Origin of the sequence: Pontibacter oryzae (assembly GCF_003576375.1) — a bacterium.
In the GTDB taxonomy this organism is placed as follows: Bacteria; Bacteroidota; Bacteroidia; order Cytophagales; family Hymenobacteraceae; genus Pontibacter; species Pontibacter oryzae.
Map to the genome: position 1 here is coordinate 115,344 of NZ_QWGE01000001.1, position 57,671 is coordinate 173,014.

The 57,671-nt window shown below is 49.8% G+C and carries 47 protein-coding genes (2 of these 47 cut by a window edge); 28 read left to right on the forward strand and 19 right to left on the reverse strand.

Annotation, left to right across the window (positions count from 1 at the left end):
* Positions 1 to 529, forward strand: the end of a protein-coding gene (locus D1627_RS00455; protein ID WP_233555456.1) for an FAD-binding oxidoreductase. Its footprint begins 884 nt before the window's first position; 529 of the gene's 1,413 nt are visible here — the last part of the coding sequence; the start codon falls outside the window, past its left edge; the stop codon is at positions 527 to 529.
* A 31-nt stretch (positions 530 to 560) separates the two neighbouring features.
* A complete protein-coding gene (locus D1627_RS00460) occupies positions 561 to 830 on the forward strand; it encodes a cyclase (protein ID WP_119430264.1) in 270 nt (89 codons plus the stop codon).
* 67 nt (positions 831 to 897) lie between these two features.
* Here D1627_RS00460 and D1627_RS00465 read toward each other — a convergent pair whose 3' ends face one another.
* Both D1627_RS00465 and D1627_RS00470 read right to left on the reverse strand, forming a co-directional pair.
* Positions 898 to 2,193, reverse strand: coding sequence for a PQQ-dependent sugar dehydrogenase (locus D1627_RS00465; RefSeq protein WP_119431049.1), 1,296 nt, complete (start codon positions 2,191 to 2,193; stop codon positions 898 to 900).
* An 84-nt stretch (positions 2,194 to 2,277) separates the two neighbouring features.
* Positions 2,278 to 3,114: an oxidoreductase gene (locus D1627_RS00470; protein WP_119430265.1), complete on the reverse strand. Its 837-nt coding sequence runs from the start codon at positions 3,112 to 3,114 to the stop codon at positions 2,278 to 2,280.
* A 125-nt stretch (positions 3,115 to 3,239) separates the two neighbouring features.
* Between D1627_RS00470 and dinB the strand changes: the two genes are divergently transcribed.
* Entirely contained in the window at positions 3,240 to 4,322 is a 1,083-nt protein-coding gene (gene dinB, locus D1627_RS00475) for a DNA polymerase IV (RefSeq protein ID WP_262697011.1), read from the forward strand.
* Between the two features lie 35 nt (positions 4,323 to 4,357).
* On the opposite strand, the gene D1627_RS00480 is transcribed toward dinB, so the two are convergent.
* From D1627_RS00480 to D1627_RS00495, 4 genes are all read right to left on the reverse strand, one after another.
* Positions 4,358 to 5,173, reverse strand: coding sequence for an SDR family NAD(P)-dependent oxidoreductase (locus D1627_RS00480; RefSeq protein ID WP_119430266.1), 816 nt, complete (start codon positions 5,171 to 5,173; stop codon positions 4,358 to 4,360).
* A 45-nt stretch (positions 5,174 to 5,218) separates the two neighbouring features.
* Positions 5,219 to 5,677 (reverse strand): cupin domain-containing protein, encoded by a 459-nt coding sequence (locus tag D1627_RS00485; RefSeq protein WP_119430267.1) that lies wholly within the window; start codon positions 5,675 to 5,677, stop codon positions 5,219 to 5,221.
* 3 nt (positions 5,678 to 5,680) lie between these two features.
* A complete protein-coding gene (locus D1627_RS00490; RefSeq protein WP_119430268.1) occupies positions 5,681 to 7,408 on the reverse strand; it encodes a glycoside hydrolase family 15 protein in 1,728 nt (575 codons plus the stop codon).
* Positions 7,409 to 7,526: 118 nt separating this feature from the next.
* Positions 7,527 to 8,036, reverse strand: a complete 510-nt coding sequence (locus D1627_RS00495; RefSeq protein WP_119430269.1) for a peroxiredoxin-like family protein — start codon at positions 8,034 to 8,036, stop codon at positions 7,527 to 7,529.
* A gap of 182 nt (positions 8,037 to 8,218) precedes the next feature.
* Between D1627_RS00495 and D1627_RS00500 the strand changes: the two genes are divergently transcribed.
* Positions 8,219 to 8,899 carry a Crp/Fnr family transcriptional regulator gene (locus tag D1627_RS00500; protein WP_119430270.1) on the forward strand — a complete coding sequence of 227 codons (681 nt, stop codon included), beginning with the start codon at positions 8,219 to 8,221 and terminating at the stop codon, positions 8,897 to 8,899.
* On the opposite strand, the gene D1627_RS00505 is transcribed toward D1627_RS00500, so the two are convergent.
* The 6 genes from D1627_RS00505 to D1627_RS00530 form a co-directional block, all read right to left on the reverse strand.
* Positions 8,900 to 9,829: a hypothetical protein gene (locus D1627_RS00505; protein WP_119430271.1), complete on the reverse strand. Its 930-nt coding sequence runs from the start codon at positions 9,827 to 9,829 to the stop codon at positions 8,900 to 8,902. It lies immediately after the preceding gene.
* 40 nt (positions 9,830 to 9,869) lie between these two features.
* The gene (locus tag D1627_RS00510) at positions 9,870 to 10,238 is read right to left on the reverse strand and encodes a GTPase (RefSeq protein WP_119430272.1); all 369 of its coding nucleotides are present in this window, start codon (positions 10,236 to 10,238) and stop codon (positions 9,870 to 9,872) included.
* A gap of 4 nt (positions 10,239 to 10,242) precedes the next feature.
* A complete protein-coding gene (locus D1627_RS00515) occupies positions 10,243 to 11,712 on the reverse strand; it encodes a cellulose synthase family protein (protein WP_119430273.1) in 1,470 nt (489 codons plus the stop codon).
* 44 nt (positions 11,713 to 11,756) lie between these two features.
* Positions 11,757 to 13,301, reverse strand: a complete 1,545-nt coding sequence (locus D1627_RS00520) for a 4Fe-4S binding protein (RefSeq protein ID WP_119431051.1) — start codon at positions 13,299 to 13,301, stop codon at positions 11,757 to 11,759.
* Between the two features lie 9 nt (positions 13,302 to 13,310).
* Positions 13,311 to 14,699 carry an NAD(P)/FAD-dependent oxidoreductase gene (locus D1627_RS00525; RefSeq protein ID WP_119430274.1) on the reverse strand — a complete coding sequence of 463 codons (1,389 nt, stop codon included), beginning with the start codon at positions 14,697 to 14,699 and terminating at the stop codon, positions 13,311 to 13,313.
* 111 nt (positions 14,700 to 14,810) lie between these two features.
* Entirely contained in the window at positions 14,811 to 15,569 is a 759-nt protein-coding gene (locus D1627_RS00530; RefSeq protein WP_119430275.1) for a DUF547 domain-containing protein, read from the reverse strand.
* A gap of 328 nt (positions 15,570 to 15,897) precedes the next feature.
* Here D1627_RS00530 and D1627_RS00535 point away from each other — a divergent pair, with 328 nt between their 5' ends.
* The 11 genes from D1627_RS00535 to D1627_RS00585 all read left to right on the forward strand — a co-directional run bounded on the left by D1627_RS00535 (position 15,898) and on the right by D1627_RS00585 (position 29,081).
* A complete protein-coding gene (locus D1627_RS00535; protein ID WP_119430276.1) occupies positions 15,898 to 16,716 on the forward strand; it encodes a DUF6503 family protein in 819 nt (272 codons plus the stop codon).
* Between the two features lie 164 nt (positions 16,717 to 16,880).
* Positions 16,881 to 17,567, forward strand: coding sequence for a TIGR04282 family arsenosugar biosynthesis glycosyltransferase (locus D1627_RS00540; protein WP_119430277.1), 687 nt, complete (start codon positions 16,881 to 16,883; stop codon positions 17,565 to 17,567).
* A gap of 48 nt (positions 17,568 to 17,615) precedes the next feature.
* A complete protein-coding gene (locus D1627_RS00545; RefSeq protein WP_119430278.1) occupies positions 17,616 to 20,672 on the forward strand; it encodes a TonB-dependent receptor in 3,057 nt (1,018 codons plus the stop codon).
* Positions 20,673 to 20,908: 236 nt separating this feature from the next.
* Complete coding sequence (locus D1627_RS00550; protein WP_119430279.1) at positions 20,909 to 22,129, forward strand: ABC transporter substrate-binding protein; 1,221 nt, start codon at positions 20,909 to 20,911, stop codon at positions 22,127 to 22,129.
* Positions 22,092 to 22,970, forward strand: coding sequence for an ABC transporter permease subunit (locus D1627_RS00555; protein WP_119430280.1), 879 nt, complete (start codon positions 22,092 to 22,094; stop codon positions 22,968 to 22,970). The genes D1627_RS00550 and D1627_RS00555 overlap by 38 nt, the downstream gene beginning before the upstream one ends.
* The gene (locus D1627_RS00560) at positions 22,963 to 23,724 is read left to right on the forward strand and encodes an ABC transporter permease (protein ID WP_119430281.1); all 762 of its coding nucleotides are present in this window, start codon (positions 22,963 to 22,965) and stop codon (positions 23,722 to 23,724) included. The genes D1627_RS00555 and D1627_RS00560 overlap by 8 nt, the downstream gene beginning before the upstream one ends.
* Complete coding sequence (locus tag D1627_RS00565) at positions 23,724 to 24,464, forward strand: ABC transporter ATP-binding protein (protein WP_119430282.1); 741 nt, start codon at positions 23,724 to 23,726, stop codon at positions 24,462 to 24,464. The genes D1627_RS00560 and D1627_RS00565 overlap by 1 nt, the downstream gene beginning before the upstream one ends.
* A complete protein-coding gene (locus D1627_RS00570; RefSeq protein ID WP_119430283.1) occupies positions 24,454 to 25,422 on the forward strand; it encodes a radical SAM protein in 969 nt (322 codons plus the stop codon). The genes D1627_RS00565 and D1627_RS00570 overlap by 11 nt, the downstream gene beginning before the upstream one ends.
* A 158-nt stretch (positions 25,423 to 25,580) precedes the next feature.
* Positions 25,581 to 26,090 (forward strand): hypothetical protein, encoded by a 510-nt coding sequence (locus D1627_RS00575; RefSeq protein ID WP_119430284.1) that lies wholly within the window; start codon positions 25,581 to 25,583, stop codon positions 26,088 to 26,090.
* A gap of 348 nt (positions 26,091 to 26,438) precedes the next feature.
* Positions 26,439 to 27,329 carry an alpha/beta hydrolase gene (locus tag D1627_RS00580; RefSeq protein WP_233555457.1) on the forward strand — a complete coding sequence of 297 codons (891 nt, stop codon included), beginning with the start codon at positions 26,439 to 26,441 and terminating at the stop codon, positions 27,327 to 27,329.
* A gap of 96 nt (positions 27,330 to 27,425) precedes the next feature.
* On the forward strand, positions 27,426 to 29,081 hold the full coding sequence (locus tag D1627_RS00585; protein WP_119430286.1) for a M28 family peptidase: 1,656 nt from the start codon (positions 27,426 to 27,428) through the stop codon (positions 29,079 to 29,081).
* 106 nt (positions 29,082 to 29,187) lie between these two features.
* Here the strand turns inward: D1627_RS00585 and D1627_RS00590 are convergent, their stop codons facing one another.
* From D1627_RS00590 to D1627_RS00615, 6 genes are all read right to left on the reverse strand, one after another.
* Positions 29,188 to 31,656, reverse strand: coding sequence for a glycoside hydrolase family 31 protein (locus D1627_RS00590; RefSeq protein ID WP_119431052.1), 2,469 nt, complete (start codon positions 31,654 to 31,656; stop codon positions 29,188 to 29,190).
* 142 nt (positions 31,657 to 31,798) lie between these two features.
* Complete coding sequence (locus D1627_RS00595; RefSeq protein WP_158607122.1) at positions 31,799 to 32,860, reverse strand: SusE domain-containing protein; 1,062 nt, start codon at positions 32,858 to 32,860, stop codon at positions 31,799 to 31,801.
* Positions 32,861 to 32,929: 69 nt separating this feature from the next.
* Positions 32,930 to 34,531, reverse strand: a complete 1,602-nt coding sequence (locus D1627_RS00600; protein ID WP_119430288.1) for a RagB/SusD family nutrient uptake outer membrane protein — start codon at positions 34,529 to 34,531, stop codon at positions 32,930 to 32,932.
* Positions 34,532 to 34,543: 12 nt separating this feature from the next.
* On the reverse strand, positions 34,544 to 37,849 hold the full coding sequence (locus D1627_RS00605; RefSeq protein ID WP_233555458.1) for a SusC/RagA family TonB-linked outer membrane protein: 3,306 nt from the start codon (positions 37,847 to 37,849) through the stop codon (positions 34,544 to 34,546).
* 18 nt (positions 37,850 to 37,867) lie between these two features.
* On the reverse strand, positions 37,868 to 38,905 hold the full coding sequence (locus tag D1627_RS00610) for a FecR family protein (RefSeq protein WP_119430289.1): 1,038 nt from the start codon (positions 38,903 to 38,905) through the stop codon (positions 37,868 to 37,870).
* Positions 38,906 to 39,136: 231 nt separating this feature from the next.
* Positions 39,137 to 41,953: a DUF4961 domain-containing protein gene (locus D1627_RS00615; protein ID WP_119430290.1), complete on the reverse strand. Its 2,817-nt coding sequence runs from the start codon at positions 41,951 to 41,953 to the stop codon at positions 39,137 to 39,139.
* Positions 41,954 to 42,498: 545 nt separating this feature from the next.
* On the opposite strand from D1627_RS00615, the gene D1627_RS00620 reads away from it, so the two are divergent.
* The 9 genes from D1627_RS00620 to D1627_RS00660 all read left to right on the forward strand — a co-directional run bounded on the left by D1627_RS00620 (position 42,499) and on the right by D1627_RS00660 (position 53,223).
* On the forward strand, positions 42,499 to 44,688 hold the full coding sequence (locus tag D1627_RS00620; protein ID WP_119430291.1) for a PAS domain S-box protein: 2,190 nt from the start codon (positions 42,499 to 42,501) through the stop codon (positions 44,686 to 44,688).
* Complete coding sequence (locus D1627_RS00625) at positions 44,678 to 45,091, forward strand: response regulator (protein WP_119430292.1); 414 nt, start codon at positions 44,678 to 44,680, stop codon at positions 45,089 to 45,091. Before D1627_RS00620 ends, D1627_RS00625 begins: the two co-directional genes overlap by 11 nt.
* An 84-nt stretch (positions 45,092 to 45,175) precedes the next feature.
* Complete coding sequence (locus D1627_RS00630) at positions 45,176 to 46,243, forward strand: sensor histidine kinase (protein ID WP_158607124.1); 1,068 nt, start codon at positions 45,176 to 45,178, stop codon at positions 46,241 to 46,243.
* A gap of 378 nt (positions 46,244 to 46,621) precedes the next feature.
* Positions 46,622 to 47,032, forward strand: coding sequence for a response regulator (locus D1627_RS00635; protein ID WP_119430294.1), 411 nt, complete (start codon positions 46,622 to 46,624; stop codon positions 47,030 to 47,032).
* A gap of 113 nt (positions 47,033 to 47,145) precedes the next feature.
* Positions 47,146 to 48,198 carry an FUSC family protein gene (locus tag D1627_RS00640; RefSeq protein WP_119430295.1) on the forward strand — a complete coding sequence of 351 codons (1,053 nt, stop codon included), beginning with the start codon at positions 47,146 to 47,148 and terminating at the stop codon, positions 48,196 to 48,198.
* A 447-nt stretch (positions 48,199 to 48,645) separates the two neighbouring features.
* A complete protein-coding gene (locus D1627_RS00645) occupies positions 48,646 to 49,719 on the forward strand; it encodes an NADH:flavin oxidoreductase/NADH oxidase (RefSeq protein ID WP_119430296.1) in 1,074 nt (357 codons plus the stop codon).
* 52 nt (positions 49,720 to 49,771) lie between these two features.
* Positions 49,772 to 50,056 carry a GNAT family N-acetyltransferase gene (locus tag D1627_RS00650; protein ID WP_119430297.1) on the forward strand — a complete coding sequence of 95 codons (285 nt, stop codon included), beginning with the start codon at positions 49,772 to 49,774 and terminating at the stop codon, positions 50,054 to 50,056.
* A 140-nt stretch (positions 50,057 to 50,196) separates the two neighbouring features.
* On the forward strand, positions 50,197 to 51,846 hold the full coding sequence (locus tag D1627_RS00655) for a M1 family metallopeptidase (protein ID WP_119430298.1): 1,650 nt from the start codon (positions 50,197 to 50,199) through the stop codon (positions 51,844 to 51,846).
* Between the two features lie 117 nt (positions 51,847 to 51,963).
* A complete protein-coding gene (locus D1627_RS00660; RefSeq protein WP_119430299.1) occupies positions 51,964 to 53,223 on the forward strand; it encodes a metal-dependent hydrolase family protein in 1,260 nt (419 codons plus the stop codon).
* On the opposite strand, the gene D1627_RS00665 is transcribed toward D1627_RS00660, so the two are convergent.
* Positions 53,220 to 54,137, reverse strand: a complete 918-nt coding sequence (locus D1627_RS00665; protein ID WP_119430300.1) for a mechanosensitive ion channel family protein — start codon at positions 54,135 to 54,137, stop codon at positions 53,220 to 53,222. The two genes, D1627_RS00660 and D1627_RS00665, sit on opposite strands and share 4 nt — an antisense overlap.
* 535 nt (positions 54,138 to 54,672) lie before the next feature.
* Here D1627_RS00665 and D1627_RS00670 point away from each other — a divergent pair.
* From D1627_RS00670 to D1627_RS00685, 4 genes are all read left to right on the forward strand, one after another.
* Entirely contained in the window at positions 54,673 to 55,359 is a 687-nt protein-coding gene (locus tag D1627_RS00670) for an RNA polymerase sigma factor (protein WP_119430301.1), read from the forward strand.
* 105 nt (positions 55,360 to 55,464) lie between these two features.
* Entirely contained in the window at positions 55,465 to 56,646 is a 1,182-nt protein-coding gene (locus D1627_RS00675; RefSeq protein ID WP_199688348.1) for an aldose epimerase family protein, read from the forward strand.
* Between the two features lie 117 nt (positions 56,647 to 56,763).
* Positions 56,764 to 57,153 (forward strand): SMU1112c/YaeR family gloxylase I-like metalloprotein, encoded by a 390-nt coding sequence (gloA2, locus tag D1627_RS00680; RefSeq protein ID WP_119430302.1) that lies wholly within the window; start codon positions 56,764 to 56,766, stop codon positions 57,151 to 57,153.
* A 64-nt stretch (positions 57,154 to 57,217) separates the two neighbouring features.
* Positions 57,218 to 57,671: the beginning of a sugar MFS transporter gene (locus D1627_RS00685; RefSeq protein ID WP_119430303.1), read on the forward strand. 965 nt of this gene lie beyond the right edge of the window; only the first 454 of its 1,419 coding nucleotides appear in the window; it begins with the start codon at positions 57,218 to 57,220; its stop codon lies off the right edge, out of view.

The following is a 57,671-nucleotide window of genomic DNA, read 5'->3' on the forward strand; positions in this document are numbered from 1 at the left end:
CATCAGAAAACTCAGCCCTGCTCCAGCTATAGATCTGGTTGGCCCAATTCCGCACCCAGCCTTGCAAAGTATGTTCGACCCGCTGTACCCGCCAGGGCACCAGTGGTACTGGCGTGCTGATTTTGTAACAGAGATTCCGGAAGAGGCTATGGACCTGCACCTGGAGTTTGCCAGAAGGTTACCCAGCCCGCTGTCTACCATGCACCTTTACCCTACCAACGGCGCTGCCCACGAGGTTAATAAGGCCGCTACCGCCTGGAGCTACCGCGAGGCGAACTGGGCGCAGGTTATTGTTGGCGTAGACCCCGACCCTCGAAACAAGGATAAAATCACAACCTGGACCAAGGACTACTTTGATGCCCTGCACCCTTATTCTGCGGGTGGTGCCTATGTTAATTTCATGATGGAAGAAGGCGCAGACAGAATCAAGGCCACTTATCGCGGCAACTATGACCGCCTCGTTAAGATCAAGCAAAAGTATGACCCTGAGAACCTGTTCCGGGTAAACCAGAACATTAGGCCCAATTAAATAGAGTAGCTACAATATAAAGCCCCGAAAAATGAAATACATTCTGATTATACACGAAGTTGAAGATTATGGCAAATGGAAACCTGCATATGACGCACATAAGACTAAACGGGAGCAGGCATCACTAAAAGAGCTCTACATATGGCGCAACCAAGATAAGCCAAACGAAATCAGCGTCCTTTTTGAAGCCGCAGATCTAGATAAAGCTAATCAGTTTCGCCAATCTGATGAGTTGAAGCAAGCAATGAAAGCAGCCGGCGTACAGGGCACTCCAAAAATAAAATTACTGGATAAGCTATAGCCTATGAAAGATAGAGTACTGTTGGCATTTCACCAGCAGCACTCTCTCTTTATAGGTTGCTATTACTTTACTTAGCTGCAACACGCCAGATGGTGTTGCCTTCATCGTCGGCTACTAGCAGCGAGCCGTCCGGTAACTCAGCAATGCCCACTGGCCGGCCGTATACTTCGTTTTTGCTGGCATCAGCTATAAAACCAGTCAGAAAATCCTCATACTTGCCGTTTGGCCTGCCATCCTGAAAAGGTACGAATACCACTTTATATCCAGCAAACTCAGTGCGGTTCCAGGAGCCGTGCTGACCAATAAATACTCCGTTTCTATACTTTGCCGGGAATTTGCTGCCATTGTAAAACTCCAGCCCCAAAGATGCGGTGTGCGCACCCAGCGGCACTTCGGGCATGATGGCTTTCTGTACCAAATCTGGTCTTTCGCCTTTACGACGCGGGTCTATGTTCTGGCCAAAATATGAGTACGGCCAGCCGTAGAAAGCACCTTCTTTTACGCTTGTCAGATAGTCGGGCACCAGTTCATCGCCTATTTCATCGCGCTCGTTCACGGCTGTCCATAGTGTGTTGCTGCCTGGGTACCAGTCCATGCCTACAGGGTTGCGCAAGCCGCTCGCATATACTTTTTCTCCGGTCCCGTCAGGGTTTACCTGCAAGATGTTGGCGCGGCGCTCCTCTTCTTTCATGCCGTACTCCCCCACATTACTGGCCGACCCCACAGAGATGTATATTTTGGAGCCATCGGGGCTGGCAATGAGGTTGCGCGTCCAGTGGTGGTTGTAGCCGCCGGCGGGCAGGTCAAGCAGTTTCTCGCCCGAAGCTGTTAGCTTCGTTTGCCCTGCTTTGTAAGGGTAGCGCATCAAGCCGTCGGTGTTGGCCACGTAGAAATACCCATTTAAAACCAGCATGCCGTAGGGTTGTTTCAGGCCTGTCATGAATACCTCGCGCATCTCGGGTTGGCCATCGTTGTTCGTATCCCGAAAAAGCGTAATCTGGTTAGCGCTCTTTTGCTCATCATCCGACTCCACCACAAAAATATCTTTGTTTGGGGCTATATAAATGCGGCGCGGATGCTTTAAATCAGCAGCGAACTTGGTTACCGTGAAACCTACCGGAGCAACCGGGGTTTTACCTTGTGGCCAGCCAATAGTTTTGCTTCTTTTTTGGGCCCTGTGCGTGGTGTCTGGTGCCGGAAGTACGAGGTTTGGCTCTGTAACTGTGGCTACCGTATCGGCATCGGAGTTATAGTTTACAGCCATGCTGTCGTTGGTAGTATCCTCTGTGGTACGCGAGGATTCGGCACAACCGAGAAAGGCTAGAAAAGCCAGCATACAGGTGGGTTTAAGTATGTGTTTCATAGTTTTCAGTGTTTTAGTATTCATTGTTTATAAATGTCGCCAGCGCCGGTTTATGTTTTGGCTAACGCTGGCAGCGTCTTCGGTTTAGTCATCAAAAGATGTTTTGGTGGCAATGCTTTCCCAAGCATCCAAATCCTGCGCTACCTGGTTTAGCTTGTTTCTAACGGCATCGTAGGCAGTCTGGCCCAGCGGCAGGCGAAGCGGAGGCGAATCACTGTCCGCTAACTGCAGCACCACTTGCGCGGCTTTTTCCGGGTTGCCTTCCTGCGTGCCCGCATAGCCCAGAATCCTGTCTTTAAAGACATGCGCGGTGCCTTCGTACTCAGGCATTACGTTCTGCGTACTTTTTATACTTGAGCCCGCAAAGTTGGTACGAAACGGGCCGGGCTCAATAATACTAACTTTGATACCCAGTGGCGCTACTTCCTGCGCCAGCGCCTCGCTCATACCTTCCAGCGCAAACTTGCTGGCATTGTATACGCCAAAGCCTTGCGTGCTCCGGAAACCCGCCACCGACGACATCTGGATGATATGCCCGCCGCCCTGCTGGCGCATGAACGGCAGCACGGCTTGCGTAACCTGCAAGGCCCCGAAAAAGTTAGTCTCCATCACTTCCTTAAATTCCTGCACCTTAGCTTCCTCTACTGCGCCCAGAAAGCCAAAACCCGCATTGTTTACCAGCACATCTATCCGGCCCATGTGCCTCACGGCGGCTGCCACGGTTTCCTTCACGCCATCGGGGTTTATCACGTCCAGCAGATAGGCAAAGGTGTTGCCGGGAGCAATGGCATTAAACTCTTCCAGTTGCCTTTGCTGCCTTACCGTGCCGATCACTTTGTCGCCGCGTTTGGCTGCTGCTTCGGCCAGGGTGCGCCCAAAACCGCTTGAAACGCCGGTTATAAACCATATTTTTTCTGCCATTTTGTTTCGTTTTTTTATCAGCTTGTCTATACGATTCTATCTATGGTAAGTATAACCGGCCCAGGCGCATCTGGTTATACTTCCTGCAGCAGAATTAGTATCTTTGTAACCTATAGCCTACACCCTTGGACCACCCCATCCGCAAAATCATCCACATCGACATGGACGCCTTTTTTGCCTCCGTGGAGCAGCGCGACAACCCCGAGCTGCGCGGAAAACCTGTGGCTGTGGGTGGTTCCAAAGCCCGTGGTGTAGTAGCAGCAGCCAGTTATGAGGCGCGCAAGTATGGCGTGCATTCGGCACTGGCCTCTAAGATTGCTGCCCAGCGCTGCCCGCACCTAATTTTTGTGAAGTCCCGGTTTGATGTCTATAGTGCCGTGTCGCGGCAAATCCGGGAAATCTTCCACTCCTACACTGATCTGGTAGAGCCCTTGTCGCTGGATGAGGCCTACCTGGATGTAACCGAGAACAAAATTGGGATGCCTTCGGCCAGCATCATCGCGCGTGAGATAAAACAGCGCATTCTGGAGGAAACCAGGCTCACGGCTTCGGCGGGCGTGTCGTATAACAAGTTTTTGGCAAAGATCGCCTCCGACATGAACAAACCGGACGGTTTTACACTGATTACCCCCGACATGGCCGAGGACCTGGTTGCCGGCCTAGAGATCGAGAAGTTTCATGGGATAGGCAAGGTTACCGCCGCTAAAATGCGGAGCATGGGCATCCTGACGGGTGGTGATATGAAACGCTTCAGTGAGCAGGAACTGGTGCGCCATTTCGGGAAGGTTGGCCGCTACTACTACCGCATTGCTCGTGCACAGGACGAGCGGCAGGTGCAGCCGCACCGCATCCGGAAATCCATCGGCTCGGAGCGCACCTTTGATGCGGACCTGACCGAGGAGCCCGACATGCTGGAGCGCCTGCAGTATCTTTCCGAGGAAGTGGCCCAGGACATGGCCCGCCTGCAGGCATCCGCCAAAACCGTTACGCTCAAAATAAAGTATTTTGATTTTACCCTAAATACCCGCAGCAAAACATACCTAAGCGAGTTTAACTCGGCCAGCGCCATTTATACCATAGCCCGTGAGTTGCTACACACGCCCAACCTCCCGGCATACCCAGTGCGGCTGCTTGGCATTTCCGTTTCGAGCCTTACCTATCAGCACGACAAATTGCAGGAAGGGTATCAGCTGACGCTGGAGCTTTGACAAATCATGTTGGTTGCCTGAGAGTAAGTTTATACTTACCCAAAAGCCGTTTCCACGGAACCCCCATCCACGCGATAATTGCTACCGTTTACAAAACTGGCCATCTCAGAACACAGGAAAGTTACTACCGCGGCTACTTCCTCGGCACGGCCACGGCGCTTCACTTTAATGTGCGGGCGCTTGTTATCCAGGAACCATGCTACGGTCTCCTCCACCGACTCGCCTCGTTCTTTAGCCTGTTGCTCCATCATTTCGTCTGTCATCGGTGTTATTACATATGCCGGTGATACACAGTTTATCAACAAGCCATCTTTAGAGTATGCCCGTGACAGGCACTTAGATAGGTTTACTACTGCAGCCTTGGCAGCATTGTATGGGCTTTCTTCCTCATAAGGTTGTAAGGCATTTTCTGAAGAAATGAGTACAACACGCCCCCAACCTAAGTCCTGCATCTGCGGAATAAAAGCCCGGCACACACGCACAGCAGCCATCAGGTCGGTATCCAAGGTTTCCAGCCAACCTTTGTCGGTTATTTCCAGAAAGTCTCCGGCAGCGCCACGCTCACCAGCAAAATGCGCCAGAATATGCGCCCCGCCAAAGGTCTCTCTCACTTTTTGAGCTAAGGCAAGTACTTCATCGTTTTTAGTAAGATCGGCTGTAAACGCTAACACTTCAGTATCATTGCCAGCATGCTGGCGCACTTCTTCTGACGCTTGTTTCAGCTCTTTGGAAGTTTTATCAACAAGTATGATTTTTACGCCCTCAGCGGCCATCATTTTAGCGGTGGCCAGGCCCATGCCGGAGTCGCCGCCCGTTATAACGGCCACACGGCCATTCATCTTTAAATCCATGATACAGTGGAGTTTATATTTCTAGTGAGGTTCATAAAGTATAATTCAGGAAAAAGCCCCGGGTTGTGCAGCTGTCCACTTATCATCAGTTAACTGAAGCAGCATTAGCAACGCAGGCTCGTTACCAACTGTGCCCGAAAGGTGCCCTTTCTTGCCGTCTTTGGCAGGTTTGGTGTGCTGATCTGCTCCGAAGGAGATGTCGCCGGGGCCCATTTCCACACAGTGCCCATCCATGGTTTCTACAAACCAGCGGCCCCTTAGCGGGATGATCCATTGTGGCTTTGGGTTCTCGTGCCACTCTCCAACCCAGCCCACCGGCAACTCTGCAAACAAAATGTTGGCTGGCTCGCCTTTCAGTAAGTGCTTGTTCCATTGTGGTGCGGCTCCTTCACTTATACTTTCATGCCTGAACCCGGCAATGGAACATTGGCGCTGGTGGCTGATGCCTTCCTCGTCCGTCCAGACGTGCCAGTACAGCAAATCGTGTGGTTGCTCTTTATCCATACTTTAGTTGCTTTCTTGTTCCATTGCGGCCTTGTAATCAATCACAGCCCCAATTAGAGAGGCATGCACAAAGGTCTGGGGGATATTGCCTAAATACTCTCCGGTTTCTGGGTCACCTTCTTCCGGCATCAGGCCCACATCATTCATGAAAGCGAGCGCAGCCTCCATTACCTCTTTAAATTTTTGCCAGTCGCGGCGCATTACCCAGTATTGCGCCACCCAGAACGTGCCGGCCAGAAAAGCACCTTCCTGTTTGGCATCAAAATCCACCAGGTGCCTTCGGAACAGGTGGTTCTGGCAATGATCGCGCTCCAGCACTTCAACTGTTTTAAGGACTTGAGGTGCATCAGCATCCACATAGGCCCAGATCGGGAAAAGTATGGCGCTCACGTCCACCGCTTCGGAACCTGCGTAGGCAGCGTAAGCCCCTTCAGAGGTCAGGCAGTTTTCATCCACGAAAGCGCGTATATCGGCGGCGGCACTTTTCCAGCGCTGCCGCTGCTCCTCTTCCTGGCTATGCTCTGAGATGTACTCCAGGCTAACGGCTGCCACTACTTTACTGGAAGTATAATGTTGCAGCTGGGTTTCCTCCCACAGGCCATGGTCTTTTTCGTGCCAGTGCTCAGTGAGGTAATCCGCAAGCCAGGCCACCAACTCCCAATGCTCGCGTGTATCGAAGCGGTTGTAGATAAGCTTGGCGGCAAGCAGCACATTACTGATGGCGTCAAGTTGCAGTTGGTCGTTGGCATCATTGCCCACACGAATGGGCAGGCTTTGGGCATACCCTTTCAGGTGATGCAGCAGCAGCTCGCCAGGCGCGGGCTTTTTATCAAGCGTGAAAAACGGCACCACTGGCTCTTCCACATGGTGCATGGCATCACAGATAAAGCTCAGAAAACGGCGCTCTTCCTCCCCATCGGAGCCGGCGCGCGTCAGGGCGCTGCCAATCATGGCGGCATCGCGCAGCCAGACATAGCGGTAATCGTAATTCCGGAAACCTCCTTTTACTTCCGGCAACGAGGTAGTGCCCGCCGCAATAATCCCCCCGTTTTCCTCGAAGGTCATCAGCCTGAGCACTCGCAGCGAGTTACGCACCTGCTGCTCGTAGGGGCCGTAATAGGTGATGTGGCTCGTTACTTCCTGCCAGCTTTCTTGGGTTACCTTATGTGCTTGTTTGATTTTTTCAGACGTAATGCCCGCTGCCTGCTCACACAGTACAAACCAGGAAGCCTGGCCAGCAGGAACATTGCAAAGTATTTGATCATCCTGAACCTGAAGCGGATGCGAGGCATACAAAAACATGCTGCCGTTTATACTTACAGCCCCGTCGGGCTCGGGTTTGAGAAGTGGCGCCTGGCGAGCGTAATCCGGCTTTGCGGAAAGCACTACTTTTAGCTGGTTCGGTGCCTCAGAAAGCATGCGGCAGATCCCGTTAAAACTGGCACCGATAGGCATAAAATCCTCAACTTTTAATTCGCCGGATGCAGTAGCCAGGTGCGTGCAAAGTATGCTGCTGTCGCTGTGGTAATAGCGGGTGCTTGCCCGAAGGTTTTCCGCTTGTATTTGCCATAATCCGCCCTTCTCCTCATCCAGTAGGCCAGCCAGCAGCGCAGGCGCATCGAAGCGGCCCGGGCAGTACCACACCACCGTGCCATCCTTAGAAATATAGGCACAGGTGCGCCGGTCCCCAATCAGGGCCAGATCTTCTATCCGTGTTTTGCTTCTTTCCATGTAGTTGTAAAGTATATGCCTAGGTACGGCTACGAGCATCTTTGCGCTACAAGAAAAAGCAGAAACAAAAAAGCCCGCTTACGGTTAAGCGGGCTTTCATATCTAAGTTTGAGTTAGCTTATGCTTCACCGCGAGCAGGGTAGTTTTTGGCTTTGACAAATTTAAGGGCGCCAAGCAGCTCATCAAAATTCGGCCTTGTAAACGGCATGGTCTGGATGGCGGCAGCGTACAAACTTCCGTCTGCCTTTACCAAATATAAACCCGGCTCGCTGAATATTTCAGGCTCGTTCTCGTTGATACCTTCAGACACATACAGCCCTAGTTCACGCGCTTTTTCAATAGATAGGTTATAGCCTAAAGGCAGCCTTTCCAATGCCCACTCCTGCTTTGTTTTCTCAGCAATCTCTTGATTGTTACTGGATATGGCAATGGTCTTCACACCCAGCGCCTCAAACTTATCGAGGTTGCTCTCCAGGTTTTGCAGGTATGTTTTGCAGATTGGGCAATGATAGCCTCTGTAAAAAACCACCATGGTCATAAATTCGGCATCAGAACCGGAAAGGCTCCAGGCATCGCCGTTTACTACTTCTACTGTTATCTCGGGTACTTCTGTTCTTGGTTTAAGCATTATCTTTTGAATTTTTAAAGTCTTTATTTGTAGATACAAATGTACGACTCACGTTTACATGGGTTTGTCGGTGAGCCGACAATTTATCAGTTTGGTAGATAACCAGACTTGCTACCAGATGTTTGCATTTCTGCGTATCAAATAGAGAAAAGCCGTAGCTTTGCAAAAAATCAGCACCTATCATGGCCGAAACCAAACTCTGGTACCTGGAAAATTTCAGCATGCTAAAGATCCTCTCTAAAAAGGAAATTGAGGAAATAGACAGGATGGCCATTATGCGCAGCATGCCGCGCAATAAAGTAATTTACTTTCCGGAGGATAGCTCGAACACCGTGTTTCTGCTGAAGAAAGGTCGCGTTAAAATATCGCGCATATCGGAGTCGGGGAAAGAAATTATACTTGCCATACTTGGGCCGGGCGAGGTTTTTGGAGAATTATCGATAACCGGACAGGCCACACGCGAAGAAATTGCCGAAGCCACCGAAGATGCGGTGATCTGCTCGGTAAGCCTTGAGAACTTTCAGCGCATGATGGAAATCAGCCCGAAGTTTAACCTGCAGGTTACAAAGCTGATTGGCTTCCGGTTGAAAAAAGTGCAGAGCCGCCTGGAAGGGTTGATTTTTAAAACGGCGGAGCAGCGTGTACGGGCGTTTATTAAAGAGCTGGCGGAGGAGCATGGCCGTGAAATTGCGCAGAACCCCGAAGAACGCGTCGTAAAATTGCAGCTCACCCACGACGAGATCGCCAAACTATCGGCTACCAGCCGGCAAACCGTAACATCGGTGCTAAACGAGTTAGAACGGCAGGAAATTTTGACTTATGACCGCAGCCGCATTTACATTAAAAAGTATAGCCAGCTTTAATCAGTCTAGCTTCAGGTTCTGGCGTAGCGGCTCGTCGGTTGTGCTGTTTTTTCTCCAGTAATCGGTTATCAGTTTTGCTTTGCGGGTGGCACGACTTGTCTCCTTTTCTCCGTTTCGGTTTGTTCTGATTTCCTCCCAACCGGCAATCTCATACGGGAAAGCAGAAGTATAAAAAATGCGCAGCACGCGTGGGTAGTCTTTATACTTTACCTCCAGTACGTTTAAATCCTGGGCAGCAAAGCCGCCCATACTATCTGCAGCTGCTACAATTTGAATGATAGCGTCTTCCTCCTCCAGTTTTTCGTGCGTCATCCGTTGGTCTAGCAACGCCGGAATGAGTTTGATATCACCGGTCGCAATTTGCTTTGGGTCGAGGCGCAGCAGCGTCCAGAGGTTATCTTCGGGCATGGCATCCAGGGTAAGTTGCTGGTCGCTTTCCTTTTCGAAGTATGAACGCAGCTGCGCATTATACTTGCCGCCCTGCCGGTTCAACTGCGTAAACGTATGGCCACACCACTCCTGCGAGCTAGCCGTTACTTTTACCGCAGGCACCGCATCATACACGGGCGTGAATACCGACAGCATCATTGAATACGGGTAAATGCCTGTCACGAACTTCTTTGTCAGGTTGAGTTTGAGCACCTTTTGCGCATCCTGCTCGTTGGCCTGCGGGTTGTCCAGTTTCACCTGCTTCTCGCGCGAGAAATCCTCTGTCACAAAAATCAACACGGCCTCCCCTTCTCGTTTCTCGCCGTAGCGGTACTGCTCCAGCGTATAGCTGTTCAGTTCGGCTTTGCCCTGATACCAGTATTCTCCAAAAGCATCAAAATCGAGTTGCCGCGAGGCCATACTTTCAGTGTTGCTTTTGCTGGCTCCGGAGCAGCCTAGGAGCAGAAGTATGAGCGGGAGAAATTTCAGGTTTCGTAGCATGGCTTTTGGATTTGATTGAGTAACGAGGACTTTAAGCTTTTTAGCCGACAAAGGCATTTTGCAACACTTCGTCAAGTTTGGTCCTTAGCTGTTTGAGGGATTTAAGCTCATTTAGCTCAGAAGCTTCCAGCAGCACTTCTACGCGGTCGGTGCCGGTTTGCAGCGCTACCAGTGGGTACTCCTGCCGCACGGGCGCAAACTTCCACTCATTTTTATAGATAAACTCTACCTCCATGGGCAGGCTCTTAATGTACTCGGCCCACTCTTCTTTCATGGTAAATTTGCCATAGGTTAGCGCGCACAGGCTGCAGGCATAGGTTTTAGGCGAAATTATTTTATGTGCGAAATCGGTTAGCTTGTTAAAGAAACCTGTTTCAGCATTGTATATGAATTGCAGTTTTTGAGCCATCGGTCTATACTTTACGGTACGATTGAAAAGAGTGGTAAAACACCAGCAGGTAGCCAACGGCCAGCATGCTATGGAAAATCAAAAGGCCATATTCTTGCTGCGCCACGCTCCAGGCGGCTACACCTAGAAACAGCAAACCTAGCAAGCCTTCGGCCCAGGTAGTATAGGGCATCCTGAAATTCAGGTAAAAATTGTCCTGCCACTTGTTGTCGCGTGCTTCCAGGTTAAACTTGGGTGTACGGATAAAGGGTGATTTCCGGCCGCTCCAACCTTCCCAAACAGCTACGGCATTATGCAGCGCCAACCCCATCGACACGGAAAGAAACAACGGAAAGTAAAGTATAAAGCTGCCCAAGCGGCGGAAAAGCGAACCTTGCTCCTGCGTGTTTGCCTGAAAGTAAACTAAGCTGATCACCAAAAAACTAAACAAGGTAATCGCCGCTACTTCAAAAATCACCTCCGGCAGAAGGCCGTGAACCTTCGCCCAAAGCAGTGGTATACTTGCCAGCGAGGCCAGTAGCACAGCCACAAAAACAGAGCTATTTAGCAGGTGAGCCAACGCATGATACTTTACGTGCAGCGGAGCGCTGGAGCGCAACACGTTGCCCAAATGCTTTACCGCCGACTCGGCCCCACCTTTGGTCCACCGGAATTGCTGTGATTTTAGCGCGCTCATCACGGGCGGCAACTCCGCCGGCGACTCCACTTCGGGCAGGTATACAAAGCGCCAGCCTTTCATCTGAGCGCGGTAGCTCAGGTCCAAATCCTCAGTCAGGGTATCGTCTTGCCAGTTGCCGGCATCCAATATGGTTTGCTTGCGCCAGACACCCGCCGTGCCGTTGAAATTGATGTAAGCGCTTAGGCTGTTGCGGCCTACCTGCTCAATGTAAAAATGCGCGTCCAGGGCAAAGGCTTGCAGCCTGGTAAGCAGCGAGTAGGTTTTGTTGAGGTGTGTCCAGCGGGTTTGCACCATGCCGGTTTTGGCATCGGAGAAGTATGGAACTGTGCGCTTGAGAAAGTATGACTTAGGTATAAAATCAGCATCAAAAATAGCAATGTACGCTCCTTTGGCTATTTCTAAGCCATACTTTAGCGCACCCGCTTTGTAGCCGCTGCGGTCGGGGCGTTGTATGTGCTGAAACTGCAGGTGCGGGTACTGCTGGATTTTCTGCTGCACCAGGGCTGAAGTTTCATCGTCGCTATCATCCAGGATCTGTATTTCGAGTTTGTCGGCAGGATAATCGAGAGTGGCCACGGCATCAAGCAATCGCTCGACCACATACTTCTCGTTGTAGAGCGGCAGCTGCACGGTAACCATTGGCCATACCTTGGGCGCAGCGGGTGCTGCAACTGAGCCGCGTTTAAGGTAGCGCCTGAACCTGTATAGCAAGTGAGCCTGGGCTACGCTGTAAAAAAGTATGAACAGCATGGCGGCGGCGTAAATCAATACAAAAACTAAAAGTAAAGCGGTCATTCAGGTTAAACGTATAATCAAAACAGGGCTAGGCTTCGGGTGTCTTAGCTCAGTACCTTCACCGACTCGTTGCCGGTAAGTATGGGAATATCAACAATGCGCTGTTGCTCCGGCCCGTTCTCCAGTTTCAGTACACCACGTGGGCAAACCGAGGCGCACACGCCGCAACCAACACAAGAGGCGCGCACAATATTTTGCCCGCGTTGCGCATACCAGCGCACATCAATCCCCATTTCGCAATAGGTAGAGCAATTGCCGCAGGAAATGCACTGGCCGCCGTTGGTGGTAATCCGGAACCTGGACTTAAAGCGCTGCACCAAACCCAAGTAAGCCGCCAGCGGACAGCCAAAACGGCACCACACGCGGTTGCCCATCAGCGGGTAAAAACCTACGCCTACCACACCGGCAAAGGCAGCCCCAATCAGGAAGCCGTACCACTCGTGCAGCGTGTTCGTCCATTGGCCCAGCAGCTCGAAGCCGGAAAAGTAATTAACTATCGTCAGCAGTGTCATCACGACGGCAAAAACCAGCACACCGTGCACCATCCAACGCTCCACTTGCCAGGCATTCAATGATTTATCGGAAAGATGACGGTACGGGTCTCCGGCGGTTTCGGCCAGGCCGCCGCAACCGCAAACCCAACTGCAGTACCAGCGTTTGCCGTAAAAGTACGTCATTAAAGGCACACCTAAAATGATCAGCAAAATTCCCCAGACAAACATGAGCATACCAATGCTTCCGCTGTTTAAAAAGCCGTCCACACGGTAATCATAAAAGAACGTATAATCCAGTGGCCAGATGTTCTTGAAGTCGTGCCAGGGCTTATTGAGCAGCACCAGAATCTCAGGAATAAGAAAGGCGAAACTCAGCTGGAAAAACATGACGGACGAGGTGCGCAGTGTTTGGTACTTGTTGCCCCGGTACTTCCGAAACATGCGTACGCCCATCACCAAAATGGCCAATGTATAAATAGTGCCATACAGGAACCACTGGCTGGCCGGCCCGCCCGAAAGCAGTTGGCTCAGCGGATCCACGAGCAGCGTCCAGTTCACGATAAACTCTGGAAACCAGTACAGCAGCACGTAGATGCCGATGAGGTAAGCGCCAAGTATGATGCCGATCACGCCCCGCGATTTGTTGGACGAGAACATGACACTGTTATGCTTGATGCCGGCAGGCTCATCGCGGTACTTGGGCAGGATGTTTAGGAGTGCGCCCGCCGTGCCCAAGGCAACGGTCAGCAACAGGAGCAGAAGCTTGTTATTGGCCACAAAACCTTCGCTGGCGGCTTTGGTGGCGGCAAACGTATAATCGTCCCAGATCACGCGGTCCCATTGCTCGTTTTCCTGCTGGCGCGTGTTGTAGGCTCCAAAGTATTTCTTAAAATCCTGCGAAAAAGCGAAACTGGTGCTATAGGTTTTGCCTAGGATAGGCTCCAGTTCCGGGCGCAGTATCTCGTAGTTTTCGGGGCTGGTAACCTGTTGCAACTTCTGCTCGGTCAGCCTGAAATTGCCCATAAAAAGCAACAGGTTAAAGAGTAGCAGCGCTGCCAGAAATATACCGAGTCCGAGTTTTTGTAGCATTTTCATGTGCATGTGTTATAAGCCGAAGATGGAAAGGATGCCTTTCTTCTCTTTCTTTTTTCGTGGCTGCAGGCTAGTACCAAACTGCTGGTTAAAAGCCTGAAGTATACTTGGGTAAAGTTTGTCGTAAAATTCCGGGTCGAAGTTGGCGGTGGGCAGCTGCTCCAGCACTTGCTCCACTGTTGTTCCGTTGCGCAGAGCTTCATCAAAAAACTCGTGCCGCAGCCGCATGCCAAATGCGTTTATACCCAACAACGTGCGTTTTTCTTCATCAAACAAAGCTCTGAAACATTTGCGCCCGTCGGGGTGCTCCCAGTAAAAGCTGCCCGTAGGTTTCTCCCAGGTGCTGGGTACCTGCCCGTAAGTTTGGTACTCGATGTCGAGGAATTTAGCGGAGTTGAACCACGGACCGGGCTTGTAGGGCACTGGCTGGTGCGCCAGGTTATGCGCCAGCGTTTCGCCGTGCATGCGGCCGGTATACCATACTTGCTCCACGGGTCGGCGCTGCGGCGGCGGCGTGCGGTACTCCACACAATCGCCGATCGCAAATACGTCGGGAATGTTCGTCGCGAAGTGCTCATCCACCAGAATGCCCTTGTTAACTTCCAGAGCCGTGTTACGCAGCAGGTCGATGTTTGGGCTCACGCCTACGGCTAAACCAACAAACTGACACGGAATCTCCTCCCCGTCCTTTGTAACTATCGCTTTTACCTTGCCTGTTCCGTCATCCAGAATCTTATCCAGTTCCGCGCCTAATCTTAAGTCGATGTGGTGCTCGCGGATGTGGCGGCCTACCAGTTTGGCCTCTTCCTGTGGCAGTACATTATCCCAGAACTCCTGCTCCCGCACCAGAAAAGTAACCGGGATATTTCGACTGCGCAGCATCTCTGCCATCTCAATCCCGATCAGTCCGCCGCCCACTACCACGGCGCGCGCGCAGCTTTGCGTGTTGGCTTCCATACTTTCCAGATCCTGGTAACTGTACAAACCCTGCACGCCTTTCAGCTCCTGCCCCGGCCAGCCAAACTTGTTAGATTTAGAGCCGAGCGCTAAGATCAGAATATCATACGCAATCGGCTCCTGCTGCTGTAGCTGTAATTGCTTTTGCTCAAAATCTATATGTGTTACCCAGTCGTGCACCAGGTTCAGGCGGTTTTTCTCCCAGAACCAGTCTTCGTAAGGTTTAATGTGCGCATACTTCATGTGGCCCATGTAAATGTACATAAGCGCAGTGCGGGAGAAGAAATGCTCTGTTTCGCCGGAGATGATGGTGATTTGCGCGGCGCTGTCGCGTTTGCGCAACTGCCGCGCGCAGGTAACGCCCGCAATGCCGTTGCCAATGATCACGATGCGGCGACCACGGGAATTGATGCAAAAATCGCCGATGGGTTTGGCTTCTATCATGCGTCGGTGTAAAGGCTTTTGTGTTAAAATCCGGTCCAAGTTAGCGTAAATACGCGGTCAAATATAGTTTCCCGACAGACGGGGCACCTGCCACGGCAGATCGCAGGCCTTTTACTCGTTCAGGCTCCAGTCGTAATCCTTATAAGTAATGGCTGCATCAGCTTTAAGCTGTGCAGTGCTGTACTTGTTCAGGTACTCCTGAAGGCTGCCCTGCCTGGTAAAATCGCCGCTAAACCAACTGAATATTTGAGACACTTCCGCCCGGTTTGTCTTTATCTGGTTATACTTCGGGTTGTTGATAAAACTCCTGGCCTGCTCTTGCAACTGCTCTTCCAGCTTGCCGGCCTCATACGCCTCAGGCCTTAAAGGCGGACAGGATTTAGAGGCGCAGTTGATGGCAAAATGGATGCGCGGCTCATCAAATTGCTTCCGCAGAATCTGATGCTCAATCTCGTCTAAGCTCGATTTCTGGTTTCCGATCCTGAAAAACTTCTTGTGCCATACCGTGTTCACTCCTGGCACGTGCAGGGTTGGGTGCAGCTCGGTTATACTTTCCAGCGGGTAATTGTCCACGATCAACTTCACGGTAAAGGCATTGTAGGCATTTATCCAGTAGGTCAATTGCTCGGCTTCGCTCCAGGCAGTTGTGTCGGGCGGGTTTTGGCTAAGTGTATCGAGGTAGCGTTGCAATTTGGCTTTATCCTGCACAAAGCCTTGGTAATTCACGTTGCCATCATCGCGTACGTGCATTTTCAGCAGCTGCGTCCAGAGTTGGTGCGAGGGCGGTGAGGTGCCAACCGCCCCAATCGGCACGCTGCCGCTACAGCTCAGCAGCAGTATAGCAAGTATACATATCAACATCAAGCGCATGGTTCTGGTTTAGGGGTTTCGTAAAATTACGTTGTCAGGTTAGATTTTTGACTTTGAGAAACTATGCTGCTAACGTGTGTTTCTGGAAAAGTGCCACAACACTCTTTCATATACGTGCAAGTTTGGCTTTGGCCACCCTTGTATTTCGACCAATAACATCATTACTAAGTCAAATCACCTTTCCTGAAGGCATTATTCCGCATACTTTTGCAAAGATAAATGTAATGCTAAGTGCATGCAGGAAATGTCGCATTCCCGACAAAACTTAAATTTAGCTCTTGTTAGCTTTGCCATCGTATCTTAAGGAGAATAAACCAATCCATCAACCATGAAACTGATTTCTAACACTTTTATACTTGCTGCCCTCGCGTTAGCATCCTGCCAACCATCTGAAGATAAAACAACGGAAACGACTGAGGAAACTACAGAAATTAACGCTGCTGCTACCTTCCCGGCATACTTTGAGCAAGTGCTGCAGGCACACGGCGGCCTTGAAAAATGGCAACAGTTTGGCGGCATGCAATACGAGCTGCAAACCGATTTAGGCGGCAACCCAGCTACCGAAACGCACATTATCGATCTGAAAACACGCAAAGATCTGGTAAAGGGCGGCGACTATACTATTGGTTTTGATGGCCAACAGGTATGGGTGAGCCCAAACCGCGCCGCTTATCCGGGTAAGTCTGCCAGATTTTATCATAACCTGTTTTTCTACTTTTATACCATCCCTTTTGTGCTGGCTGACCCTGGTGTAAACTATGAGCAGCTGGATGATCTGGAATTGGAGGGCAAAACGTACCGCGTCATTAGCACGAGCTTTGGCGAAGGCATCGGCGACACGCCGGAGGACCAGTACCGCATGCTCATTAACCCGGAAACAAACCAGATGGAGTGGCTGCTATACACGGTTACTTATTTCGGCAGCGAGAACGTGCAGTTCAACGCCCTGAAGTATGAGGATTACCAAGAGCAGCAGGGACTTTTGTTGCCAGGCAAGTTAACGGGCTACAAGTATGAAAACGGCCAAATTGGCGATGTGCGCTACAAGGTGTCGTTTGAGAACGTGCAACTGATGCAGGAGCAGCCGGCTGCCGAGCAGTTTGCCATGCCAGCCAATGCCGAGGTTGATTCGCTGGGAAACAAGTAGCAAGTAAATATCTTTATAATCTAAGAAAAGGTGCCAAGCTGCACCTTTTCTTTTGGCCAACAACCACAAACACCCGCTGCACTAACTGGAAAATATCATCCAATTGTCTGCCTGCCGACACTATTCTTTAAACATTTCAGCGATATTCGTGTAAAGAAAAGAACTTGACGCCCGCACCGCCACATATCGCCGTTTTGCTTTTTACCCGCAGCTCCGCACAGGAGGCGCAGGCAAAGCACTTCTGCCATGGCCATGCCCGCCGAAAAGCGATTGCGGCGCAGCTTATCAGCCACACCAAAAAAATTGTGCAGCAATCGGGTTTGCCACTGTTTATAGTTGATTCCGCCAGCCAGCGGGGCCATACTTTTGGGGAGCGGTTAGAGCATGCATTTGCACAAGCGTTTGCCGCCGGTTACGAGCAGGTTATCTGCCTCGGCAACGACACGCCCGGCCTTACGCCTGCCCTGCTCCGAAGCGCCGCCAGCCAATTACAGCAAAAGGACTTTGTGTTTGGGCGAGCCACTGACGGTGGCGTATACTTGATGGGCCTGAGCCGCCAAAATATGGCACAGCTCGACTTCCGGCAGATTTCCTGGAACACCAGCCACGTTTTTGCCCAGCTTTGCGTGCAAACCGCACCAGCTAAAGTGAGCATACTTGCTCCCATACTTTCCGATGCCGACGACCGAGCCGGGATTTTATGCATCAGCAGATACTCAAACTTAGGTAAGCTGAAACAGGTGCTTCAGTCGCTGCTGCAAGTTGTTTCTTCAAAACTAAGCTATACATTCTCCCCCATACCAATAGCCGCAGTAGCTTCTGAATCGCTGCGCGCGCCGCCTGTTCTGTAAGTAATCTCCCGTTTCATTTCTTGATTTTACTTACAGAATTTATACTTGATGAGAAGACTTTTCCTCATACTCGGGTATGTTATACCCATGGCCGCGGCATTGGCACAAGGCGACATCGAAGTAACCGTACTTAACCCCAAACTGGAGCCGCTGCAGGGCGTGCAACTGACAGCGCACAACGATGCTATCGGGTTTGAAACGAGCAAAACAACTAACAGCAAGGGCATTGCTACTTTTTCCGGACTTAACACCGCCGGGAGTTATACTATCCTTTCCGCTGAAACTGAAACGTATACGTTCACGGCATCCGAGCCTGTTATTTTACGCTCAAACTTTAAACGCACGGTTACGCTGGTACTGCCTTATAAGCGCGAAGTGGATTTGCAGGGAGTAACCGTGTACGCGCCCAGCACCACACGCATCAACATGCACAATGCCGAGGTGTCATCGGAAATGCGGATCTCGGAGATCAGAAGCCTGCCTGTGGAGGGACGCGATGTGTCCCGGATGCTGTACCGCCTGCCCAACGTAACGCAGGCAACCGGCTTTTTCCCGGAAGCGCCGAACGTAAGTATAAACGGGGCTAATTCGCTATTTAACAACTACCTCATCGACGGGCTGGATAACAACGAGCAGTTCCTGGGCGGCTCGCGCTTTAACTTACCGATCGGTTTTGTGCAGAACGTATCGGTGCTGACGAATAATTACTCGGCGGAGTTCGGGAACACGGGTAACGGCATTATCAACATCACTACCAAATCGGGGAGCAACGAACTGCAGGGCGAGGCTTTTTTCCTGACGCGCCCCGGTTTCCTGGATGCTTCCTCGCCCTACGCACAGCGCGATTTATCCGGCAACCAGGTGAAGGACGGTTTCCAGCGCTACCAGGCAGGTTTTGGCGTGGGCGGCCCGATCATCAAAGGGCAAACGTTTTACTACCTGAACTACGAACACACCACCGACCTGAAGGATAATTTGCTGCGAAGCCCGGCTTTGGGCGTGAACGAAACGGTGCGCGGCAAGAACTACTTCAACTACCTATCGGGCAAGCTCGACCACTACTGGAGCGACCGCTTCCACTCGGCCATTCGGGCCAATATGGGTGTGGTGGGCATTGGACGGCAGGCCGGCGGCTTGTCGGGCGGGTTAAATTTTCCGTCGGCAGCCAACGACCAGGTGCGCAACTCGCTTAACCTGGCCAGCACCAACGTGTACACCTCCGGCAACCTGACATTAGAGACAAACCTACAGTACGCCCGCTTCCGCTGGGATTACGCATCCCCCGAAAATCCCAATAGCCCTGATGTAACTGTAACCGGCCCCACCGGCGAAACAGTGGCAGTTTTAGGCCACCCCGGCTATGCCTTCGAAAGTATACAGCACACCCTGCAGGCACAGCAAAAAGCCACTTGGAGCAAGGGCATCCATACCGTAAAAGCCGGAGCCGAGATCCTGAGCACCGACCACGAGCTGTTTGGCGGCGGCAACCCAAACGGCAGTTACCGCGTGCAGCTCACGCAGGAGCAGCTGGATGCCCTGCGCGCGCAAAACCTTGGCTCAGGCTTAAGTATAAATAATATTCCGGCAGATGCGCTGGTTACAAATTACAGCGTGGAGTTGCGCCCAACCTCGTTCGGCAAACGGCAGAACATTTATACGCTGTACTTGGAGGACCAGCTACAGGCCACAGAGCGCCTGAACCTGAACCTCGGCCTGCGCTACGATTACGACAACCTATCCAAAGGCGGCAGCAACAAAGGCGATTGGAACAACCTGGCTCCGCGCCTGAGTTTCAATTATCAGCTTATGCCAAACAGCACCCTGCGCGGTGGTTTCGGTTTGTTTTATGATAAGGTGCTCTACGCCATTTACAGCGATGCCCTGCAGCAAAACAACAACTCCGAGGACTTCAAAAAGCAGATCGCATACTTTGTGCAGCAAGGCATACTACCCGCTGATACTGACCCGGACCGTGTAACCTTTAACGGCAACCTAACCGTGGGCCAGAGCAACAACTCCGGTCTGCCTTACGCTTACTTGCAGGGGCCGCCAGCCGAAAGCTTTGCCGAGCAGCGCAACCTCTTCAGCAACGAACGCCGCATCCTCAACCCCAACGGCTACGAGAACCCTTACACCCAACAGTTCTCGCTGGGCTACCAACTGCAAATGGCTACAAACAGGCTTTTTTATGTGGATGTGGTGTACAACCGCGCGCGCAACCAGTTCCGCACTGTAAACCTCAACGCCCCGGCCGCATGGGACTATAACCGTAGCCAGCAGGAAGGCGTGGCCCGCAGCAGCGCCTGGGCTGATGAAACGCGTCCGCTACCCATTTATGGCAATTATGCCATCATAGACGGAGAGCGTGTGGATGGCGTAGCGCGCAGCCTGGTGATGACGGAATCTGAAGGAGAAAGCAATTACTATGCGGCCAGCTTTAACCTGCAGAAAGACAAAGCAGAGGATAAGTTCTCGTACCGCCTGATCTATACATTGTCGTACCTCGAAAACAACACGGAGGACATTAACTTCAGGGCGATGGATGCCAATGATTTTGAGGCCGAGTGGGGACCGAGCATCAACGACCGCCGCCACGTGATCAACGCCATTTACAACTACTACCCAATCCAAAACCTGACGCTAACGGTAGCGGCGCTGCTGCAAAGCGGCCAACCGATCAACCGCATTCCGGATGCCTCGCAGTATATGGTCATTAACCGCGACGGCAGCCCGGTGCTGAATGCCGGCGGCAACCCCCTCTTCACAAACGACCTCAACGGCGACGGCTCCGCTTTCGGGGATGCCTACGTGGGCAACTCCGACCGCCAACCCGGCGAGTCACGCAACTCCGACCGCCTGCCCTGGTCCAACACCTTCGATGCAAGTGTGCAGTATTTTATACCTTTCGGGTCTGATAGAAAAAACGGCCTGGAAATTCGTGCCGATGCCTTCAACCTATTAAATGCAGAAAACTTGAGCGGCTACAGTAACAACGCCACCCAAAGCAACCAGATACAGATGGGCCCGGCCAGCAGCGGCGTACTCGTGCGCCGCAATGCCGCCCCGCCCAGGCAGTTTCAGTTTGGGGTGAGGTATGTTTTTTAGTTAGAGAGGTTGGGAGGTAGAGAGTTTTGGAGGTTAGTTGATGATTATGTATGGTGCAAGTCTTTAGACTTGTATCCTAAAATGATGTGAAGTCTGTGACTTCACTGAAGCCGGAGGCTTCAAATGCAATTAACTCTGAAGCAGTATAGAAGTTGCTTCATTTGAGTGTAAATATACGCAAGCTGAAAGCCAGCCTCATGCAGTACAAGCTGAAAGCTTGCGGAGAATAAAAATTTATGAAACATTTATACATACTTATTTTAGGCTTGCTGCTCCTGTGCAGTGCCTGCGGAAACAATCTGGAACAAGAGGCGCAGCTAAACGTGCAGCAAGCAGATTGGCAAAGTATAGAGCAGGCTGCCAAAAGTACTACGGTGCAGATGATGATGTGGCAGGGCGACCCGCTCATCAACCAATACATGCAAACCTATGTGCAACCGCAGCTGAAGGAGCAGTATGGCATCACGCTGGAAATCTCCTCTGGCCAGGGAAAGGATATTGTGGGCTTGGCATTGGGTGAGAAAGAAACCGGCAAAAAAACCAGTGAGATAGACGTGATCTGGATTAACGGCGAGACCTTTTATCAGCTGCGCCAACTCGATGCACTCTACGGCCCCTTTACCGAGCTGCTGCCCAACAACAAGTATGTGAATTGGCAAAACCCGTTCATCGCCCGTGATTTTCAGCAGCCGGTGGAGGGTATGGAAGCGCCCTGGGGCAATGTGCAGCTGGCTTTTATCTATAATGCTGATAAAGTACAAAGTCCGCCTGCCTCGTTTGACGAGCTGGAAAAGTACGTAAAAGCCAACCCCGGCACCTTTACTATCCCTAATGAGTTCACAGGTATGACGTTGTTAAAATCCTGGCTGATTGCCCTGGCCGGGAAGGATGAACTGGCCGGCGATTTTGATGAGGCAAAGTATAACAAGTCTAGCAAACAACTGTGGCAGAAGATTAATGCGCTAAAGCCATACTTCTGGAAACAGGGCCAGACCTTCCCGGAAACGCTTGCGCAGCTGCACCAGCTTTACGCCAACGGCGAGGTGCATTTCACCTTCAGCAACAACGATAGCGAGGTAGATAACAAGATACTTCAGGGCGTTTTCCCGGAGAGTTCGCGGGCTTACGTGCCAAAGCCGGGTACCATCCAAAATTCGCACTACCTGGGCATTATGAAGCAGTCCGGGAACATAGCGGGGGCGCTGGTAGTGATCAACTTCCTGCAGTCGCCGGAGGCACAGTACCGCAAAGCCAGCCCCGAGGTATGGGGCGACGGCAGCGTGCTGGCCACCGAAAAACTGCCCGCCGAATGGCAGCAGAAGTTCCAGAACATCCCGGCACGCAGGCACGCACCAGACCGCAACAGCATCCAGGGCAGAGCCTTTGAGGAGTTGGCACCCGAGTACATGATCAGACTTTATGACGATTTTAGAACACAGGTTATCAACCAGAACTAAGCACGGCAGCGGCGTGTATTTGCGGCTGCTTTTCCTGCTGCTGGCGGCAGCGCCCGTGGCCGGTGGTTTGCTCTACGGTCTGGCTTATAGTTTCGGGCTGACGGGCGCGCTGAGCTCCGGTTTTACCCTTCAGCATTGGCAGCAGGTGCTGGCATCAGGCGTGTTACTGCAGTCGCTGGCCTATAGCCTGTACATTGCGTTTGCAGCAATAACATTGGCTACCGCTTCTTCCCTTTTCCTGAGTTTATACTTTCAAAAAAGCCTGCGCACCGGCTTGCTCAGTTACCTCTTATACTTGCCGCTCACCATTCCGGCGGTGGTTATGGGTTTCCTGGTTTTTCAGCTGTTCACTAAATCCGGTTTGGTATCGCGGATGTCGTATGGTTTAAGTTGGATCTCGGAACTGCAGCAGTTTCCGGACCTGGTGCATGATAGCATTGGCTTCGGTATTATACTGGCGCACACGCTTATGGCCGTACCCTTCCTGACGCTGCTCTTCCATGCCATTTACCGCGAGCAAAACCTGGGGCAGCTGCAGCAGGTGTCCGAGAATTTAGGCGCTGGCAAAGTATACTTTGTGCGCCACATTGCCGTACCTATGCTGCTCAAAACCGCTGCGCCAAACCTGCTACTATACTTCATTTTTATACTTGGCGCCTACGAGGTGCCGCTGCTCATTGGCAGTCAGCAACACCCCATGGTGTCGGTGCTGGCGGTGCAGAAGTTCCAGCGCTTCAACCTGCTCGATATCCCGCAGGGCTATGCCATCAGCGTGGCCTTTACCTTGTTTGTACTGCTGCTGCTTACTATCAGCTTTAAAAAATTGCAGCGCCATGCTTAGGAAATCACTCACCGCTATACTTGCCTCGGCTATACTTTTGCCTTTCCTGTTCTTCGCGGTGCTGTCGGTGGGGCAGGCGTGGTTTTACCCGAGCGTGATGCCGCAGCGCTTTACGCTGGCTAACTGGCAGCAGCTGTGGTCGGGGCAGAGCGAGTTGCAGTTTGGCTTGGTGCGGTCACTTATACTTGGCCTGGGCGTGGCTATACTTTCAACGTTGCTCGGCTTCATCATCAGCAAGGAAATTGCGCTGGCAAAGTATAAAAACCGTTGGCTGCTGCTCGCTTACTGGCCCTTTGTGCTGTCTCCGGTGGTGCTGGCCATACTGGTGCAGCGTTTTTTCCTGCTGACGGGCATGAGCGGCGAACTTATCGGGGTATTACTCGGGCAGCTTATACTTGCGTTTCCGTTTACGGTAATCTTTTTCCAGAGTTTTTGGAGCCCTGAGGTGCTGCAACTCGGGCAGCAGTCGCAAACATTGGGCGCTTCGGCTGTTTATACCTTGCGGTACGTGCTGTTGCCGCTCGCCAAACCGCTGCTGCTCATCTGCTTCTTCCAGACCTTTCTGATCTCCTGGTTTGAGTACGGTTTAACGCAGTTTATCGGACTGGGCAAGGTAAAAACACTGACTATTCTGGTGTTTAAATATGTGAACGAGGCTAATATTTTCCATGCGGCTCTGGCTTCGCTGCTGATCATGCTGCCCCCTGCCCTGCTGCTTTGGGCCAATAAAAAGTTTGTTTTTAGAGGAATCTGATGCTCACGATACAACATATAAACAAAGCTTTTCAATCGCACACAGTGCTCGATCGTGTGTCGGTGGAGCTACCGGAGGGGCAGGTACTGGCAGTGCTCGGGCGCTCGGGATGCGGCAAAACCACACTGCTTAAAACAATTGCCGGCCTCTTGGCCCCAGATGCCGGAAGTATAAAGTGGGCTGGAGAAAGTATAAATGAAGTGCCGCCGCGCGAGCGGGAAATGGTCTACCTGTTTCAGGAGCCTTTGCTGTTCCCGCACCTCAGTGTTTTCGAAAATATTGCTTATGGACTGCACGTGCGCAAAACCCCAGAAGCAGAGGTGCAAAACAAGGTGCAAAGCATGCTGCGCGAGCTGGAACTGCAGGAGCATGCGCAGAAAAAGCCAGGTCAGCTTTCGGGAGGGCAGCGGCAGCGGGTAGCCTTTGGGCGTGCCATTATCTTTTTGCCGCGCGTGCTGCTGCTTGATGAGCCTTTCGCCAGCCTCGATGCACAGACCCGCTCCGCTATGCAAAAGCTGTTTCTGCGCCTGGCCCGTAAGTATGGCATCACCGCCCTGTTTGTGACGCACGATGTAAAGGAGGCGCTGCTCATCGGTGACTGCTTTGCCTACATGGCTGCCGGCCAACTCACGCTCTATCGTTCCAAAGCGGCTTTTATGGATGACCCTGCCACGGGTGTGCAGGAAGAGCTCGCCTTCTGGAACAATATTGAACATAATATACCAACCAATGACAAGTAAAGATTACAACCATATCGAATCGGTGTACTGGGTATTTACCCAACTCTGCAACGACGAGTGCGACCACTGCTACAACAGCTCCGGCCCTCGCGGCGAACGCATTCCCGAGGAGGACTGTATGGCCATTATCGACAACCTGCCCGACAGCATGGACCGCCTCATACTTTCGGGGGGCGAGCCGCTGGCCGATAAAAAGCTGCTTTACAAAATACTGGACCGCCTGCAGGAGCGCTACCAGGGTCGCGTACAAATTATGCTGCAAACCAACGGCGACCTGCTCAACGAGAAAATCCTGGACACGCTGCTGCAGAAAGGCGTTACCCGTTTCGATATTGCCAGCATAGACCGCTACCACAAGTATGCCGGCGCCCGCCTGATGGAGCTTGCCGACCTGTTTGCCAGCCGCGGCGTGAACGGCGAGGACAAGGACCCGCTCGTGGAAAAAGACACTTACCTTACCAAGCATAAAGCCAGCTGGGGCTATTGGGGCGCAACCATTGATATGTGGCTAGGCGGCAATTGGGCACGGGGCCGTGCCTTCGAGAAAGGTCTTTGGAAAGAGGACCCGGACCATAACTTCTGCGCCATACTTTCGGGGGGCAAGGGCTTTCTGACTGGGTCAGAAGACATCCCGCAGGAAATATCCATACAGCTCTGGAAGATAAACCCCTGCTGCCCCGGCACCAAAATTCCGCTAGGCGATGCCCGCACCGAGAAAGTGGCCGACGTGCTGCAACGCGTCTCCAAATCCGAAATCTGGCAGAAGATAAACGAGGGCAACCCGCTGGCCTTGGGCGAAAGTATGGGTATACCGGAGGATTTTGCAAAAGAGCGTACGGCGCAGCTTAAAAATATTTGCCTGTGGTGTGATGAGTTTTTTGAGAAGCACTATCAGGGTGAGGCGTTGGAGCGTAACTGCGGCGGCTGCGCTCAGAAAAACACTGGTTCAACAGTATAAGTATAAACCTAATGCCGCAATACCGGAAGGTGTAGCATGATTTAAACATGCCAACTTTACCCATACCCACTTATTGCACCATCGTTTGGTAAAAATTACATGCCTAAGTATAACCAACTGGCTAGCAGCAAGTATAGGAAGTAACAAAGTAAAGTAAGATGCAAGACGAAAGACAAACTGCAGTAGAAGCCGCCTCCGTTGCGACTCGCATAGCTGGTGCCATAGGCAAGGGGTTGGTAGCCGGCTTAATCGGTACAGCCGCCATGACCATTGCGCAGATGATTGAAATGCAAATGACAGACCGTGAGTCCAGCAACACACCGTACAAAGCTGCAAAAAAAGTGTTTGGAGTAAAGGCTAAGGATGATGAATCTAAAAAGAAGATCTCGAACATTATGCACTTAGTTTACGGTGCTTCCTGGGGCGTGCCACGCGCGTTAATGGCTGAGTTTGGAATCAACGGCGCTTCTGGCACCCTGGCACACTTCGGGGCGGTGTGGGGTACTGAGCTAACGCTGCTACCTGCATTACATGTCATGAAACCAGTTACAGAATGGAAACCTGAAGCCATAAGTGAAGATGTGATGTTCCACAGTATCTATGCTATCTCCACGGGCTTGGCCGCTGACGCCTTAGTCCGCTGGTCTGGAGACGAAGAAGATGCCTAATCTCAAGGCATTCACCCCAAACTTGTGTGACTTACAGCAAACCCTCGGTTCCAAATTCTTCACAAGAAGGTTGGCATTGTCTGTTCTAGATTGAAGCATAGAAATTCTGGCTGAAACAACTATAGCCTCTATATTCACTGGACCTACTATACAAAAGCCCGGCTCTAGATGCCGCGCATACTTTTGAAAATTGCACTAGCAACGAAGCCTGCTAGTACCCACCCGCTGTGTGCACTTTTTTAGCCATACATCGAATTTTAAAATAAGTATACTTCCATCAATTTTCACGAACTTACGTTTTTTAGCCTTACCTGCTAGAGCCAGCTTATACTTCTGAATCAGTAAACCATGCGATCTATCTACGCACTCTTATTTCTGTTGACCATGTTTCACGTTTCATCTGCACAAAATCAGACTTACCAACCTTTAACCTGGCAAGACATAGCAGCTTTGCCAATTCCTACTCCGGATCATACTATAAAGTATGGCACAGACTCTTTGCAGTTTGGAGAGCTTCGGTTGCCTAAACAAGGAAAAGGTCCTTTTCCGGTTGTAGTGGTTGTGCATGGAGGCTGCTGGTTATCGGCGTATAACCTAAACTATATGAGCCACGTCAGTGCGGCCCTAACCGAAGCAGGATATGCTACCTGGAACATTGAGTTTAGGCGCGTAGGAGATACTGGTGGCGGATGGCCGGGTACTTTCCAGGATGTAGCCCTGGCCACAGATTTTGTGCGCGAGTTAGCTAAAAAACATCCTGTTGATGCCAAGAATGTAGCCGTAATCGGGCACTCAGCCGGCGGCCATCTGGCACTCTGGCTGGCTAACCGGGAGCACATATCTGCCTCCAGCCCGCTTTACACCAAAAAACCGCTTAAGCTGAAAGGTGCCATCGCGTTAGCCGGCATTCCGGATCTGGCCACCTATGGTACGCAGCAAGGCAGTTGCAACGAGGCCGTGCCACAACTGATGGGTGGCACAGCTGCAGAATATCCTGAAAGGTATGCCCAGGTATCGCCGCATCAGATGCGCCTCGGTGCAGTGCCAAGCCGCTTGGTGCAAGGCGCTAAAGACCCTATTGTGCCGGTTAGCCAAGCCGAAAACTTCGCAAAAAAAGCTACCGCTGCCAGCGCCGATAGTGATGTGATACTATTGCCTGAAGCCGGCCATTTTGATCTTGTAGCACCTCAAGCACCGTTTTGGCCGCAGATACTACAGACGGTTACATCTGTATTCTAATTGATAGAAGTCGTTATTTTTTGGCCTTGCGTTTAGGATAGTCTGGTTTTCTTTGCGGTTTATACTTTTATTTACGGCTTCATAAACCACTACCCTATGCGTTTTAAAAGTATAACTGCCGCCCTATGCCTGGGGCTGGCCATACCAGCCACAACCTTCGCCCAATCGGTGCAGGTACCTAAACCTGTAGCCAAGGCATTGGATAAGGTGAAGCCAAACGATGTTAGTGCCCACATTGCTTACCTAGCTGATGATAAGCTACTCGGTCGCAAGCCCGGTACACCAGGCTACCAAATGGCCGTGGATTATGTTACCGGGCAATTCCAGAAGATGAAAGTGGCACCTGCCGGTGAGAATGGTACATACCTCCAAACGGTGCGTATCCGAACAGCCACTACAAACCCTGATGCCGCATTAACGCTTACATCAAACAAGGATGGCAAGGCACAGCAGCTTCAAAACGGACAGGACTTTATCCTCTACCCTAACCCTGGAAAGCCACAGGTTGAATTCAGTGCTTCTGAGTTAGTATTTGCCGGTTACGGCATCAGCGCCCCTGACCTGAAATATGATGACTACGCTAATATCGATGCAAAAGGGAAAGTAGTGGTTGTATTGCGTGGGGTTCCGGAAGGGTTTCCATCCACAGTGGCATCTTATAGTATGGACATGCAAACCATCCTGAACACGGCAGCCGAGCATGGTGCTACAGGTGTGTTGGTGGCATCAACAAACCCAAAGGGAAAGCTTCCAGATTTTTCAAGGGGAATGAGCAGCGTAATGGGAGCTGATGGCGGGGTAGCAGCATCGCGTAGCTATCATAATAACATTAACCTACTGGGTATGCTGCCTTATGCCATGCTGCAGCAAATGCTAACGGCTGTGGGCCAGGATGCACAGCAGCTGGCCAGCACCATCCATAGCGGAAAACCAGCATCAACCCCACTCCCATTTAGCATCAGCGGTACGTATGGCAGCTCATACAATGATATCGAAAGCTACAATGTGGTTGGTAAAATTGAGGGCTCAGACCCGGTGCTGAAAAATGAGTACGTTGTGCACAGCGCCCACCTCGATCACATTGGCGTTGGCAAACCCATCGACGGCGACTCGATATACAACGGTGCCCACGATAACGCCTCTGGTGTGGCCAGCCTCTTAGAGATTGCCAATGTTTACACCAGAATCAAGGCCAAACCGAAGCGCTCCATACTTATAGTTATGGTAACTGCCGAAGAACTAGGCTTGCTTGGATCTGCTTATTTTGCCAAATACCCTACCGTGCCAGCCAACCAGATCGTGGCCGATGTAAACACCGATATGCCTACGTTAATTGCGCCGCTTTTGGCTGTCGTGCCATTGGGTGCTGCACACTCTTCGCTGGAAAAGGAGGTTAACGCCGCAAGCAGCTACCTGAAACTTGATGTAGAAGCCGATCCTGAGCCAGAGCAAAACCGCTTTGTGCGCAGCGACCAGTACAGTTTTGTAACGCAGGGTGTGCCGGCACTGCACATTAAGTATGGCAACAAAACCGCTGATGGCAAGAACAACCTGGACGAGCAGGTGAAAGTATGGCGCGAGAAGTACTACCACAAGCCGCAGGATAATTTTGAAGGTGGCGTGTTTGATTTTGAGGCCGCAAAAAAATATGTACAGCTCAACTTTCTGATCGGTTATTTAGTGGCCCAGGACGCTGACCGCCCTAGCTGGAAAGAAGGCGACTTCTTTGGCTCCCGTTTCGGTAGAAACTAATAAACAAACTACCTCAACTTCTCTTTTAATAGCATCCGCAAGTATAAAAAAAGCGCCCCTGCACAAGATTTGTGCAGGGGCGCTTTTAGTGTAAATCATACTTAGCTTAATAGCTCAGCGTGATCTTGTCTTTATCATTTTTGATGACGAAGCTCTGAACCTCGTAGCCAATTTTCGGGTTGGAAGTACCTTGTGGGTCAAAGCGGGAGATTGGATCAATGAAAGAAGCGAAATCCTGCTGCAGATCCTGCTTCTTGCCATTGGTTTTTACCTTGGCCTTATCGAAACCGTGCAGCATTACCTTGATGTTCTTGAAGTTTGAGCTGTAATTGCCTTCCACTTTATCGAACGTGATGGTTTTGCGGCGCGCATCGTAAGAGATGGTGCGCTTGTAGTAATCGCCTTTCTGGTAATCGTAGCTGGCGCCATCGTCCTCGTAGTATACAAACGAGTTATTTACATCACCTTTATAAATGTGCACGGTCAGCGTATCGGTTGGCTTCTCGGAGGTATGCTGCACCAACGACTGCATCGGGATGATGCTGCTTTCCTTCACGTAAATCGGCAGCTTGCTATACTCTATCGGTATGATCTTCTCGTTAGCGCCCTGCTCTACCTGGCCTGTATACAGGTTGTACCACTTGCCTTGCGGGAAGTATACTTTGCCATAGTTTTTGCCACTCTCAAACGGCATGATCAGGAACGATTTTCCGAACTGATACTGCGTATCAAACTCGCCGTTGTATACTTTCGGGTCGTGGGTATAATCAATTGCCAGTGTGCGCATCAGCGGCTGACCTGTTTGCGAGGCCAGGTAAAAGTTAGAGTAGATGTACGGCATCAGTTTGTAGCGCAGGCTAATGAAGTTACGCGCAATCTCGGTTACTTCTTCGCCATAGGCCCAAGGCTCCGACGATTTGGAGTTTACACCCGTGTGGTTACGGAAGTATGGCGTAAAGGCTCCCAACTGAATCCAGCGGGCATACAAACCGATAGACGGGTTGCCGGTAAAGCCACCAATATCCATCGCCGAGAAAGCAACACCGCTAACACCCATACTATTCAGCAAGCGAATGCCTAGCATCATATGGCTGTCTTCGGAGCGGTTATCACCAGTCCAGATGGCGGTGTAGCGCTGCGAACCCGAAAAACCGGCTCTTGAAAGCAGGAACGGGCGCTGGTTTGGCTGGTGCTGGCGTGCACCTTCGTAGCTGGCGCGGGCCATCTGCATGCCGTACACGTTGCGGCCTTCTTTGTGCGTTGTCAGGTGGCCATCATAATCAAACAGGATGTTGTTCGGCATTTTCTGCCCCCAGGTAGCTATCTCGTTCATATCGTTCCAGAAACCGTCTACGCCGGTTTCCGCAAAGAACTTGATCTCTTTTTTCCACCATTCACGGCCATCGTTGCTTGTATAATCAGGGAAGTGCGTCCAACCTGGCCATACTTGCCCAGTGTAGTTCTCGCCATCGATATACTTCAGGAAGATGTCGTCTTTTTTACCGCGCTCATAAGCACCGTAACCTTCCTCAACCTTAATGCCCGGGTCTACGATTACCGTAGTTTTAAAGCCCATCTCCTCCAGCTTCTTGTTCATCTCGGCTGGGTTGGCAAAACGACTTTTATCCCAGGTAAAGAGCTTGTAGGCATCCATGTAATGGATATCCAGGGTAATGCCGTCTGCCGGAATTTTCTTCTCTCTCAAGGTTTGGGCAATGCGGTATACTTCGGTATCCGGGTAGTATGAGTAGCGGTTTTGCTGATAACCTAGGCTCCAAAGCGGCGGCAGGTCCATGCGGCCGGTAAGGTCTGTGTAAGAGGTAATGATATCAGCTAGTTTTGTGTGGTAGATGAAGTAGTAATCCATCTCGCCGCCCTGCGCCCCGAAAGACGAGAAACGGTCGTTGCTGGCCCCAAAGTTAAAATCGCTTTGGTAACTGTTATCGAAGAATATACCGTAGTTCAGGCCGTGGTGTATACCCACGTAAAACGGAATGGTAGTATAAAGCGGGTCCTGGCCGGTGCCGTAGCCATAGGCATCGGTGTTCCAGTTGGTATAGCCGCTGCCACGGCGGTCCAGGCCGCCGGTTTTCTCACCGAGACCGATAAAACGCTCGCCTTCCTGCATTTCCTTGTAGGTGGTTACCTCCTCGCCTATCCAGGAAGTGGTCAGCCCCTGCTCATCGCGGTTAATTACCTTGCCATCTTTGGTATAAAAAGCTACGGCAAACGGGTTCTTGCTGATGCGCGTTACAAGTGAGTCGGTGGTGATGGTTACCTCCTCGTTGCTCTGCTTGATATCAGCCTTTGCTTGCTTTGGTTTGCCCACCACGGCGTAAGAGAAATCTTCGGCCAGCGGCTGTTTGTCCATGCGCACGTGTACCACGGTCGGGCTGTACACGCTTACCTGTATGTGGTTATTGTTATCAGTGGTCAGGTTTACTGTCTGCCCGCTAATGTTCACGTCGCTTACCTTACCTACCTGGCGGATCGGTCCGTTGCCCTGCCCAACTGCGGCAAAGCTTAGCACCGTGCATGCCATGAGCGCAGCAATAGGTCTAAAAGTGATTTTCATTTTAATGTATATAGTTTGTGTAGCAAAAAGCTTAAAAAAATAACCCGGCATACGTATACCGCCGGGTTATTTGGGGTGTGGTTGCAAATTTGTAAAACAATATGCTAGCAGACTACTTTCTGAAGAGTCTTTTGCAAATTGGCTATTTCTTATTCAATGTATAGCTGTAGTAACCAGGTAGACGCAGGTCCAAAATAATTTCATAGGTACCACTTTCAGCGACTTTGATGTTGTCATTGCTTGATTTATCTAAGAAGCCATCCGCAGGTTTGTTGTCACCATAGTTCAGATCCCAGCCATCATTGGCTCTAAACTTTATTTCGCCTTCGCTTAGAGAAAGCGTAATAGTCCAAACACCTCTGATCTCATCGTAAGTCATGTCGTGGTCTGTTACATTATCATTTACCCAACCTTTGGGAGTTGCGCTTCCAGTTACAGCCCACTGTGTTTTTAGCGCTGACCAGGTTAAGGCATTTGTATTTGCTTTCAGCAAATAAAACCCTGGTTCACTAACTTTTAGGTTTCCTGCTCCGCCATCGGTAGATAATTTAGTAGCACCATCTGCGCCATAGTTGGTGCCATCCCAGCCTGGTTTGCTGGTAAACTTGAAGCCTTTGGCAATACCACTCCCCATGTATACATAGCCTTCATAAATGCCGTTATCTGAAAGTGATGAAATTTTTGGGGCTAACTCAGGCTTCCATGATTGGTACTGACCAGGCACATACAACGAGGCGTAGTCAATAATATCCAGGTAAGGCACTACTGAAACGGTAACAGGCGCAGAAAACACAGGCGCTACTTCCGGAGATATATCTGCCTTTACCCGGAACTGCATATCAGAAGCTGTTTCGTACGGCAATTTTAGCTTACCGGCCAATGCATTTAGCTCTTTTACGGTTAAGGTTTTCTCTGTTGCATTAGCTATAATGATTTCGGACGGTGAAGCAAAGTTATTTCCTGCTACATCATACTGGATGCTATAGTTTACAGCGGCAGCGTAACCATACTCAGCCGGTGTCCAGTTAAGGGTGATGGCTTTGTTTGCTGCATCGTCCTTATTTAGTACAACGCTGGTTTTAGAGGTTGACAGCGAAGGGGCTATGCCTTCCTGAATAATGATACGGTCCTCATCCTTGTCGCAGGAGAAAAGCGCCAGTGTGAACAAGCACAGGATGGTTATTTTATTTAGCCAGATTTTCATGATCTTAAACTTTATAAGTTGTAGTATAAGTATGGAACTGGCGGGCAGCTCCATACTTCTTGCTTACTATTAATAGCCTAGGTTCTGCTCAAGCTTTGTATTGGCAGTGAGGTCTGTGGTTGGTATTGGGAAGAGCACACGGAAATCTGCCACGCTTCTTCCTTCTTTCACGCCACCTTTCCAAGGCCACAGGTAAGCACTGCCTGTAAATCGCTTGTATCGGATCAGGTCGGTACGGCGGTGTGCTTCCCACATTAGCTCACGTGCTCTTTCATCAAGTATAAAATCCAGTGTGAGTTGGCTGCTCGTGATGTTACCCGATTGGCCTTTATAAGCGCGCTCGCGCAGCTTGTTAACATACTCCAGTGCCTGAGCTCTGTTACCGGTGCTGGCACCACGCAGAACGGCCTCTGCATACATCAGATAGGCATCGGCTAACCTGAACATCGGGTAGTCAGTATCCGGGTGGTTTCCAACAGGGTCTGAGCCCACATTACCGGCAGACGTCACGTTTTTATACTTGGCAACCGCGTATCCATCCGTAAAGGTAAAGATGTCGTTAATCTCTAGGGATTGGCCATTCGTGTAGAAGTTAGCGCGGTCGTCGGTGTTACCACTAACGTCGTTAAATAGGCCTACAATAGCTTTAGTAGTGCGCAAACCAGCCCAACCACCATTGATACCGAAATCGGCAGCTGGCATGCTTCCGCCCACTGGTGCGTGCACAAGGTAAGTCATACCCCCCCATGTTGTAGTGCGCAAGCCATCAAAAGTAATTGGGAACACAATCTCCGGCGACGTGTGGTTATCCGCCAGGAACAGGTCATCGTAGTCCTCCTCCAACATATACCCTGCATCTATCACTTTCTTAGTATAGGTAGCGGCCTGGTCCAAGCGCGCGGTGCCACTGTATACTTCAGCGTTTAGGTATAGTTTAGCAAGCAGCATCCAAACTGCGGCTTTGGTAGCACGGCCATACTGGGCCGTATTACCCGGTGCAGGCGCCATTAACGAGCCTTCAATATCCAGCAATTCTGACTCAACATACTTAAACAGGTCAGGGCGAGCGATTTGGTCTGGTAGAAATGCTCCTACTTCATCCTCCTCGGTTACAAACGGCACATTGCCATATAGATCAAGCGCATGCCAGTAGCTAAGCGCACGCAGAAAACGGGCCTCAGCTCTGAATAACTTAGCCTCCTCCAGGTTCGCGCCGCTAATTCCTCTTTCAGAGAGTTTTGCATCGGTTGTTTCACGGATAAATTCGTTTGTGAGCGATACCTGATAGTAAATTCGGTTATACAGGGCACGCAGGAACTCATTGCCTGGCGTCCAGTCCATATCGTGCAGGTCGCGCAGGTTACCGTCGTTCCAGGCAATAATAGCCTCATCCGTGGTTAGTTCCTGAGCCTGCCAGTACTGGCGCAGGTAGTTAGAGAAGCCTTCGTCAATACCTCCGATGTCGGCGTTGCCGGTAGGGCCAACCTGGCCAGTTACCGCATAGCCTGCATAGAGCTTGGCTAAGATGTTTTTATAGTTACTGAAATCTTTGTAGATATTCGCCGACACCACGTCATACTTTGGTTCCAGGTCAAGGCTATGGTCGCAGGAGGCAACACTAAGCGTTACTGCTGCTCCCAGTAGAATATTCTTTATATATGTAGTATTCATCTTCAGTTTTGATTAAAATCCAATGTTCACACCCAGTGTATACACACGTGGCCGCGGGTAAAAATTATTGTCTATACCACCTGCAATCTCGGGGTCAAGCCCGTTGTACTTGGTGATAACAAACACGTTTTGCGCATTTGCAGACAGGCGCAATGCAACGGCATCGTTAAACAGGCGGCCAAAGTCATAACCTAGGCTTATGTTTTCCATGCGCAGGAACGATGCGTTTTCCATGTAGTAATCGGAGAACAGCTGGAAATTGTCAAACTCGGTTTCGTTTACGTTGCTTGAAACGTTTGTAAGATAGTTAGAGAATGAGAACGCCTTGTAAGAGCCATTGTTTGAGTACACGTTATTATACATGTAGTTACCCAAACTTCCTCTTGCCACAAAGCTTAGCGTCCAGTTGTTGTAAGAAACATCGGAGTTAATACCAAGGTATACTTTCGGTTCCGCGTTTTTGTAGCGGTACTTGTCTTTCTCGTTAAATTCGCCATCGCCGTTCACGTCAGCATACAGCCCTTCAATTGGCTTTCCGTTAGCATCGTATACTTGCTTGTACACATAGAAAGTATTAGGAGCGTAACCCACTGTGTTGATCTGGATTCTGTTATCATTACCACCTGCAATACCACCTACAAAGTACCCTTCAAAATCAGGGTTATCAACTTTGCTTAAGCTGGTGATTTCGCGTTTCTGGTAAGTACCGTTTAAACCAACATTCCAGGTAATCTTATCAGTGTCTACAGGCACAAAGTTAAGCACTGCTTCAATACCGCGGGCTTCCAGGTTACCCACGTTTGTGATAAGCTCGTTGGTAAGGTTGGTACCGGCAGCTACAGCCACCAAGGCAAGCAGGTCTTTTGTATCCTTGAAGAAATAATCGAGGCTACCCGTAATGCGGTTGTTCAGGAAACCAAAGTCAATACCGGCGTTCCAGGTTTGGGTTTCTTCCCACTTCAGTCCTGTGTCATACCCTTCTGGGCGGTACAGGTTATAGAACTGGTCACCTAACTGGTACTGAGCTGTGTTATCGCTATAAGAGTAGCGTGGCAGGTATGGGAAAAAGTTAGAGCCAATATCCTGCTGACCTGTTACACCAAAGCCTAAGCGCAGTTTAAGGTTAGATACGGTGTTAGAGTTTTTCAGGAAATCTTCCTCATTAATTCTCCAAGCCAGTGCTAACGCCGGGAAGGTACCCCAACGGTTGTCTGAGCTAAAACGAGAAGAGCCATCTAAACGCACTGTTGCTGTAAGCAGGTAACGGTCTTTTAAGGCATAGTTTACTCTACCAAAGTATGATCTAAGGCGGTAGATTTCGTTTTCCGGAAGGCCTGCCTCTACGTTCGACAATGGCACACCTTCAGCATTGGTTGCTACAAAACGAGGTTTGTTATTCTCAAAATCCTGGAAAGAATAACCCGCTGTTGCTTCAATGCGGCTATCCAGACCGGCCAGCTCTTTCGCATAGTTCAGGTAAAACTCTACTAGCTCGTTGGTCTTGGTTTGCTCAAACTGCGTGCGGCGCCCGCCAGAGGAGGCATCCGGTGCGTAGTTAGCCGGCGTCAACGTATAGCCATCGCTTTCTGAGCGGTCGTAACCCAGGTTAAGGTTGGCATGCAACTCAGGCAGGAAATGGAACTTATAATCCAGCTGCACATTACCGATGCTTCTATAAGCTTCGCCGCGGTCTTTGCGCTGCTCCAGCATACTTACCGGGTTTCTGGTAGCCAGTGGGTTATATAACCCCTTGGAATCCAGCCACTGGAAGTATCCGCCGTAATCCTTGCCGAAGTTGTTAGTGGCGTATACAGGTTGTGTCGGGTCGAAGGCTACGGCTGCCCCAATAGCACCTTGGTCTGCAAACTGGCTATTAGTCTTTGCGCCTTTATAGTTTGCATTTACTTTAAGGTGTTCATCAAAAAACGTAGGGTTCAGGCTGATGCTACCGGTATAACGCTCGAACTGAGAAGTTTTCAGAACGCCTTCCTGATTCAGGTATGCCGCTGAAACACGGAAAGGGAGCATTTTATAAGCACCGCTAACGCTAACGTTATTGTCGGTTGTGAAAGCATCCTGGTAAATCAGGTCCTGCCAATCAGTGCTTGCGTTTCCCAGCAAAGCGCGCTGAGTCTCTGAACCGTTTGCGTTCACGACATCTCTAAACTCATCCGCGCTGAGCACGTCTATCTTCTTGTTTATAACAGAAAGTGAATTCTGAGAGCTTAAATTTACACTAAGCTTCTGGCCTGCTTTACCTTTTTTAGTGGTGATGATGATGACACCATTAGAGGCACGAGAACCGTAGATAGCAGTGGCAGAAGCATCTTTCAACACGTTGAAAGACTCGATGTCATTCGGGTTTAAGAAATTAAGTGGGTTAGCCGCCCCTGATGTAGCTGCATTATCAACAGGTACTCCATCAATTACAATTAGTGGGTCATTACTAGCTGTGAGCGATGCACCACCACGAATACGGATTCGGGATCCGGAGCCAGGCGCACCGCCGTTGGTAGTGATCTGCACACCGGCCACCTTGCCCTGAATAAGTTGCTCTGGCGTAGTATTCTGGCCTTTCACAAAGTCCTCGGATGTAACAGCAGTTACTGCTCCTGTTACATCGCTCTTCTTTTGCGTACCGTAACCCACAACCACTACTTCTTGCAGGGCTTTGGTATCGGTTTGAAGGGTGATATTGAAGGCAGCCTGGTTGCCCACAGCTACTTCCTGCTGCTGAAAGCCAATGTAGCTGAACACCAGCGTAGCATTGGCTGGCACGGCAATGTTAAAGTTACCGTTCAGGTCTGTAGAGGTTCCGCGGGTTGTCCCCTTCACTACTACTGCCACACCTGGCAAAGATGTCCCTGACGCATCCTTAACCGTTCCGCGTACAGTCTGCTCCTGCATCGCTTTAGTCTCAGAAGTCGCGTTGTTCCTTACTGGCGCCGCAGCAGGTGATGCTCCTTTAATGATGATGTAAACATCGTTTACCTTTTTATAATCAAGGCCATTGGGAGCTAGCACTTTTCTAAGCACAGCATCCACATTCCCCTCGTTTGCATAGTTAGAAGGTACCTGCAATTGCAGGTTTTTGGCTACATCTGCTTTATAAGAGTACTGGATGCCATACTTTGTGCGCAGGTCTTTGAGTACGCTATTCAAAGACATGGTTGCAGCACGTTGCCCTACCACCCCGGAAGCGCTGGCCATGGCCACCTTACCATCAAAGTGGGTTTGAGCTGTTCCCGAAAAATAAAGAAAGCATGCCGCCGTAATCAGGCTGCATGTCCTTATTCGGTTTGTAGATTTTTTACGCATAGGAAATTAGTTAATTGATCAGTTAGAGCTTATGATTATGGAATTATTTTGCTTCTGTACCGCCACCTCCAGTGTCTCAGACACAGTAGTCAGGATGTGGTCCGGGGAGTTTGTATTTAAAGAGGCCGAGATGCGCATGCCTCTCAAGGCCGGGTCTGCTATGCTTACCTGGTAGCCGTAACTGTGCTCCAGCATTTGGGCTACTTCACCGAGTGTGGTATTCTCAAAAACCAGGTTCGTGTTCTTCCAGGCGTTGTACAGGTTTGGGTCAACCTCTTTTTTCACGAAGCCATAGGCCTCGGTAAGCACAACCAGTTCACCGGGAGCCATGGTTAGCTGCTGCGAGGCGTTTTTGGTATGGCTCAGGCTTACCATGCCTCGCTCAAGTATAACCTGGCTGGTTTTAGTGTCGCTTGTAACACTAAACTCTGTGCCCAGCACCTCTACTGCAAGGCCATCCGGCGTTAGCACCACAAAGCGCTGGCTATTGCGTGTATGCATAACCGAGAAAAACGCCTGGCCCTTAAGCTGAACTTTGCGATCCGTGTCCGGGGTCCAGCGGGCTGGCAAGGTTATGGATGAATTGCCGTTGAGTAAGACCATCGAACTATCTGGCAAACGCAAACGCATGCGTTCTCCTGCATTAGTGGCATAGGTTACGGTTGGCTCCTTGTGGTACTGCCGCACCAAGAAATAACCACCAACCAGCAGCAACGCAGAAACAGCCGCAGCCACCAAGTATGTGCGATACTGCCAGAAGCGCATAGAGATCACGGTATCTTCCTCGTCGTTATCCCCGCCATTTCCCAGGTAGTTTTGTCGGGCGGCCCCAAGGTTGTCCCATACTTCGCTGAGCTCTGCTGCATCTATCCTTTCGCTTTGGAATGACAGATGTAGCACCAGTGTTTTCGCCTCGTCTATGGCGCTACGCTGCTCTGGAAACTCCTGCCACACCTTCTCCCAAAACGCATCGCGCGCAGGCGTAGGATGCTGCACCCATTGAATGAAAGCTTCGTCGGTTGCAAAATCTGTTGAGGTATAGTATTGGTACTCCATTCAAGCGGTGCTAAATAGTCAAAGTATCAGGTTCAGTGCCTGCTCACTAACCATATATAGCTCATCACTCACTCAATTATCCCCCTATCTGAAACTTTTTTTTAATTATTTTTGATTCGCACCCCAGAATACCATACAAATAATTTACTATCAATAGCATAGAAATAAAAAAAGCCTTCTGCCACATGTATGGCAAAAGGCTTTAAGCATTAAAATACATGCAGTAGGTAATTACTCCCCTAGTTTCACGAGTTTTAGGACCATCCTTTTGTTGCCATCACTCACCTGTACAAAGTATAAACCATCAGGTAAAGCATCTATTTTCAGTTCCTGCTGGGCCATTTCCTGTGTTTTGAGCAAGCTATAGGTTTGCACCGTTCTGCCCATCACGTCTTTAAGCTGTACCGACAGCAGGCCTCTGAAACTGTTTTCTATGTTGAGGACTGACTTGCCCGGCGACGGATTTGGGTAGAGTTTCAGTCCCTCGCTTTTAACAAGCTTCTCATCGGCAGACAACACCACTTGCGCCCAGGGCACTAAGCTTGCTTTTGGCCCCTCCAGCTTTTGGCTTGTGAAAAGCCTAAACTCGCCGGGCTGCAGCACAATGGTTTCATTCGGGTTATCCACCTTAAGCTCCTGGCCGCTAAAATAGTCGTACCACATGCCTGCCCCCGGAAAATTAGCTGACGGGCTCTGCGACTTAATATCGAAATTTCCGATCAGGAAGACCATCATGTCTGTGTTGGCCAGCGTCACTCGTTTCACAACCTTATCAAGGTCTAAGTTAAAATCGTTGGTCGCAAAAACAGGCTGTGTGGTTTTAAGGCGTATCAGTTCTGCGTATACCTGATAAAGCTTAGCCCTGTCGGGGTCTTGCTGGTATTGCCATAGTATAGGCTTTTTGCCAGTCCGTCCATTCTGGTCGATGGAGATATCATAGCCTAGCTCACCAAATTGCCAAATCATCTTAGGGCCAGGTATGGCCAACCCAAACGCTGCAGCCAGTTTCGCACGGTTAAGGGCTGTACCTTGGCTGGCTGCGTTGTAGCTCCCGGCTGATCTACCATACTGTCTCACGTCATACATGAAGCGTTCTTCGTCGTGGCTCTCCAAAAAGCCCACTACGTGCGGTTTTTGCCAGCCTCGCACTTTATAAGACATCCATTGCGGGTTCGCATTATCTCCTTTGCCTAGCTGCCGGAAATCATAGTTGGCGTTACCCCAGAAGAGCATGCCATAGTTTGCCAGTTCCTTTTCTTCTGCGTTATCGCCGAAGTGCTCTAAAATGATGTAGGCTGACTCGTCTGTGCTACGGATTTCGTTGTAAATGCGCTTCCAGGTGGCAACGCGGCCTGCGTCATAGGCACTCCAGGCACCCACGTCGCCGCCGGTAACTTTTTGGGTAAACCCTTTGGAAAGGTCGAAGCGAAAACCATCTACGTTGTATTCTTCCAGCCAGAAATTTGTTACGCGTTGCACAAACGCCTTGGTAGCCGGGCTTTCATGGTTAAAATCAAAGAACACATTGAAAGGGTGCGTAGCATTCTGGTTAAAGTATGGGTTATCGGCAGCGGGTTTATCCTTGTCCCAATACAGCTTTACATACGGAAACTCGTAATCCGCCTGGTTAAGCACAATGTCCAGAATGATAGCAATGCCCGCTTCGTGGGCGGCGTCTATAAAGCGCTTCAGATCCTGCTTTGTGCCGTAGGCTTTGTCTGGTGCAAAGTAGAATATCGGGTTATAGCCCCAGGAATCGTTGCCCGAGAACTCCATAATTGGCATCAGCTCAATCGCGTTAATTCCCAGTCGCTTAAAATAGCTTAACGTGTCGGTCAGCGTTTGATAATTTTGGGTTTTCACAAAGTCACGCACCAGTAACTCGTAGACTACCAACTTATTTACATTAGGCCGCTCAAAGTTTTTAACCTGCCAGTTATAGGGCTGCTGCTGGGTTTGCAACAGCGATACAATGCCTGTAGCGCCTTCGGGATAGGGCTTTAAGTTTGGATAGTTAGCGCTAGTAAGGTATTTGTCGTTGTTCGGGTCAAGTATTTTTTCGGTATAAGGGTCGGCTATGGCTATAGTCCCATCTACTAGGTATTGAAAGGCAACCTCCTGCCCTGCCGGCAGGTTTGCGAGCCGTAGCCAGTAACGTTCTGCATCCGGGGTTTTATGCATCAGGTATGGCTGGGTAGGTTGCCAGTTATTAAACTCTCCGATAACGTATGCATTGTTTTTATGCGGCGCATAAAGCACAAGAATCGCCTCTGTGGCGCTTACATAGTTTATACCGTCCTTTACACCAGCAGGTAAGGCAGCTATGGTTGGCTCAGGTTCTATGGTATAAGCAAAGGCATCGGTAACGGTGGCACTCGCAGTTTTCGCTTCAATAACAACCTCATGCCGCGAGCCTCTTACTGCACCTACCGCCAGGGTATAGCTCAGGCTTTTCCCGTTGGCCACTTTTTTCAGTTCCACACCGTCGTGCGTCAGGCGCAGGGCGGCATCTTCGGAAGCCTCGGCGCTTATTTCTATACTGCCGTTTGCTTCTGCAAAAAAGAATTCCTGAACCGGCTGCCTGAAGCTTACACGCAACTCATCGGGGTATACTTCAACAAACAGGTCTTCGGTTTGTGCGCTGCCATTCCCGCTTTTTAGCAACAAGCCTAATTTACGGATGGCTGTACCGGTTGGCACACCAAAATATGTTCTGGGCACGATCGTGATCTGCCACTTATTCTTGCCCATCGAGGTCATTTTACCTGGCTCGAAGGGAGCATTAAAATTTGTTTGCCCGGCAGGTTGGTACTCAAAGGCGTCACCGGTGGCGGTACTTCCGGCTCCTGACCATAAGTATACATCCGAGGTTTTTCCGAGCAGGCCGCTGGCCTTGCTATGTGTAGCTTTAGAAACATCGAAAATAAGTGTCACCGGCTTATCGGCGGTGGGAAAAGCGGGATCCGTGGTTACGACTTGCCCCAACGCCGGGACAGCCAAAAGCCAAAGCACAACCAGAAAATAACGGGCTAGCGTAAAAATTTTCATAGGCGGATTAAATTAGTATGATTAGTTGAAGTATAAGTTGCAAACAGAATGGCTCCCTTACGTGTAACGCATGCCTGGGCTCTACAATTTTTGCGGTAAAAGCAGTAAGATAAGTAAGTAATTGATTACTCTAAAACCATGTTACACCATAAAGATTGTAACCCCTATGAAAATTCAGGGATAACGCACTGATAAACTCAGCGTTATACTTCACAGCATAAATTAAGTTACTTGAGCTTCTAAAATTGTAGGTCGCTCACTAAATTATGCCTGCAAAGGAGATAAAACCCAAGAAATTGAAAGCATAGAATAGGACTTTAACCAGTGCTAACCTTATATTTTTCTAGACATTTCATACTTATTCTACTGTCTTTCACACCTTGGGCTTGTTATTAAGCAACTTGTATGTAAATTAGCCTAATCCAATTTTCGGATACGCATAGCATTTCAAAGTTTTGGCTTTGATTTATGAGTGATGTCCCAAAACAGTTTATACGCTACGTTTAGATACTAATCTCTTGCAAGCTCCTGTTCCAAGTATTTGTATGCAAAGCCATTCGCTTGAATTTTATCGCTCAGTCGTGTCCAATAGTATGGACCTAATTTCTGTGGTCGACAAAGCGGGCAAGTATACTTTCGTGGGCGAGTCGGCAAAGGTAATATTAGGCTATGCGCCTCAGGAGCTAATCGGTACCGAAGCCTATAGATTTATCCATCCGGATGAGCAAATGCGCGTTGATTTGCTAATGCGAAACCTGCCTGTGCAAAGGAAGGTTCGGATTCCGGCTTTCAGATTTCTATCCAAAACAGGCCAATGGCGCTGGCTGGAGTGTACAGCCACCAACATGCTGCATGACCGGCATGTTCGAGGCATCCTGATAAACTCCCGCGATGTAACAGAGGAGGCCAAACTCGGCTATGACAAAGATTACCATCAGGCTTACTATAAATCACTTTTTTTCGAGCACCCAGACGCTGTTTTCACAGTGAACTTAAAGGGTACGTTCCAGCAGGTAAACCAGCACATGCATTCGCTCACTGGGTATAATGATAACCAGCTGCATGGTATGCCTTATGCTAAACTAGTGGCACCCCATTCGCTGGCCGCTGCAAACACAGCCTTTACCAAGGTATTGAATGGCCTTGCGCATTCAGTGGAAATATGCATTGTTACTGCTGATGGGGTAGAAAAAGAAGTTTCGGTTACGGTAATGCCAGTGTACTTCCGTGGAGAGCTCCAGGGCGTGCAGGGTATTGCCAAAGACGTGACGGAGGTTAACAGAACGCAGAAACTTATACAGGAGCAGGCCCAGCAACTCAATAACATACTTGAAAGTATAAGCGAGCCTTTTTATGCTTTAGATGACGAATGGCGGTTTACATTTGTGAGCGCTGCTTTTGCCTCCTTTAAGGGCATGGACCGCAGTGAGCTGGTAGGCAAATGCATTTGGGAAGAATGTCCATACTTACTGAACAGCAGGTTCTATCAGCAGTGCCTCGACGTTGCGCAGCATAAAACCACCTTGCACTTCGAGGAAACATTTACCTCTCCTAAACCATGCATACTGCATTTTACTATTTACCCTACCCCCGACGGCATTGCAGTACACTTTGTAGACGTTACGCTACAAAAAAGAACGGAGCAGGAAATAAAGAAACTCTCCTTTGTGGCTAGCAAAACGATCAACGGTGTAGTTATTATGGACCCCGATCGTAATATTGAGTGGGTTAACGATGGTTTTTGCCGGCTTACTGGGTACAACCGCCAAGAAGTTATTGGTCGCAAACCCAGCGAAATGTTGCAGGGCCCGGAAACAGACAAGAAGGTAGCTGCGCAAATTCTGGAAAAGTATCGCAGCCAGAAACCTTTTTCCGAAGAAATCCTGAACTATAAGAAATCAGGCGAAAAGGTATGGTTTTACATAGATGTAACTCCGATTTTTGATCAGTTTGATAACCTTGTAAACTATATAGCCCTCGAAACAGACATTACCGAGAAAAAAGAGGCCGAGAAAAAGCTTCTGAAACTGGCCGATGACCTGTACAAGCAAAACCGAGACCTGCAGCAGTTTACATACATCATCTCACACAACCTGCGGGCACCAGTGGCTAATGCCCTCGGGCTGGCACAACTTGTGAAGAGACTCCCTAAAGAAACAGAGACTTACGATGTCGCCCTGCAGAAGCTTTACTTTTCGGTACAGAGCCTGGATTCTGTAATAAAAGACATGAACAACGTACTCTCCATCCGGGACTCGGGCCGTACGTCGCCAAGAGAGGCTGTTAACCTGAAGCAGGTATGCAATGAGGTGCTCGAGCACTTCGAGAAACAACTGAGCTATGCGGGAGCCAAAGTCCACGTTTCCATTGACCCAGCGCTCAAGCTTGCTTCCATCCGTGCTTACTTATACAGTATTCTTCATAACCTGCTTTCCAATGCATTAAAGTATAAAGCAGAGGCACGGCCGCTGGAGATCCGAATAACCGCAGAGCGCGATAAGCGCGGCTATGCGCTCACCGTGGCAGATAATGGCACCGGGCTGGATATGCACGTGGTGCACAGCCAGTTATTCCAGTTATACAAGCGTTTCCATCCAGAGTTGCCAGGAAAGGGCATTGGCTTGTTCTTAGTAAAAACACAAGTAGAGGCCTTAGGCGGAAAAATCACGGTGGATAGCGAGCCTGATAAAGGCACCACCTTTAAAATATTATTAGGAGCAAAACATGTTCAATAAAGTTTACATTGTGGATGATGACGAAGTTAGCATCTTCCTGACTGAGGCGCTGCTGGAGGCCGATAATTTTGCCAGTGAGTGCAGAGCTTTTTTAGATGCGCAGCAAGCGCTGCAGATGCTTTTACAGAGTGCCACCGGTACCGCCCCAGACACTTTGCCTGATGTCATTTTTCTGGACTTGAACATGCCGTTTATCAGTGGCTGGGATTTTCTGGATGCACTTGCCCCTTACGAGCAAGCACTTAAAAACCAATGCCGCATCTATATTTTAACTTCATCTGTGGATGAGCAGGAACGCCTGCGTGCCAACGAAACCAGCCTAGTGTCTGGCTTTCTGCAAAAACCCCTGGAGGACCAATGCCTTACGCTGTTAAAAGAAAGCTGTTCAGGCACGCTTTACTAATCCTTGTGTTTTAATTAGTACCTCTTGTGTGCGATGTATTCAACTAACCTTAACCCGGGAATAAACTCTTTAAAGCTGGAACGCTTGAACCGTCTGCTATTTAACCACTACCCAGACGCTGTGTACAGCATCACTATTGATGGGAGGTTCCATACGGTTAATGACAAGGTATGCCAGATTTTGCAGAAAGAGCGTAAGGAGCTTTTAGGGAAAGGGTATCAGCTGCACATCCACCCGGAGCACTGGGAGAATGCGCTTCAACATTTTACCTCAGCCAGGGAAGGCAATCCGCAACGCTATCAAACCGTGGTTCGGAATAGCAGTGGAGAGTCTGTCTTTATTGATGTAACCAACTTCCCTCTTAAAGTGGGAGGGCAGTTGGTGGGCATTTTTGGCATTGCCAAAGACGTAACCGTGCAGCAAGAACGCGAGCAGGCGCTTTGGCGCACCACCCAAGAGCTGCAACGCCAAAACGATGAGCTTGATTTGTTCCGCAAGATTGTGGCCCACGATTTCCGAAGCCCTATTGCTCGGATACTGGGGCTTGGCAGCCTTTTACAGAAGGACAATCTGCCACCAGCCACTCACCAAACCGCTGTGAGCGCCCTCATGCAGTCAGCGCAGCAACTAGATGCCATGGTCCGTGACCTCAACGAAATGCTATCATTACGGCATCAGGGCCAGGAAGCCAGGGAGCTATGCCATATAGAAAACCTGGTAAAACTAACTATTGCCAGCCTGCAGCAGGAGATAAAGAACGCGAATGCCTCAGTGCATATAGAATCAGAGGGGCCGCTTGAAATATTTACCGTAAAAGCCTTTCTGGTAAGCATACTACATAACCTCATTTCGAACGCGCTGAAATACCGCTCCCCTGAACGCCCTGTGGAAGTAACCGTGAGCGTGAGCAAGCAGGCTACCAAGGCCATTATAGCTGTCTCTGACAATGGCACTGGCATGGATATGGGCAAGGTGGGCACAGACTTATTTAAGATGTACAAGCGCTTTCATGCCGGGGTAGACGGAAAAGGGCTTGGTTTATACTTAGTAAGCGAGCAGGTAAGCATATTGCACGGAGAGGTTAAGGTTGAGAGCACAGAAGGTACCGGAACAACTTTTACGGTTATCCTGCCCCTTAATAACCAGCACTAACTTTTTGCATTCCTGCCTCAAAGCAATCATCACAAACAAAATACAGGCATTGCAACCGTTATAACTGTGCATTTGTGTTAATACATGCTTGCCAATAAAAATAATAACCGCGCATGCAATAAACGTTTCCAGTGGCCAGTATTAGGGCAAACTTATAGTAATTGTTGCTATATTTGCATTACGTTTACGCCTATTCTCTCCTTATCAATTTATACTACCCTTATTTTTTTGCCTCCATTTTTGTTTTGCACCTAGCCAGAGTAGGGATTACATAGCACGCGCACTTGAAACACTATACATTATGGCCATATCACCGGAACGAATATTGCCGTATTATTGCAGAAAAGCGTAGGCTTAAGTACACGAACTGCTAAGCGTATGTTTAGAAAAGTAGTTATAGTTGATGATGATGAGGTAAGCATTTTTCTGACCGAAACAATGCTCTCTGTATATGGGTTTGGGGAAGAGTATAAAACCTTCCTGAATGCCCCGCAAGCGTTGAGCTATTTAACCAGTATCTTTGAGGGGCAATCCACAGAGCAGCTTCCCGATGTAATTTTCCTGGACCTCAATATGCCCTTTATGAGTGGCTGGGATTTTTTAAACGAGTTAAGGCCACGCGCAGAGCAACTTAAAGCCTGCTGTAAGATCTTCATACTTACCTCTTCTGTAGACAAAGAGGAAATGGAGTGTGCGAAGAAATACTCTTTTGTTCAGGAATTTCTGCACAAACCCCTTGAAGAAAATGAGGTTTTGCGGCTCCTGAAAAAACCTGGCACAAATCCATAACTAACTTTCTATGAGAGAATTCCAGTATGAAAATTTACTCGTATTCGCTTATACTTTATACCTTTGCCCATACAAGCTACCTAAATATTTACCCGCGCCCGGTATAGTACCCCATGCCTAAAGCCATAGATTTTTTTGCCCGAATTGGTTTAACACTCCAAATTGTTAAAACGGCTCTGGCCGCAGCAGTGTCGTGGTTGGTGGCAACAGCCGTGCTTGGTTCCGAGTTTCCTTACTTTGCCCCACTTGCCTCTATACTTACCGTGCAGGTTACTGTGGCTGATTCCGTGGAAAAGGCTACCCAACGCATTATTGGTATCATCGGCGGTGTGGCCGTCAGTCTGCTCATCGGGCATTGGTTCAGTATCAGCAGTTTTTCCATCTTTCTGGTAATTATACTTGGCATGGGGATTTCCAAAGCGCTGCGCATGAATCCTCAAATTGTGTCGCAGGTAGCGGTCAGCTCTTTCCTGGTGTTGGCGTTTGGATTTCAGGAGGAGGGCTATGCCCTGGAGCGGGTTCTTGAAACACTTATGGGCTCTGTGGTGGCTGTGCTCATCAATGCCCTAATTGTACCGCAGAACGCTATACCTGAGGTTGAGAAAAGTATACTTGCCTGGGGCCAGCAAGGCACAAAAACATTACGCTTTCTGGCCAGCCAGCTTAGGCAGTCCGAAAAGGGACAGCTTGTTGGGCGCCACGAAACCGATGCGCTAATCGCGGCTACCGAGCAAATTATTAAAGCACTGCAATTAGCCGAGCAAAGCCTTAAGTATAACCCCTTTTTAACCCATAAGCGTACGCGCCTGAGCCGGTTGGCCGTCAGCGTAAAGCGCCTGGAGCATATCACCACTCAGATACGGGGCATACGGCGTGGTATTGCGGACCTCAACTCTGCTCATATCTTCGAATCGGACCTGCAGGACACACTGGCCCTTCAACTAGCCATGGAAGTTACCGCAGAATGCCTCACCTTATCCAGCCTAACCATGGTTGAGCAGCAGGATGTGCACCGCCCAGCCTTGGCCAATGCCATTCGGGAAGCACACCAACTCCAGAATTGCTGCCTGTATAACCTGCGGAGCATCAGCTCAAACCGCACCCTCCGCGACGTAGGAAGTATACTCACCGACCTGAATCGCATCCTGGCAGAAGCTGAAAGATGAGCGTGGGTTTTATTAGTTTTATACAAACCCGAAAGAGAAGCTTTGAATTATAGTGCCGAACATGCCCTGTAACAATGGTTAACTGCTGTACCTATCGGCTTCATCAAGAGAACAAATTAACTCGCCTCAACTTTTTGTTTAGGCTGTAACTTAGGAGCCTTGCCATTCTCTTGTTTTATACTTGCTAGTAAGGCTATAAACTGAGCAAGCCTAACGCTGTATAACCTATAGAAGGTGCCGCACCAGCGTTCAGACTCAAATTATACAAACGCCACAGATAAGTTGCTCCCCAATGCAATCGAGGCATTCTAACGGCACGGCATTAATTATAGCAGTTCCTTCTCAAAGCCTATTAAGCTCAGTATAGTCGAAAACGCCTTACTCAAACACTAAACTTTAATACCCGGTATATGTTAATCATACTTCATTAAATCAGCAGAAAAACTTATGTCCATACTTATGTCGCCGTTGCCGCTCAGAGGCATCACGCTTAAAAACAGAATTGTGGTTTCCCCGATGTGCCAATATAGTAGCCAAGATGGTTTTGCTAACGATTGGCACCTGGTGCATCTTGGAAGCCGTGCCGTGGGCGGAGCCGGTCTTATTTTATTCGAGGCAAGTGCCGTGGTACCCGAGGGCCGCATCACACCGCATGATCTGGGCATCTGGAAAGATGAGCACATTGAGGGCTTAAAACGCATAACGGATTTTATCTCGGCGCAGGGTTCTGTGCCAGGTATCCAACTGGCACATGCCGGGCGTAAAGCCAGCCACCACCGCCCCTGGGATGGCGGCAAAGCCATTGCCCCAAACGAAGAAAACGGTTGGCAAACCGTGGCCCCAAGCCCTATTCCCTTTCAGGATGGGGAACCAACACCGCACGAACTGACGGAAGCAGAAATCGGGCAGGTGGTGGATGCTTTTGAGGCAGCAACCAAACGCTCGTTGGAGGCAGGCTTTAAAGTTATTGAACTGCATGCTGCCCACGGCTATCTGCTACATGCCTTTTACTCACCCCTGAGCAACCAGCGAACCGATAAGTATGGCGGCTCCTTCGAGAACCGCATCCGTTTATTGCTGGAGGTAACAGAGCGCGTCCGCAAGGTGTGGCCCCAAGAATACCCGCTTTTTGTACGCATTTCCGCAACCGACTGGACCGAAGGCGGCTGGACCGGCGATGACTCGGTTGCGCTGGCCCTTGCGCTTAAAAAACTTGGTGTGGATCTGGTTGATTGCTCCACCGGAGGCAATGTACCGCAGGCAGAGATACCGATTGCCCCAAGTTACCAGGTTCCTTTTTCGCAGATGGTCAGGCAGCGGGCAAACATACTTACCGGCGCCGTGGGCATGGTTACCGAAGCCCAGCAAGCAGAAGAGATTTTGGCAGGTGGCCAGGCCGACGTGGTACTGTTGGCGCGGGAGCTGCTCCGCGACCCATACTTCCCGATGCATGCTGCGCTTCAGCTAGGGAGTGCGCATGCCTGGCCCCCGCAGTACGAGCGTGCCAAACCCCGAAGGTAGGTCAACACCCACCCAAATTACCCGTAGATACTCAGGAATTAAAATTTATACTATGAGCGAGAACATCATTCATGACGAAGAAGACCTGCGTTTTTACATCCTTCTGCAGGAAGAAGAAGCAGAGCTGACATATACGTACCCCGAAACCGAGGTAATGGATTTTGACCATACCTTTGTACCCGAGGACCACCGGGGTAATGGCCTCGCGGATAGCCTGGTGCGTTGCGGGCTGGAGTTTGCCCGCTCAAACAACTATAAAGTGATCCCATCCTGCCCTGTGGTGGAAGCCTACATCAAGCGCAACCCCGGTTATAAGGATATGGTACACCTCAATTAGAGGTTAAAGCCAAACAAAATACCGCCTGCCGCTCTTGGCACTGCCAGCAGAAACGGCTATCTTAGCTACAGCATCCTGCCCTCCGAAATCAATTTCACGGGCAGGATGTTTTATATAATACCAAACCAAACATACCTTTCATGAAGACACGCCACCTTCTACCTGCTCTGGCTTTAGGCAGCCTACTAAGTATGGGCACCACTACCGCGCAGGCACAAGAGTTTACGCGCCAGGACACTTTGCGCGGTAGCATTACCCCGGAGCGCGCTTGGTGGGACCTTACCTTTTATGACCTAAACATCCGTGTAAACCCTAAAGACAGCACCCTGCAGGGAAGCAACATCATCAGGTATAAGGTGCTGGAGCCCAAGCAACGCATGCAAGTAGATTTGCAGCCGCCCATTCGCATTGAGCGCGTAACCCAAAACGGCAAGGAACTACAGGTGCAGCGCGACGGCAACGCGTGGTATGTGCAACTGCAGGAACCACAGAAAGCAGGCGAGGAACGAGAGGTAAAAGTATACTATGGCGGCAAGCCGCAAGTCAGCGAAAACCCTCCCTGGAGCGGCGGCCTGACCTGGCAACGCGATGCCAACGGCAACCCTTTCATCGCTACATCGTGCCAGGGCGATGGCGCCAGCCTTTGGTGGCCATGCAAAGACCACATGTACGACGAACCTGATAGTATGCGCATTAGTGTGCAAACGCCCAAGGGCCTGATGAATGTGAGCAACGGCCGTCTGAAAAACGTGCAGGAACACGCCGATGGCAGCAAAACATATAGCTGGTACGTGGCCAACCCCATCAACAACTATGGCGTGAATGTTAACATTGGTGACTACGCGCACTTCTCAGACAAGTATAAAGGCGAGAAAGGCGAGCTGGATCTGGACTACTATGTGCTGCGCGATAACCTGGAGAAAGCGAAAAAACAGTTTACCCAAACTACGCTCATGCTGCAGGCTTTTGAGCATTGGTTTGGCCCCTACCCTTTTTATGAAGACGGATTTAAACTGGTTGAGGTGCCGTATCTGGGGATGGAGCACCAAAGCTCCGTTACCTATGGCAACGGCTACCAAAACGGTTACCGTGGCCGCGACCTGAGTGGCACGGGCTGGGGCAAAAAGTTTGATTACATTATAGTGCATGAGGCCGGGCACGAATGGTTCGCCAACAACATCACTTACAAGGACATTGCCGACATGTGGATCCATGAGAGCTTTACAGATTACTCTGAATCCCTGTTCCTGGATTACCATTACGGCACCGAGGCAGCCAATGAATACGTTATCGGGCTTCGCAAGAACATCCGCAACGACCGCCCCATTATTGGCAAGTATGACGTGAACTACCCTGGCTCCGGAGACATGTATTACAAAGGCGCCAACATGCTGCACACCCTGCGGCAAATCGTGAACAACGATGATAAGTGGCGCGCCATACTTCGTGGCCTAAATAAAGAGTTTTACCACCAGACGGTAACCACGCAACAGATAGAAGACTACCTAAGCCAGCAAACAGGTCGAGACCTTTCCCCATTTTTCGACCAATACCTGCGCGATGTTCGCATCCCTACACTGGAGTATATGCAGGAAGGTAATAAAATAAAATACCGTTGGGCCAACACGGCAGGTAAATTCAATATGCCTGTTAAGGTATACCTCAACGACGAAGCCCAATGGCTGGAGCCCACAACTGACTGGCAGGAACTGAAAAATGTAAAGAAAGGGTCAAAGTTCCGGGCAGACAAAAACTTCTACATCAACACAAGTCAGTTATCCAAAGCTTAACGCAACATATAACTTTTGAGAAAGCCCGTTCTTCAGAGCGGGCTTTCCTGTTAACAAGCTTCTTCCTATTTTTTTACATATAGTTTAAATTTCTGCGAACCCTCTGACCTATACTTTATGCGTGCGCTGCTCTCTGTATTTTGCTTAATATTTGGCCTCTTCCGCCTGGCAATATCCCAAGACACATATTACCTCCTAAAACCCAAACGTGTGTTTGATGGCGAGAAGATGCAAGAGCAGTGGCAGGTATTAGTCAAGAATGATAAGATAGAAGCTGTAGGGCTGCAGATAAACGCACCGGTTGGAACGGTTATCCATGAATTGCCCGGCACCACTCTACTTCCTGGCCTGATAGAAGGCCATAGCCATTTGTTGCTGCACCCTTACGATGAAACCTCCTGGAACGACCAGGTGCTACGTGAGTCGAGGGCGGAACGCGTGGCCCGCGCAACACAGCATGCCCGAGTAACTTTACTGGCCGGCTTTACTACCGTGCGTGACCTGGGCTCCGAAGGGGCTGGTTTTGATGATGTAGGACTAAAGCAGGCAATCGAAAAAGGGGCCGTTCCTGGCCCGCGTATGCTGGTTGCTACAAAAGCCTTGGTTGCTACGGGCAGTTATGGCCCTAAAGTCCTGTCGTATGATATTGCCACACCCATTGGAGCCGCCGAAGCAGATGGCATAGACGGCGTGACGCGCGAGGTACGGGACCAGATTGGCCACGGTGCCGATCTCATTAAAGTATACGCAGACTACCGTTGGGGCCTGAACGGCACCGCTGCGCCAACCTTTACCCTAGAAGAACTACAGCAAATCGTTAAGGTAGCCAACAGTAGTGGCCGGCAGGTGGTCGCGCATGCATCTACTGAAGAGGGCATGCGCCGCGCCATACTTGCAGGTGTTTCAACTATAGAACATGGCGACGGGGCTACCCCGGAAATTTACCGGCTCATGAAGAAGCATAACGTTGCCCTCTGCCCTACCTTGGCCGCCGGCGATGCCATCAGCCAGTATCGCGGCTGGAAAAAAGGGCAAGAACCAGAACCGGAGCACATCCAACATAAACGAAAAACCTTTAAGGCGGCCCTAGATGCAGGTGTAACCATTTGTATGGGAGGTGATGTAGGCGTTTTTAGCCACGGCACCAATGCCCGCGAAATGGAAATGATGGTAGATTACGGCATGGCCCCAGTGCAGGTGCTTAGTGCGGCCACCTCCGTAAACGCTGATGTGTTCGGTATCAGCAACAAAGTTGGCCGAATTAAAGCTGGCCTGTTGGCAGATATACTGGTAGTCAGTGGCAACCCTTTAGAAAACATGCAGCAACTCCGCGAAGTTATACTTGTGATGAAAGGAGGTGTGATTTATACTGATTAAATGCGATCAGGCGTAGGTGCCTGCCCCTCGCCGGAAGTATAAAAACGCGTAGTAGGGTATGCAAACTTAATCTCCTTCGACTTTAGAAATTCCGTAAGCACGTCTTCCCAGATCAAGTGGGTGCTTTGCCTGCGGCGCATCAGGCTGCAAACGTATCGCATAGTAAGCTCAATGCCGTTTTCGCGTACGGTGGTGTAGAGGCGCGGCTGCAGGTCTTCGTAAAAAATAAGGTGGCGCTGCGACTGGCGTTTGATTTGCTGCCGGGCGGCTTCGGTAAGCTGCTCGGCGTGGCGCTGCATAATCTCACGAAGTATACTTTTGGCATGTTGCCAGTTGCTCTCAAAAGTAATGTGCACCGGAATTTCCTGCCACACAAACGGGAAACCATAGTTGTAGTTAGCTTGTGGCTCTGTAAACACTTTCAGGTTAGGGATGCTTACCACGCGGCCTGTGGCCTGGTCTGCGTTTACCCAGCCTTGTATCTCATTCAGGCTAAACTGGAACAACCCAGTATCTATCACATCTCCAATGTGCTCGCCTATCTGTATGCGGTCTCCGATGTGGAACGGCCTTTTCCAGATGATATAGACCCAACCTGCCATGTTTAAAACCGGTTCGCGCAGGGCCAGCACCAAACCCGCCGATAGCAAACCCAGAAACGTGGCAATAGATTTAAACCCATCGAACCAGATATAGGATAGTATAAGTATGCCCAGGCCAGTGGCAGAATAATTGGTGAACTTGCGCCATTTATAGAGCTTGCGCAAGTCAGTTTCCCGTTGACCCACAAGTCGCATGAGTAGCCGGCTCATTAACCACAGTAAACTCACCGTGGCTAGAGAGAATATCAATCTACTGTAAAAATCCTGCGAAATGCCGGTGTGGGCGTGGAGCCAATAACTGATTTTATGCATACTATTCAGGTTTTAACTTCCTTACGCAGTGCTTAGCCGCTGGTGTTTACTTGCAAAAGAATTACGCTGCAGCCGAACCTTATACTTTCAAAACTGTATATAGCATGCAACACACTATAACATGTAGTATCTGTTACTCTTTCAATAAAATTCTAGACTGTTTTGATGGTTAATCAGGAATAAAAATTGTAGCTTCAAGAAAGATCTGGGGCTCAGTGATTAGAGCAAGTCATAGTTTAAACAGTGTTCAATGCCTTTGTAGCTCAAATTTTCATTGTACTTTATTATTCCTAACTTGGGCCAATTGTGCCAACTGGTTTGCTTACAAGTGCTTTAGCAAGGCAAAGGAATATTGAAACAAAGTTAGATGTTCGATTAGGGAATATTTTCGCCTCAATTGCAATGCAAGCATGCCGCCAGCTTACTCAACTACTTATGGGTACCTGGCGAAAGTGTTGCCATAACACAAAAAAGCTGCCTGGCGCCGCTAAATCTGTTAGTTTGTTAGTTAAGCAGGAAATTAATTAAAGTCTGCATGGAAGAGCTGGAAGTTTGGCTTAGGTTCAGGGAAGGAAGTGAGGCTGATTTTACATTATTATATAAGCGTTACGCGCCTGTAATGCTGCGGTACGGCAACAAACTTACCACAGACCCAGACTTGGTGAAAGATTGCATCCAACAGGTATTCTTTCAGATTTGGAAGAGTAGAGAAAACCTCTCTAACCCGCCAAGTGTAAAAAACTACCTCTTAAAGTCTTTCCGCCACGAGCTTGGCAAAAAAGCTACGTTTAAAAGCAAGCATGAGCCTTTGCCCGAGGATATTAGCCTGGGCGCTGAGGCCTCCCATGAGTCTGAGCTCATAAACTCTCAGTCTTTTGAGCTTGTACAGAAAAAGGTTCATTTGCTGCTGGCCAAACTGCCCGAAAGGCAACGGGAGGTTATCTTTCTGAAATATTACACTGGTTTGCAGTATGACGAAATATCCGACATCATGGGCATTGATCAAAAATCAGTTTACAAACTCACTTACAAAGCCATTGACAAGCTGCATCGGCTTTTCAGTGAGAAGCCCCAGCCAGCCCGAGACTCGTTGCGCAAGCGCATGAGTGGCCTTGCCAGCGGCCTGCAACCTGCAGGCACACAACCGGACAAACTGGATACAATGGAACCTCTTTCCATAAGCAGTAACACCCCCCTGTTACTCGATTTGAGTAAATTATAGTTTTTTTATAACGTAAAGTATGCTTTTGGCTATACCTATTGGTTTTTTAAAAAGAAACACTCTATCTTAAAATCTTGATTAAACTACACCTGTGATACAACCCTTATGAAAAAAGGAAACACCCGCAGTATTCTGCTCATGGCCGCCTTAATGGGTAGCCTAAGTATAGGGGGCCTAACAAGCTGCTCTAACTCTGCCTCAGAGCAGGAGACTACCAGCACGAATGAAGCACCTACCGCCAAAATCGACAAAGAGCCTTTCGGCACTACCCCTGACGGCCAGGAAATCAGCCTATATACTTTGACGAACAAAAACGGCCTTATCGTAAAAGTCAGTAATTACGGTGCCATCGTTAACTCCATCATTACACCAGACAAGAATGGCGAGATGGGCGACGTTGTGCTTGGCTTCGACGACGTGAGCGGCTATATCCCGAACGACCCGCACATTGGCGGTGTGGTAGGCCGTTTTGCAAATCGCATTGCCAAAGGCAAATTTACCCTGGATGGTCAGGAATATACGCTGGCTACGAACAATGCCCCCAACCACCTGCATGGCGGCAACATTGGTTTTGACCGCGTAGTATGGCAGGCCGAGGAGATGCCTGAGGAGAATGCCATAAAGCTTACCTATGTAAGCAAGGATATGGAAGAGGGCTACCCAGGCAACCTGACAGCCACTGTAATTTATACTTTAACCGAGGATAACGGCCTGCAGATTGATTACACAGCCACTACTGATAAGGCGACCCCGGTAAACCTGACCAACCACAGCTATTTTAACCTCTCTGCTGGAAAGGTAAATACCATAAGTGATCACATCATCCAGATAAATGCTGATAAGTATACAGCCGTAGACGAAACGCTTATCCCGACTGGTGAATTGGCTAGCGTAAAAGGCTCTAACCTGGACCTAACGCAGGCGCAACCAATCGGCAAGTTCCTGAACCAAGTCCCTGGTGGCGGCTACGACCATAACTATGTGGTAAACGGCACAGCCGGCGAGATGAACAAGGCCGCTGAAGTATATGAACCAACATCTGGGCGCGTTTTGGAAGTGTATACAACCCAGCCAGGCATTCAGTTTTATACTAGTAATTTCCTGGATGGCACGCTAACAGGCAAAAACGGCAACAAGTACACAAAGCACTACGCCTTCTGCCTGGAAACGCAGCATTTCCCGGACTCACCGAATCAGGAAAATTTCCCGTCGACTATCCTTAAGCCAGGCGAGACCTATAAGGAAAGCACGACATACAAGTTCTCTGTCAGAAAAGACAACCAATAACAACAGAGGCAGGATTATTAAAAACCCTGCAGCAGCCCCGTTTGCAATGAAAAGCCAGGCTGTTGCGGGGTTAATGCGTGAAAAGAAGCGGGTGGTTAATCACTCGGCCCTAACCGGATGCTACAATTAGAGGAGCTACACCATGTAGCTGTTATATGCACTGACTATCAGCGTTCCAAACAATTCTACACGGATGTTTTGGGAATGAAGGTGTTGCGGGAAGTATACCGCGAAGACAGGCAATCTTACAAGTTGGATCTGGCTTTGAAAGGAGGCTATGTGCTGGAGCTTTTCTCTTTCCCTGAGCCCCCAGCAAGGGTTTCGCAACCCGAAGCAGCAGGTTTGCGCCACCTGGCCTTCGCCGTAGCCGATATTGCTGCTGCCCGGGAAGAACTGCTGCGTCTGCATGTACCTGTTGAGCCAATTCGGCAAGACCCTTACACCGGTAAGCGCTTTACTTTTTTCTCGGATCCTGATGACTTGCCGCTGGAACTGTATGAATCATAATCACTGCCAAGGCAGAACACTTAACTAACTTATTAACTAACTCAACCAATTAACTTCTAAAAATATGGCCGGAACTACCCATACCGACGTGAACGCTGCCAAAGCTGCCGGCGGTAACGCCGTAACGAAAAACTACACAGGACCACTGATCACTGTAACGATGCTCTTCTTTATGTGGGGCTTTATTACCTGCCTGAACGATATCCTGATACCGAAGCTGCAGCAGGTGTTTACCCTGGAGTTGTGGCAGGCTATGCTTATACAGACAGCCTTTTTTGGGGCATACTTTTTTATCTCGCTGCTGTATTTCCTGATGTCTATCACCAAAGGCGACCCTATTCGCCAGATCGGTTACAAGAACGGAATTATAGTTGGTTTGGTGGTGGCAGCCGTGGGTTGCGCGCTGTTTTACCCAGCCGCCAGCCTGCATAGCTATGGTTTCTTCCTGGGTGCGCTATTCATACTTGCGTCAGGTATTACCATCCTGCAGATTGCCGCTAACCCTTACGTTACCATAC

What these genes read in the sequence shown, in the direction of transcription:
- D1627_RS00460 (WP_119430264.1), top strand. Translation starts at nt 561, where the DNA reads ATGAAATACATTCTGATTATACACGAAGTTGAAGATTATGGCAAATGG.
- D1627_RS00465 (WP_119431049.1), bottom strand. Translation starts at nt 2,193, where the DNA reads ATGAAACACATACTTAAACCCACCTGTATGCTGGCTTTTCTAGCCTTT.
- D1627_RS00470 (WP_119430265.1), bottom strand. Translation starts at nt 3,114, where the DNA reads ATGGCAGAAAAAATATGGTTTATAACCGGCGTTTCAAGCGGTTTTGGG.
- D1627_RS00480 (WP_119430266.1), bottom strand. Translation starts at nt 5,173, where the DNA reads ATGGATTTAAAGATGAATGGCCGTGTGGCCGTTATAACGGGCGGCGAC.
- D1627_RS00485 (WP_119430267.1), bottom strand. Translation starts at nt 5,677, where the DNA reads ATGGATAAAGAGCAACCACACGATTTGCTGTACTGGCACGTCTGGACG.
- D1627_RS00490 (WP_119430268.1), bottom strand. Translation starts at nt 7,408, where the DNA reads ATGGAAAGAAGCAAAACACGGATAGAAGATCTGGCCCTGATTGGGGAC.
- D1627_RS00495 (WP_119430269.1), bottom strand. Translation starts at nt 8,036, where the DNA reads ATGCTTAAACCAAGAACAGAAGTACCCGAGATAACAGTAGAAGTAGTA.
- D1627_RS00500 (WP_119430270.1), top strand. Translation starts at nt 8,219, where the DNA reads ATGGCCGAAACCAAACTCTGGTACCTGGAAAATTTCAGCATGCTAAAG.
- D1627_RS00505 (WP_119430271.1), bottom strand. Translation starts at nt 9,829, where the DNA reads ATGCTACGAAACCTGAAATTTCTCCCGCTCATACTTCTGCTCCTAGGC.
- D1627_RS00510 (WP_119430272.1), bottom strand. Translation starts at nt 10,238, where the DNA reads ATGGCTCAAAAACTGCAATTCATATACAATGCTGAAACAGGTTTCTTT.
- D1627_RS00515 (WP_119430273.1), bottom strand. Translation starts at nt 11,712, where the DNA reads ATGACCGCTTTACTTTTAGTTTTTGTATTGATTTACGCCGCCGCCATG.
- D1627_RS00520 (WP_119431051.1), bottom strand. Translation starts at nt 13,301, where the DNA reads ATGAAAATGCTACAAAAACTCGGACTCGGTATATTTCTGGCAGCGCTG.
- D1627_RS00525 (WP_119430274.1), bottom strand. Translation starts at nt 14,699, where the DNA reads ATGATAGAAGCCAAACCCATCGGCGATTTTTGCATCAATTCCCGTGGT.
- D1627_RS00530 (WP_119430275.1), bottom strand. Translation starts at nt 15,569, where the DNA reads ATGCGCTTGATGTTGATATGTATACTTGCTATACTGCTGCTGAGCTGT.
- D1627_RS00535 (WP_119430276.1), top strand. Translation starts at nt 15,898, where the DNA reads ATGAAACTGATTTCTAACACTTTTATACTTGCTGCCCTCGCGTTAGCA.
- D1627_RS00545 (WP_119430278.1), top strand. Translation starts at nt 17,616, where the DNA reads ATGAGAAGACTTTTCCTCATACTCGGGTATGTTATACCCATGGCCGCG.
- D1627_RS00550 (WP_119430279.1), top strand. Translation starts at nt 20,909, where the DNA reads ATGAAACATTTATACATACTTATTTTAGGCTTGCTGCTCCTGTGCAGT.
- D1627_RS00555 (WP_119430280.1), top strand. Translation starts at nt 22,092, where the DNA reads ATGACGATTTTAGAACACAGGTTATCAACCAGAACTAAGCACGGCAGC.
- D1627_RS00560 (WP_119430281.1), top strand. Translation starts at nt 22,963, where the DNA reads ATGCTTAGGAAATCACTCACCGCTATACTTGCCTCGGCTATACTTTTG.
- D1627_RS00565 (WP_119430282.1), top strand. Translation starts at nt 23,724, where the DNA reads ATGCTCACGATACAACATATAAACAAAGCTTTTCAATCGCACACAGTG.
- D1627_RS00570 (WP_119430283.1), top strand. Translation starts at nt 24,454, where the DNA reads ATGACAAGTAAAGATTACAACCATATCGAATCGGTGTACTGGGTATTT.
- D1627_RS00575 (WP_119430284.1), top strand. Translation starts at nt 25,581, where the DNA reads ATGCAAGACGAAAGACAAACTGCAGTAGAAGCCGCCTCCGTTGCGACT.
- D1627_RS00580 (WP_233555457.1), top strand. Translation starts at nt 26,439, where the DNA reads ATGCGATCTATCTACGCACTCTTATTTCTGTTGACCATGTTTCACGTT.
- D1627_RS00585 (WP_119430286.1), top strand. Translation starts at nt 27,426, where the DNA reads ATGCGTTTTAAAAGTATAACTGCCGCCCTATGCCTGGGGCTGGCCATA.
- D1627_RS00590 (WP_119431052.1), bottom strand. Translation starts at nt 31,656, where the DNA reads ATGAAAATCACTTTTAGACCTATTGCTGCGCTCATGGCATGCACGGTG.
- D1627_RS00595 (WP_158607122.1), bottom strand. Translation starts at nt 32,860, where the DNA reads ATGAAAATCTGGCTAAATAAAATAACCATCCTGTGCTTGTTCACACTG.
- D1627_RS00600 (WP_119430288.1), bottom strand. Translation starts at nt 34,531, where the DNA reads ATGAATACTACATATATAAAGAATATTCTACTGGGAGCAGCAGTAACG.
- D1627_RS00605 (WP_233555458.1), bottom strand. Translation starts at nt 37,849, where the DNA reads ATGCGTAAAAAATCTACAAACCGAATAAGGACATGCAGCCTGATTACG.
- D1627_RS00610 (WP_119430289.1), bottom strand. Translation starts at nt 38,905, where the DNA reads ATGGAGTACCAATACTATACCTCAACAGATTTTGCAACCGACGAAGCT.
- D1627_RS00615 (WP_119430290.1), bottom strand. Translation starts at nt 41,953, where the DNA reads ATGAAAATTTTTACGCTAGCCCGTTATTTTCTGGTTGTGCTTTGGCTT.
- D1627_RS00620 (WP_119430291.1), top strand. Translation starts at nt 42,499, where the DNA reads ATGCAAAGCCATTCGCTTGAATTTTATCGCTCAGTCGTGTCCAATAGT.
- D1627_RS00625 (WP_119430292.1), top strand. Translation starts at nt 44,678, where the DNA reads ATGTTCAATAAAGTTTACATTGTGGATGATGACGAAGTTAGCATCTTC.
- D1627_RS00635 (WP_119430294.1), top strand. Translation starts at nt 46,622, where the DNA reads ATGTTTAGAAAAGTAGTTATAGTTGATGATGATGAGGTAAGCATTTTT.
- D1627_RS00640 (WP_119430295.1), top strand. Translation starts at nt 47,146, where the DNA reads ATGCCTAAAGCCATAGATTTTTTTGCCCGAATTGGTTTAACACTCCAA.
- D1627_RS00645 (WP_119430296.1), top strand. Translation starts at nt 48,646, where the DNA reads ATGTCCATACTTATGTCGCCGTTGCCGCTCAGAGGCATCACGCTTAAA.
- D1627_RS00650 (WP_119430297.1), top strand. Translation starts at nt 49,772, where the DNA reads ATGAGCGAGAACATCATTCATGACGAAGAAGACCTGCGTTTTTACATC.
- D1627_RS00655 (WP_119430298.1), top strand. Translation starts at nt 50,197, where the DNA reads ATGAAGACACGCCACCTTCTACCTGCTCTGGCTTTAGGCAGCCTACTA.
- D1627_RS00660 (WP_119430299.1), top strand. Translation starts at nt 51,964, where the DNA reads ATGCGTGCGCTGCTCTCTGTATTTTGCTTAATATTTGGCCTCTTCCGC.
- D1627_RS00665 (WP_119430300.1), bottom strand. Translation starts at nt 54,137, where the DNA reads ATGCATAAAATCAGTTATTGGCTCCACGCCCACACCGGCATTTCGCAG.
- D1627_RS00670 (WP_119430301.1), top strand. Translation starts at nt 54,673, where the DNA reads ATGGAAGAGCTGGAAGTTTGGCTTAGGTTCAGGGAAGGAAGTGAGGCT.
- D1627_RS00675 (WP_199688348.1), top strand. Translation starts at nt 55,465, where the DNA reads ATGAAAAAAGGAAACACCCGCAGTATTCTGCTCATGGCCGCCTTAATG.
- gloA2 (WP_119430302.1), top strand. Translation starts at nt 56,764, where the DNA reads ATGCTACAATTAGAGGAGCTACACCATGTAGCTGTTATATGCACTGAC.